The sequence below is a fragment of the Pseudomonas sp. Pso3 genome (genome assembly GCF_055393275.1).
Genome location: NZ_AP043687.1, coordinates 3,732,341 through 3,788,625 on the forward strand (window position 1 = coordinate 3,732,341; position 56,285 = coordinate 3,788,625).

Annotated in this window: 50 protein-coding genes and 1 tRNA gene (2 of these 51 running past the window's edge); 25 read left to right on the forward strand and 26 right to left on the reverse strand. The window is 67.8% G+C overall.

The genetic code is table 11. The features are described from left to right. On the forward strand, positions 1–1,108 hold the 3' portion of the coding sequence (locus ACZ5R1_RS17595) for a lytic murein transglycosylase (protein ID WP_042136280.1). The gene continues 215 nt to the left of window position 1, outside the view; the window shows 1,108 of its 1,323 coding nt (coding positions 216–1,323); the start codon falls outside the window, past its left edge; its stop codon occupies positions 1,106–1,108. 46 nt (positions 1,109–1,154) lie between these two features. Here ACZ5R1_RS17595 and ACZ5R1_RS17600 read toward each other — a convergent pair whose 3' ends face one another. Then, a complete protein-coding gene (locus ACZ5R1_RS17600; protein WP_186304722.1) occupies positions 1,155–2,057 on the reverse strand; it encodes a LysR family transcriptional regulator in 903 nt (300 codons plus the stop codon). A gap of 103 nt (positions 2,058–2,160) precedes the next feature. Here ACZ5R1_RS17600 and ACZ5R1_RS17605 point away from each other — a divergent pair, with 103 nt between their 5' ends. After that, positions 2,161–2,910: a sulfite exporter TauE/SafE family protein gene (locus ACZ5R1_RS17605; protein WP_464712622.1), complete on the forward strand. Its 750-nt coding sequence runs from the start codon at positions 2,161–2,163 to the stop codon at positions 2,908–2,910. A 159-nt stretch (positions 2,911–3,069) separates the two neighbouring features. Then, positions 3,070–4,734: a phosphoglucomutase (alpha-D-glucose-1,6-bisphosphate-dependent) gene (gene pgm, locus ACZ5R1_RS17610; protein ID WP_464712623.1), complete on the forward strand. Its 1,665-nt coding sequence runs from the start codon at positions 3,070–3,072 to the stop codon at positions 4,732–4,734. Positions 4,735–4,870: 136 nt separating this feature from the next. Here pgm and lipA read toward each other — a convergent pair whose 3' ends face one another. The 12 genes from lipA to ACZ5R1_RS17670 all read right to left on the reverse strand — a co-directional run bounded on the left by lipA (position 4,871) and on the right by ACZ5R1_RS17670 (position 16,025). Further along, entirely contained in the window at positions 4,871–5,869 is a 999-nt protein-coding gene (gene lipA / locus ACZ5R1_RS17615) for a lipoyl synthase (protein WP_017642509.1), read from the reverse strand. A gap of 1 nt (position 5,870) precedes the next feature. Continuing rightward, on the reverse strand, positions 5,871–6,527 hold the full coding sequence (lipB, locus tag ACZ5R1_RS17620) for a lipoyl(octanoyl) transferase LipB (RefSeq protein WP_007159661.1): 657 nt from the start codon (positions 6,525–6,527) through the stop codon (positions 5,871–5,873). Beyond that, positions 6,527–6,802 (reverse strand): DUF493 domain-containing protein, encoded by a 276-nt coding sequence (locus ACZ5R1_RS17625; protein WP_115945851.1) that lies wholly within the window; start codon positions 6,800–6,802, stop codon positions 6,527–6,529. Before ACZ5R1_RS17625 ends, lipB begins: the two co-directional genes overlap by 1 nt. A gap of 73 nt (positions 6,803–6,875) precedes the next feature. After that, positions 6,876–8,036 carry a D-alanyl-D-alanine carboxypeptidase family protein gene (locus tag ACZ5R1_RS17630; RefSeq protein ID WP_007159663.1) on the reverse strand — a complete coding sequence of 387 codons (1,161 nt, stop codon included), beginning with the start codon at positions 8,034–8,036 and terminating at the stop codon, positions 6,876–6,878. 126 nt (positions 8,037–8,162) lie between these two features. After that, positions 8,163–9,152 (reverse strand): septal ring lytic transglycosylase RlpA family protein, encoded by a 990-nt coding sequence (locus ACZ5R1_RS17635; protein WP_037007194.1) that lies wholly within the window; start codon positions 9,150–9,152, stop codon positions 8,163–8,165. Further along, a complete protein-coding gene (gene mltB / locus ACZ5R1_RS17640; protein ID WP_371099744.1) occupies positions 9,152–10,156 on the reverse strand; it encodes a lytic murein transglycosylase B in 1,005 nt (334 codons plus the stop codon). Before mltB ends, ACZ5R1_RS17635 begins: the two co-directional genes overlap by 1 nt. 39 nt (positions 10,157–10,195) lie before the next feature. Further along, positions 10,196–11,299: a rod shape-determining protein RodA gene (gene rodA, locus ACZ5R1_RS17645; RefSeq protein ID WP_085982634.1), complete on the reverse strand. Its 1,104-nt coding sequence runs from the start codon at positions 11,297–11,299 to the stop codon at positions 10,196–10,198. 44 nt (positions 11,300–11,343) lie between these two features. Then, entirely contained in the window at positions 11,344–13,251 is a 1,908-nt protein-coding gene (gene mrdA, locus ACZ5R1_RS17650; protein ID WP_027602475.1) for a penicillin-binding protein 2, read from the reverse strand. 12 nt (positions 13,252–13,263) lie between these two features. Continuing rightward, positions 13,264–13,731 carry a 23S rRNA (pseudouridine(1915)-N(3))-methyltransferase RlmH gene (rlmH, locus tag ACZ5R1_RS17655; protein ID WP_007159668.1) on the reverse strand — a complete coding sequence of 156 codons (468 nt, stop codon included), beginning with the start codon at positions 13,729–13,731 and terminating at the stop codon, positions 13,264–13,266. A 5-nt stretch (positions 13,732–13,736) separates the two neighbouring features. Further along, complete coding sequence (rsfS, locus tag ACZ5R1_RS17660; RefSeq protein WP_007159669.1) at positions 13,737–14,087, reverse strand: ribosome silencing factor; 351 nt, start codon at positions 14,085–14,087, stop codon at positions 13,737–13,739. 10 nt (positions 14,088–14,097) lie between these two features. Further along, the gene (nadD, locus tag ACZ5R1_RS17665; protein ID WP_027597202.1) at positions 14,098–14,760 is read right to left on the reverse strand and encodes a nicotinate-nucleotide adenylyltransferase; all 663 of its coding nucleotides are present in this window, start codon (positions 14,758–14,760) and stop codon (positions 14,098–14,100) included. Beyond that, positions 14,760–16,025, reverse strand: a complete 1,266-nt coding sequence (locus tag ACZ5R1_RS17670) for a glutamate-5-semialdehyde dehydrogenase (protein WP_042136292.1) — start codon at positions 16,023–16,025, stop codon at positions 14,760–14,762. Before ACZ5R1_RS17670 ends, nadD begins: the two co-directional genes overlap by 1 nt. 252 nt (positions 16,026–16,277) lie before the next feature. Here ACZ5R1_RS17670 and ACZ5R1_RS17675 point away from each other — a divergent pair, with 252 nt between their 5' ends. From ACZ5R1_RS17675 to ACZ5R1_RS17725, 11 genes are all read left to right on the forward strand, one after another. Continuing rightward, on the forward strand, positions 16,278–19,295 hold the full coding sequence (locus ACZ5R1_RS17675; RefSeq protein WP_115945850.1) for a cellulose biosynthesis protein BcsC: 3,018 nt from the start codon (positions 16,278–16,280) through the stop codon (positions 19,293–19,295). A 364-nt stretch (positions 19,296–19,659) separates the two neighbouring features. Further along, complete coding sequence (locus ACZ5R1_RS17680) at positions 19,660–20,715, forward strand: cellulose synthase operon protein YhjQ/BcsQ (RefSeq protein ID WP_181902029.1); 1,056 nt, start codon at positions 19,660–19,662, stop codon at positions 20,713–20,715. A 2-nt stretch (positions 20,716–20,717) separates the two neighbouring features. Further along, entirely contained in the window at positions 20,718–22,916 is a 2,199-nt protein-coding gene (gene bcsA / locus ACZ5R1_RS17685; protein ID WP_464712624.1) for a UDP-forming cellulose synthase catalytic subunit, read from the forward strand. After that, entirely contained in the window at positions 22,913–25,141 is a 2,229-nt protein-coding gene (gene bcsB, locus ACZ5R1_RS17690) for a cellulose biosynthesis cyclic di-GMP-binding regulatory protein BcsB (protein WP_077171793.1), read from the forward strand. Before bcsA ends, bcsB begins: the two co-directional genes overlap by 4 nt. Before the next feature lie 3 nt (positions 25,142–25,144). Then, positions 25,145–28,927, forward strand: coding sequence for a cellulose biosynthesis protein BcsC (locus tag ACZ5R1_RS17695; RefSeq protein ID WP_042136297.1), 3,783 nt, complete (start codon positions 25,145–25,147; stop codon positions 28,925–28,927). A gap of 14 nt (positions 28,928–28,941) precedes the next feature. Further along, entirely contained in the window at positions 28,942–29,607 is a 666-nt protein-coding gene (locus tag ACZ5R1_RS17700) for an SGNH/GDSL hydrolase family protein (protein ID WP_027597207.1), read from the forward strand. After that, a complete protein-coding gene (locus ACZ5R1_RS17705; RefSeq protein WP_042136299.1) occupies positions 29,604–30,254 on the forward strand; it encodes an alginate O-acetyltransferase AlgF in 651 nt (216 codons plus the stop codon). Before ACZ5R1_RS17700 ends, ACZ5R1_RS17705 begins: the two co-directional genes overlap by 4 nt. Before the next feature lie 13 nt (positions 30,255–30,267). Continuing rightward, complete coding sequence (locus tag ACZ5R1_RS17710; RefSeq protein WP_027597209.1) at positions 30,268–31,683, forward strand: MBOAT family O-acyltransferase; 1,416 nt, start codon at positions 30,268–30,270, stop codon at positions 31,681–31,683. Between the two features lie 10 nt (positions 31,684–31,693). Then, positions 31,694–32,839 carry an alginate O-acetyltransferase AlgX-related protein gene (locus tag ACZ5R1_RS17715; protein WP_115945847.1) on the forward strand — a complete coding sequence of 382 codons (1,146 nt, stop codon included), beginning with the start codon at positions 31,694–31,696 and terminating at the stop codon, positions 32,837–32,839. 62 nt (positions 32,840–32,901) lie between these two features. Further along, a complete protein-coding gene (locus tag ACZ5R1_RS17720; protein ID WP_027597211.1) occupies positions 32,902–34,230 on the forward strand; it encodes a bifunctional DedA family/phosphatase PAP2 family protein in 1,329 nt (442 codons plus the stop codon). 97 nt (positions 34,231–34,327) lie between these two features. Then, positions 34,328–36,895, forward strand: coding sequence for an ATP-binding protein (locus ACZ5R1_RS17725; RefSeq protein ID WP_115945846.1), 2,568 nt, complete (start codon positions 34,328–34,330; stop codon positions 36,893–36,895). A 40-nt stretch (positions 36,896–36,935) separates the two neighbouring features. Here the strand turns inward: ACZ5R1_RS17725 and bfr are convergent, their stop codons facing one another. From bfr to ACZ5R1_RS17755, 6 genes are all read right to left on the reverse strand, one after another. Further along, positions 36,936–37,433 carry a bacterioferritin gene (gene bfr, locus ACZ5R1_RS17730; RefSeq protein WP_007159675.1) on the reverse strand — a complete coding sequence of 166 codons (498 nt, stop codon included), beginning with the start codon at positions 37,431–37,433 and terminating at the stop codon, positions 36,936–36,938. Between the two features lie 120 nt (positions 37,434–37,553). Then, positions 37,554–38,444: a PA4780 family RIO1-like protein kinase gene (locus ACZ5R1_RS17735; protein WP_027597213.1), complete on the reverse strand. Its 891-nt coding sequence runs from the start codon at positions 38,442–38,444 to the stop codon at positions 37,554–37,556. Between the two features lie 150 nt (positions 38,445–38,594). After that, complete coding sequence (locus tag ACZ5R1_RS17740) at positions 38,595–39,527, reverse strand: 5-oxoprolinase subunit C family protein (RefSeq protein WP_027597214.1); 933 nt, start codon at positions 39,525–39,527, stop codon at positions 38,595–38,597. Next, positions 39,524–40,201, reverse strand: a complete 678-nt coding sequence (gene pxpB, locus ACZ5R1_RS17745; RefSeq protein ID WP_115945845.1) for a 5-oxoprolinase subunit PxpB — start codon at positions 40,199–40,201, stop codon at positions 39,524–39,526. Before pxpB ends, ACZ5R1_RS17740 begins: the two co-directional genes overlap by 4 nt. After that, positions 40,198–40,944, reverse strand: coding sequence for a 5-oxoprolinase subunit PxpA (locus ACZ5R1_RS17750; protein WP_027597216.1), 747 nt, complete (start codon positions 40,942–40,944; stop codon positions 40,198–40,200). Before ACZ5R1_RS17750 ends, pxpB begins: the two co-directional genes overlap by 4 nt. Positions 40,945–41,049: 105 nt before the next feature. Further along, positions 41,050–41,976, reverse strand: a complete 927-nt coding sequence (locus tag ACZ5R1_RS17755) for a LysR family transcriptional regulator (RefSeq protein ID WP_464712625.1) — start codon at positions 41,974–41,976, stop codon at positions 41,050–41,052. Between the two features lie 272 nt (positions 41,977–42,248). Here ACZ5R1_RS17755 and ACZ5R1_RS17760 point away from each other — a divergent pair, with 272 nt between their 5' ends. The 7 genes from ACZ5R1_RS17760 to ACZ5R1_RS17790 all read left to right on the forward strand — a co-directional run bounded on the left by ACZ5R1_RS17760 (position 42,249) and on the right by ACZ5R1_RS17790 (position 48,177). Continuing rightward, the gene (locus ACZ5R1_RS17760; protein ID WP_115945844.1) at positions 42,249–42,956 is read left to right on the forward strand and encodes a DUF969 domain-containing protein; all 708 of its coding nucleotides are present in this window, start codon (positions 42,249–42,251) and stop codon (positions 42,954–42,956) included. Next, positions 42,953–43,903, forward strand: coding sequence for a DUF979 domain-containing protein (locus ACZ5R1_RS17765; protein ID WP_027597219.1), 951 nt, complete (start codon positions 42,953–42,955; stop codon positions 43,901–43,903). The genes ACZ5R1_RS17760 and ACZ5R1_RS17765 overlap by 4 nt, the downstream gene beginning before the upstream one ends. Positions 43,904–43,911: 8 nt before the next feature. Further along, on the forward strand, positions 43,912–44,550 hold the full coding sequence (gene pcp, locus ACZ5R1_RS17770) for a pyroglutamyl-peptidase I (RefSeq protein ID WP_027602465.1): 639 nt from the start codon (positions 43,912–43,914) through the stop codon (positions 44,548–44,550). A gap of 79 nt (positions 44,551–44,629) precedes the next feature. Then, positions 44,630–45,982 carry an MATE family efflux transporter gene (locus ACZ5R1_RS17775; RefSeq protein WP_115945843.1) on the forward strand — a complete coding sequence of 451 codons (1,353 nt, stop codon included), beginning with the start codon at positions 44,630–44,632 and terminating at the stop codon, positions 45,980–45,982. 64 nt (positions 45,983–46,046) lie between these two features. Further along, positions 46,047–46,184 carry a hypothetical protein gene (locus ACZ5R1_RS17780; protein WP_007159685.1) on the forward strand — a complete coding sequence of 46 codons (138 nt, stop codon included), beginning with the start codon at positions 46,047–46,049 and terminating at the stop codon, positions 46,182–46,184. Positions 46,185–46,304: 120 nt separating this feature from the next. Then, positions 46,305–46,850: a hypothetical protein gene (locus ACZ5R1_RS17785; RefSeq protein WP_037007189.1), complete on the forward strand. Its 546-nt coding sequence runs from the start codon at positions 46,305–46,307 to the stop codon at positions 46,848–46,850. A 286-nt stretch (positions 46,851–47,136) separates the two neighbouring features. Continuing rightward, positions 47,137–48,177, forward strand: coding sequence for an acyltransferase family protein (locus ACZ5R1_RS17790; RefSeq protein ID WP_027602462.1), 1,041 nt, complete (start codon positions 47,137–47,139; stop codon positions 48,175–48,177). Positions 48,178–48,331: 154 nt separating this feature from the next. On the opposite strand, the gene ACZ5R1_RS17795 is transcribed toward ACZ5R1_RS17790, so the two are convergent. The 6 genes from ACZ5R1_RS17795 to queA all read right to left on the reverse strand — a co-directional run bounded on the left by ACZ5R1_RS17795 (position 48,332) and on the right by queA (position 54,432). Further along, complete coding sequence (locus ACZ5R1_RS17795; RefSeq protein ID WP_007162948.1) at positions 48,332–48,859, reverse strand: glycine zipper 2TM domain-containing protein; 528 nt, start codon at positions 48,857–48,859, stop codon at positions 48,332–48,334. 59 nt (positions 48,860–48,918) lie between these two features. Next, positions 48,919–49,824: a protein translocase subunit SecF gene (gene secF / locus ACZ5R1_RS17800; RefSeq protein ID WP_027597224.1), complete on the reverse strand. Its 906-nt coding sequence runs from the start codon at positions 49,822–49,824 to the stop codon at positions 48,919–48,921. A 10-nt stretch (positions 49,825–49,834) separates the two neighbouring features. Next, positions 49,835–51,703, reverse strand: a complete 1,869-nt coding sequence (secD, locus tag ACZ5R1_RS17805; RefSeq protein WP_027597225.1) for a protein translocase subunit SecD — start codon at positions 51,701–51,703, stop codon at positions 49,835–49,837. A gap of 64 nt (positions 51,704–51,767) precedes the next feature. Then, a complete protein-coding gene (gene yajC / locus ACZ5R1_RS17810) occupies positions 51,768–52,112 on the reverse strand; it encodes a preprotein translocase subunit YajC (protein ID WP_007162951.1) in 345 nt (114 codons plus the stop codon). 147 nt (positions 52,113–52,259) lie between these two features. Continuing rightward, positions 52,260–53,378, reverse strand: a complete 1,119-nt coding sequence (gene tgt, locus ACZ5R1_RS17815; RefSeq protein WP_007162952.1) for a tRNA guanosine(34) transglycosylase Tgt — start codon at positions 53,376–53,378, stop codon at positions 52,260–52,262. 10 nt (positions 53,379–53,388) lie between these two features. After that, positions 53,389–54,432, reverse strand: coding sequence for a tRNA preQ1(34) S-adenosylmethionine ribosyltransferase-isomerase QueA (queA, locus tag ACZ5R1_RS17820; protein WP_115945842.1), 1,044 nt, complete (start codon positions 54,430–54,432; stop codon positions 53,389–53,391). Between the two features lie 106 nt (positions 54,433–54,538). Here queA and ACZ5R1_RS17825 point away from each other — a divergent pair. After that, positions 54,539–54,623 (forward strand) — tRNA-Leu (locus ACZ5R1_RS17825). A gap of 108 nt (positions 54,624–54,731) precedes the next feature. Here ACZ5R1_RS17825 and ACZ5R1_RS17830 read toward each other — a convergent pair. After that, positions 54,732–55,061, reverse strand: a complete 330-nt coding sequence (locus ACZ5R1_RS17830) for a DHCW motif cupin fold protein (protein ID WP_027602459.1) — start codon at positions 55,059–55,061, stop codon at positions 54,732–54,734. A gap of 222 nt (positions 55,062–55,283) precedes the next feature. Between ACZ5R1_RS17830 and ACZ5R1_RS17835 the strand changes: the two genes are divergently transcribed. The 3 genes in view from ACZ5R1_RS17835 to ACZ5R1_RS17845 are tightly spaced (at most 57 nt apart) and all read left to right on the forward strand, a layout consistent with a single transcriptional unit that may run on beyond the window. Continuing rightward, positions 55,284–55,442, forward strand: coding sequence for a hypothetical protein (locus ACZ5R1_RS17835; RefSeq protein ID WP_464712626.1), 159 nt, complete (start codon positions 55,284–55,286; stop codon positions 55,440–55,442). Between the two features lie 35 nt (positions 55,443–55,477). Beyond that, a complete protein-coding gene (locus ACZ5R1_RS17840; protein ID WP_027597228.1) occupies positions 55,478–55,987 on the forward strand; it encodes a hypothetical protein in 510 nt (169 codons plus the stop codon). 57 nt (positions 55,988–56,044) lie between these two features. Beyond that, positions 56,045–56,285 carry the 5' portion of a hypothetical protein gene (locus ACZ5R1_RS17845; protein WP_007162970.1) on the forward strand. Its footprint extends 80 nt past the window's final position, so 241 of the gene's 321 nt are visible here — the first part of the coding sequence; it begins with the start codon at positions 56,045–56,047; the stop codon falls past the right edge of the window.

The following is a 56,285-nucleotide window of genomic DNA, read 5'->3' on the forward strand; positions in this document are numbered from 1 at the left end:
ATGGCGCAGTCGCTTTCGTACCCTGGCCCTGGGCCGGGGCATCTCGGCCGCCACCTTCGACCAGGCCTTCGCCGGCGTGCAACCCGATCCGGCGGTGATCGCCGCCGACCGCAGCCAGCCGGAATTCACCAAGCCGGTCTGGGAATACCTGGAATCCGCCGTGTCGCCGCTGCGGGTGCGCAACGGCAAGAGCCTGCTGATCCAGCAGGCCGGGCTGCTGGCCTCCCTGGAAGCCCGCTATGGCATCGAGCCCGCGCGCCTGGTGGCTTTCTGGGGCATGGAAAGCAACTACGGCAACAACATGGGCAACAAGGGCGTCATCCGTTCCCTGGCCACCCTCGCCTACGAAGGTCGCCGCCCGGACTTCGCCCAGGACCAGCTCATCGCCGCCCTCGGCATCCTGCAGCACGGCGACGTCACCGCCGACCGCATGATCGGCTCCTGGGCCGGCGCCATGGGCCAGACCCAGTTCATCCCCACCACCTACGACCAGTACGCGGTGGACTTCGACGGCGACGGTCGCCGCGACATCTGGGGCTCCACCGCCGATGCCCTGGCCTCCACCGCCAACTACCTCAAGGCCTCCGGCTGGCAGGACGGCAAGCCCTGGGGCTACGAGGTCCGGGTACCGGCCAATTTCGACTACAGCCTGGCCGACATGGGCGTGCGCAAGAGCCTGGCCGAGTGGAACGCCCTGGGCATCCAGGGCCTCGGCCTGCCGCAACCGGCCGCCCAGCCGAGCGACAGCGCCTCGCTGCTGCTGCCCGCCGGCCATCGCGGCCCGGCCTTCCTGGTGTTCAACAACTTCCGCACCATCCTCAAGTACAACAACTCCAGCTCCTATGCCCTGGGCGTGGCGCTGCTCTCGGAGCGCTATCGCGACGCCGGCCAGATCGCCGGCAGCTGGCCCACCGACGACCTGCCGCTGAGCCGCAGCGAGCGTGTGGAGCTGCAACAGCGCCTGGCCGCCCTGGGGCTCGACCCGGGCAGCGCCGACGGCATCATCGGCGCCAACACCCGCAAGGCCATCCGCGCCTACCAGCAGTCCCAGGGCTGGCCCGCCGACGGCTATCCCAACCATCAGCTGCTGGACAAGCTGCGCGGCTAGGGCCTGACGACGCCCCTTATCCACACGTGGAAAGGGGCGTCCGCCGTCAGCCCTGGCGCGCCACCTCCCCCACCAGCGCCTCCAGCAGAGCTGTCGCCGCCGGCGCCAGCTCCGCGAAGTCCCGGCAACCCACCACCAGGTCACGACGCGCCCAGGCGTCCTTCAGCGGATGACGGGCCAGCGCCAGGCCCGGTCCTGCGCGGAGCAGACTCGCGGCCGGCAGGATGGCCACACCCAGGCCACGGGCGACCAGGGCACAGGCCTGGATCGCACTCGGCACCCGGATACGGATCGCCAGCTCCCGCCCCCATTGCGCGGCCTGGGCTTCCACATGCAGTTGCAAAGCATTGCCGCGGGACAGACCGACAAAGGGCTGCTCGAGCAGATGGGCGAAGTCGACCGCCTCGCCGTCCTCGAGTCTCAGGCGACCCGGCGCCGTGACCAGCACCAGAGGATCCGTCCGGAATGGCCGGACCTGTAGCCCTTCCAGCCCCGGCGCCGCGACGAAGATCCCCAGGTCGGCACGCCCCTCACGCAGCGCCAGCACGATACGCGGGCTGGGCAGCTCCTCGACGTCCACGTCCACCCGGGGCTGCGCCTGGAGGAAATCGGCCAGGGGCGCATCAAGGTGCTCCATCACCGCGGCGCCATTGGCCAGCAGCCGTACCCGCGTGCGGCTGTCCGCCTCGGCGCCAGCGAGGTCCTGGTCCATGTCCTCCAGTCGCTGCAGGATCGCCCGGGCATGGCGCTCCAGGGTCAGACCGGCCGGGGTGGGGCGTACCCCACGCGCATGGCGGATCAGCAGCGGCGTACCCAGGCTGTCTTCCAGGGCCTTGATGCGGGCACTGGCGGAAGGCAGCGCCAGGTGGCTCCGTTCGGCGCCCAGGGTGATGCTGCGCGCCGCCACGACATGGAGAAACAGACGCAGGTCGAGCAGGTCATAGCGCATCGCCGCAGAGCCTCTGTGCCGACCGTAGGCAGCCTTCGCCAATCCCGGCTTCTCACCTGCGGTCCTGGACGCCATGGTAACCCCTCCACCCGCGGAGACGACCATGACCCTGCTGCTCTGTATCCTGATCTTCGTGCTCGCGGGGCTGACCAAGGGCGTGCTGGGCCTGGGCCTGCCCACCGTGGCCATGAGCCTGCTGGCGCTGCTAATGACGCCGGCCGAAGCCGCCGCCCTGCTGCTGATTCCCTCGCTGCTCACCAACGTCTGGCAATTCTGCGCCGGCCCCTCGCCCTGGCCGACGTTCACGCGCCTGTTGCCGCTGCAACTGGCCCTGGTGCCCGGCACCCTGCTCAGCATCCCGTTGCTGACCGGAGGCGATGGCGCCGGACTCGCCGCTGCGCTGGGCGCGGTGCTGGTCGCCTATGGCCTGGTCGGCTGGACGGGCTGGCGCCTGCTCGCGCCTGGTCGTCATGAGTGCAAGGTCGCTCCGCTGGTGGGTTTCGTCACGGGTCTGATCACCGGCATGACCGGGGTCTTCGTGCTGCCGGCGGTGCCCTATCTGCAGAGTCTGGCGCTGGACAGGGAACAGCTGATCGAGGCCCTGGGCCTGACCTTCACCGTCGCCACCCTGGCCCTGGTGATGGGCCTCTGGTGGCAGGACGCCCTGGCGGTCGAGCGCCTGGGGGCTTCCAGTCTGCTGCTGCTACCGGCCCTCCTGGGCATGGCGCTGGGCCAGCGCCTGCGCCAGCGTCTCGATGAACGCCTGTTCCGCCGCCTGTTCTTTGGAGGATTGCTGCTGTTGGGCGCCTACGCCGTCCTGCATTATCTGCTGCGCCTGGGCTATCTTGGCTGAACCCGTCACAGCGCTGTCAGGTTCAGCCGGTGTAGGCTGCACCTTCGACGGGCAGCACGGTCTATGGGCGTAATCTAATGGTCGCCGCGCCGCGCTGCCCATTCAGAACCGGCCTTGTGCCTGACCGCTGCCTCTTTCCGACGTATACAGGACGCTTTCATGACGCTCGCTCCCAATGCAGGACGCCTTCCCGACGAGAACACCCTGACCCACCTGCCGCGCCTGGTGGCGCGCTACTACAGCGATCGCCCCGACCCCAGCGATCCGGGTCAGCAGGTCGCCTTCGGCACCTCCGGGCACCGCGGTTCCTCGCTCAAGGGCAGCTTCAACGAGTGGCACATCCTCGCCATCACCCAGGCCATCTGCGAATACCGCAAGGCCCAGGGCGTCGACGGCCCGCTGTTCATGGGCATGGACACCCACGCGCTGTCCGAACCGGCCTTCATCTCCGCCCTGGAAGTGCTCGCCGCCAACGGCGTGGAGGTCCGTATCGACGCCGGCTGCGCCGAGACCCACGGCGAACCGGGCTATACCCCTACCCCGGCACTGTCCAACGCCATCCTCGAATACAACGCCGGCCGCAGCTCGGGCCTGGCCGACGGCATCGTCATCACCCCGTCGCACAATCCGCCGGCCGATGGCGGCTTCAAGTACAACCCCACCAATGGCGGCCCGGCCGACACCAACGTCACCAAAAGTATTCAGGATCGCGCCAATGCCCTGCTGGTGGCCGGCCTGGAAGGCGTCAAGCGGATGGATTACCGCCAGGCGCTCAAGGCCGCCACCACCCACAAATTCGATTTCCTCGACAGCTACGTGAGCGGCCTGGGCCAGGTCATCGACCTGGACGCCATCCGCGGGTCCGGCCTGACCTTTGGCGTCGATCCCCTGGGCGGTGCCGGGGTACATTACTGGCCGCGCATCGCCGAGCGCTATGGCCTGCCGCTGGAGGTGCTGTCGACCCGCGTCGACCAGACCTTCCGCTTCATGCGCCTGGACTGGGACGGCAAGATCCGCATGGACTGCAGCTCGCCCCACGCCATGGCCGGCCTGATCGAGAACAAGGACAGGTTCGACGTGTCCTTCGCCTGCGATACCGACCATGACCGCCACGGCATCGTCGCCCGCTCGGTGGGCCTGCTCAATCCCAACCACTACCTGGCGGTGGCCATCGAATACCTCTTCACCCACCGCCCGCAGTGGAGCCAGCAGGCCGGCATCGGCAAGACCCTGGTGTCCTCCTCGATGATCGACCGCGTGGCCCAGGGCATCGGCCGCCAGGTGGTGGAAGTGCCGGTAGGCTTCAAGTGGTTCGTCGACGGCCTGCTAGATGGCAGCCTGGGCTTTGGTGGCGAGGAATCCGCCGGGGCTTCCTTCCTGCGCAAGGCCGGTGGCGCCTGGTCCACCGACAAGGACGGCATCATCCTCGGCCTGCTGGCCGCGGAAATCACCGCCGTGACCGGCAAGGATCCAGGCGAGCGCTACCAGGCCCTGACCGAGCGCTTCGGCGCTCCGGTCTACCAGCGCATCGACGCCGCCGCCGACCGCGAGCAGAAGGCCCGGCTGAGCAAGCTCTCCGCCGCCCAGGTCACCGCCAAGGAGCTGGCCGGCCAGCCGATCACCGCCATTCTCACCGAGGCCCCCGGCAACGGCGCCGCCATCGGTGGCCTCAAGGTAGTCACCGAAAACGGCTGGTTCGCCGCTCGCCCCTCCGGTACCGAGGACGTCTACAAGATCTACGCCGAAAGCTTCGAGGGCGAAGCCCACCTGGGGCGTATCCAGGAAGAAGCCAAGGCGCTGGTGGATGGCGTGCTGCGCGGGTAACGGGACTCTCCCCTCACCCCAACCCTCTCCCGAAGGGAGAGGGGGCTAGACGCGGATCGGAGTGGGGCTAGAGATTCCGCCTCCAACATGAAAAAGGGCAGCCACGGGGCTGCCCTTTTTCATGACGACGCCAGGATCAGTTGATCTTGGTGCCGTGCGCCTGCTGGTCGGCGTGGTAGGACGAACGTACCAGGGGACCGGAGGCGACGTTCTTGAAGCCCATCTTGGCGCCTTCCTCGGCGTACCAGGCGAAGGTATCCGGGTGGACGAAGCGTTGCACCGGCAGGTGGTTGCGCGAGGGCTGCAGGTACTGGCCGAGGGTCAGCATGTCGATCTCGTGCTCGCGCATGCGCTGCATGACCTCGATGACTTCCTCGTCGGTCTCGCCCAGACCCAGCATCAGGCCGGACTTGGTCGGCACGTGGGGCACGCGTTTCTTGAAGTTCTGCAGCAGGTCCAGCGACCACTCGAAGTCCGAACCCGGGCGCGCGGCCTTGTACAGGCGCGGGACAGTCTCCAGGTTGTGGTTGAAGACATCCGGCGGCTCCTGCTCGGTGATGGCCAGGGCGACATCCATGCGACCGCGATAGTCCGGCACCAGGGTCTCCAGCTGGATGCCGGGGGTCAGCTTGCGGATCTCGCGCAGGCAGTCGACGAAGTGCTGGGCACCACCGTCACGCAGGTCGTCGCGGTCCACCGAGGTGATCACCACATACTTCAGACCCAGGTCGGCGATGGCCACCGCCAGGTTCTTCGGCTCGTCCACGTCCAGCGGCTTCGGCCGACCGTGGCCGACGTCGCAGAAGGGGCAGCGACGGGTGCAGATGTCACCCATGATCATGAAGGTGGCGGTGCCACCGGAGAAGCACTCGCCCAGGTTGGGGCAGGACGCCTCTTCGCAGACACTGTGCAGCTTGTGCTTGCGCAGCAGCTGCTTGATGCGCTCGACCTCGGGGGTGACCGGGATGCGCACGCGGATCCAGTCCGGCTTGCGCGGCAGCTCTTCGGTGGGAATGATCTTTACCGGGATGCGCGCGACCTTTTCGGCGCCGCGCAACTTGACGCCGGCTTCCACCTTGTTGGGGCGGGCGGGCGGGGTAAGGGTCTGGACGCTGTCTTGTACTGTAGTGGTCATGTCAATCCGATTCCAGGGTGATCGGTTCGGGGTAGCCCAGGCGCAGACTCAGGTGACGCACCAGAGACTCGCGGACCTCGTCGAAAGCTAGTGGCCCGGTCACCAGATCGCGGAGCTGGGTCATGGCCAGGCCGGCATAACCGCAGGGGTTGATCCGGCGGAAGGGTGCCAGATCCATGTCAACGTTGAGCGCCAGGCCGTGGAAGGACCGGCCATTGCGGATGCGCAGCCCGAGGGAGGCGATCTTGGCGCCGTCCACGTAGACACCCGGCGCATCGGCCCGGGCCGCGGCCTGCACGCCCCAGTCGGCGAGCAGCGCGATCAGGCTGTCTTCCATGGCGCTGACCAATTCTCGCACGCCCAGGCCCTTGCGGCGAACATCCAGCAGCACATAGGCGATGAGCTGACCGGGACCATGGTACGTGACCTGGCCGCCGCGATCGACCTGCACCACCGGAATGTCGCCCACGGCGAGCAGGTGCTCGGGCTTGCCGGCCTGGCCCTGGGTGAAGACCGCGGGGTGCTGCAGCAGCCAGAGTTCGTCGGGAGTGGCCGGGCCGCGCTCGTCGGTGAAGCGGCGCATGGCCTCCAGGGTCGCCTCGTAGGGCCTCAGGCCCCAGCGGCGCACGCCCAGGCTGGCCGGGGCGGGAGTGGTCATCAGATCACCATGTGCACGCGGCCGGTGGCGCGCAGGTCCTGGTGGATGGCCTGCAGCTGGTCCACGCCGGTGGCGGTGATGAGCACCTGCACGGAGAGGAAGCGGCCGTTGCGACTGTCGCGGGTCACCAGGGTGCCGCGATCCAGATCCGGGGCGTGGCGCTGGACGGTGTCGAGCACCAGCTCGGCGAAATCGGCACCGGCATCGCCGATCACCTTGATCGGATAGCGCGGGCAGGGAAATTCGATCTTGGGGGGGTTAACGTCTTCGGTCATGCGGACTTCCAGGCCGAGCTCTGTCGGCAGGGGGTGAAAGGCCCGCAGATGCGGGCCTTTCCAGGGTGACGGATCAGTTGAACAATCCGTAGAAGAACAGGCGAATGCTATCCCACAGGCGACGGAAGAGGCCACCCTCCTCGACCGGCTGCAGCGCGACCAGGTCGGCGGTGTGCACCACCTTGTCATCCAGCTTCACCTCGACCTTGCCGATTACCTGGCCCTGGGCGATGGGCGCAATCAGCTGCGGGTTGAGCACCATCTCGGCGTGCAGCTTCTTGGCCTGACCGCGCGGCAGGGTCATGGTCAGGTCGTTGGCCAGACCGGCCTGGACTTCGCGGCTGTCACCCTTCCATACCGGCGCCTTGGCCAGCTCGGTGCCCTTCTTGTAGAAGGACTGGGTCTCGAAGAAGCGGAAACCGTAGGTCAGCAGCTTCTGGGTCTCGGCGGCGCGGGCCTGCTCGCTGTTGGTGCCGAACACCACGGCGACCAGACGCATGCCGTCGCGCACGGCCGAGGCCACCAGGCAGTAGCCGGCTTCGTCGGTGTGACCGGTCTTCAGGCCGTCGACGGTCTTGTCGCGCCACAGCAAGAGGTTGCGGTTGGGCTGCTTGATGTTGTTCCAGAAGAATTCCTTCTGGGAGTAGATAGCGTAGTGCTGGGCATCGGCATTGATGATGGCGCGCGCCAGGATGGCCATGTCGTGGGCCGAGGAATAGTGATTCGGATCCGGCAGGCCGGTGGCGTCCATGAAGTGGGTGTTCTGCATGCCCAGCTTCTGCGCGGTGGTGTTCATCATGTCGGCGAAGGCGTCTTCGCTGCCGGCGATGTGCTCGGCCAAGGCGACGCTGGCGTCGTTGCCGGATTGGATGATGATGCCGTGCAGCAGGTCACCGACCGACACCTGGGTGCCGACCTTGATGAACATCCGCGAACCGCCGGTACGCCAGGCGTGCTCGCTGACGGTGACCATGTCCGATTCCTTGATGCGACCCCGGTTGATTTCCAGGGTGGCGATGTAGGCGGTCATCAGCTTGGTCAGGCTGGCCGGCGGCAGGCGCTGGTCGGAGTTGGATTCGGTGAGCACGGCGCCGCTGTTGGCATCCATGAGAATCCAGGCCTTGGCGGCCAGCTGGGGCGCCGCCGGAACCATTGTCTCGGCCGCCCAGACGGCCGGGACACAGGCGATCGTTACTAGGAGGAGCAGGCGTCGAGCGAGTTTTGCGATTGTCATCCGAATCTCTGAAAGGTTGGGGTATGGCAGGAGCAGCGGACCCAGACCGCACGGTCCACGGCGATCCGCGCGAGGCGGATCACGACGGCTGGGGCCGGCGACTGGGCGTCATGAAGCATCCCTGCTTCAATCCGGTTGCACGAGAGACGCCTGACCCAGGCGGGCCACGCGTACGCTGTTCTGGAGCTGGGAGACCTCAGCCGGCTGGACCGGTCCGAGGCGGACCCGATGCAAGGTCTGCTGGTTGCGCACCGTCGAACTGATGAACACCGGGGCACCGGTCAGGTCGCTGAGCTTGTCCTTGAGCAATTCCGCAGCGTCCGGATTGGCGAAGGCCGCCACCTGCAGATAGAGCCCAGCGGCTGGGACAGAAACGTTTTTTTTTGCGTCGACGGCCGCGGGCGTCACCGGCTCGGCGTGCTGGTTGACCGGTGGCGTATAGGTCTCGATGGCGCCGAAGGTCTGGGTCTCGGTGGTCTTCTGGGCCACCGGCGCCTGGCGCGGCTGGGCCAGCACCATGGGCACCGCCTGGCCGCGCTGGGCCCAGTACTGCTGCGGATCTATGCCTTCGACGCTGACCCGGGCGGTGCCGATCTCGGCGTAGCCGAGCTTCTTGGCCGCGGCAAAGGACAGGTCGATGACCCGGTCGGAATAGAAGGGGCCACGGTCGTTGACGCGCAGGATCACGCTGCGGCCGTTGTCCAGGTTGGTGACCCGCACGTAGCTGGGCAGCGGCAGGGTCTTGTGCGCCGCGGTCATGCCATAGAGGTCGTAGGTCTCGCCGTTGGCGGTAGCCTGACCATGGAACTTGGTGCCGTACCAGGACGCGGTGCCGGTCACGCGGTAATTGCGCGAATCGGTCAGCGGGAAATAGGTCTTGCCCAGCACGGTGTAGGGATTGTTCTTCAGCGGCCCGTTGTAGGGCATGGGCACGGCGTCGGGAATGCGGCTGACGTCCACGTCCCACCAGGGCGCGCCGTCACGGTGCGGACGCAGGTAGCCACCCGGTCCGGCCACGCCCTTGCTGGTCGGCTTGGGCGCCTGGCTGGAACAGCTCACCAGCAGCAGGCCGAGACCCAGGCAACCGGCCAGGCGCGCCAGGGCAGTCAGGCGCATCACGGCTTGGCACCCTCGGCGGCATGGCGCTCGGCGATGGCATTGGCCAGATCGGTCACCGCCATGGCGTACATGACGCTGCGGTTGTATCGGGTAATGGCGTAGAAATTGGGCAGGCCCATCCAGTACTCCGGTCCCTTGTCTCCGTCGAGGCGGAACGAGGTTACACGCAAATCGTCACGCAGGGCAGGGTCTTGGGCGTTCCAGCCCAGGGCGCGCAACTCGGCGACGCTCTTGACCGGCTCGATGCCGGCCACCACGCCCTCCTCCACCCGCTCGCCGCTGACCTGGGCGCGAATGGCGGTGGGACCGCGCCCGGACCAGCCGTGGCGCTTGAAGTAGTTGGCCACGCTGCCGATGGCGTCGGTGGGATCGGACCAGATGTTGATGTGGCCGTCGCCGTCGAAGTCCACCGCATAGGCGCGGAAGCTGCCCGGCATGAATTGCGGCAGGCCCATGGCGCCGGCATAGGAACCGGTCAGGCTGAGCGGATCGACCTGCTGCTCGCGGGCCAGCAGCAGGAATTCGCGCAGCTGGCTACGGAAGAAGGGCGCGCGCGGCGGATAGTCGAAGGCCAGGGTCGAGAGCGCATCCAGCACCCGGTAGTTGCCGGTGTTGCGGCCGTAGAAGGTTTCCACGCCGATGATGGCGACGATGAACTGGGCCGGCACGTCGTATTCACGCTCGGCGCGGGCCAGCGCCTCTTCGTGGGCCTTCCAGAAGTCGACGCCCTGGGCGATGCGCCGATCGGTGATGAAGATGGGGCGATATTCGCTCCAGGGCTTGACCCGCTCGGCCGGTCGCGAGATAGCGTCGAGGATGGCCTGCTTGCGCTCGACCTCGCCGAACAGCGCCTGCAGCTGTTCCGGGGCGAAGCCATAGCTTTGACTCATCTCGGCGATGAAGTCGCGCGTCAGCGGTGCCGCGTCGTAGTCACCCGCGACGACGCCGGTCGTCACGCCCATCGCACCCGCGAGCCCGAGGCTCAGCAGGCAGCGACGCATCCATCCCATTGTCGGCATCTAACCCTTCTTTGTTGCGTGTTAAACCTGGGCGATCCACTTGCGGTGCGTGTGGATCGACATCAAAACTCCGAACCCGGTGAACAAGGTGACCACCGAGGTGCCGCCATAGCTGATGAATGGCAGCGGTACGCCCACCACGGGGAGCAGGCCGCTGACCATGCCGATGTTGACGAAGACATAGACGAAGAAGGTCATGGTCACGCCGCCGGCGAGCAACTTGCCGAACAACGTCTGGGCCTGCACCGTGATGGTCAGGCCGCGACCGATGAGCAGCAGATAGAGCACCAGCAGCAGGCAGACGCCGACCATGCCGAACTCTTCGCCGAGGACGGCAATGATAAAGTCCGTGTGACTTTCCGGCAAAAAATCCAGATGAGACTGGGTACCCAGCAGCCAGCCCTTGCCGAACACCCCGCCCGAGCCGATGGCGGCCTTGGACTGGATGATGTTCCAGCCGGCGCCCAGGGGGTCCATCTCCGGGTCGAGGAAGGTCAGGATCCGGCGCTTCTGGTAGTCGTGCAGGACAAAGAACCACATGGCCACCGCCAGGGGCACCGCGGCGCTCACCGCGCCGATCAGCCAGCGCCACTGCAGGCCGCCGACGAACAGCACGAAGCCGCCCGAGGCCAGCACCAGCATGGCGGTGCCGAGATCGGGCTGGTCGAGGATCAGCACGAAGGGCACCACCACCAGCGACAGGCTGATCACGCTGTGCTTGAAGTTGGGCGGCAGGCTGCGCTTGGACAGGTACCAGGCCATCATCATGGGCATCAGGAGCTTCATGAATTCCGACGGCTGGAAGCGGATGACCCCGGGAATGTTGATCCAGCGGGTGGCGCCCATGGCGTTGTGGCCCATGACGTCCACCACCACCAGCAGGGCCACGCCGATCACGTAGCCCAGGGGCACCCAGCGCGCCATGAAGCGCGGTTCCAGCTGGGCGACGACGGCCATGGCCACCAGGCCGAGGCCGAAGGAACTCGCCTGCTTGAACAGCAGGTCGAGATTGCGACCACCCGCGGAATAGAGGACGAACAGGCCGGTCGCCCCCAGCATCAGCAGCAGGATCAGCAAGGGGCCGTCGATGTGCAGGCGCTGCAGCAGGGTGGCGCGCCGCTTCATCACGTCCCCTTCGGGGATGGTGCGATCGAAGTTGGGAGCAAGACTCATGGCTGCACCTTGGTCGCGGCGGCGGTCGCCCCGGCGGTAGTCGGCTTGGCGTACTCGGCCTTGAGATGGCCCTGGTCATCGAGCAGCCAGGCGTCGAGCACCTGACGCGCGACCGGGCCGGCCACGGCGCCACCCGACTCCCCGTTCTCGACCATCACCGCCACGGCGATCTGCGGATTGTCCACCGGGGCGAAGGCGACGAACAGGGCGTGGTCGCGGTGGCGTTCCTTGAGCGCGGCCGAGTTGTACTTCTCGTTCTGGCGAATGGCGACCACCTGGGCGGTACCGCTCTTGCCGGCGATGCGGTACTGGGCACCGACGTTGAGCTTGTGGGCGGTGCCGCGCGGATTCTGCACCACCATTTCCATGCCGTGGATGGCCCTGTCCCAGTAGCTCGGGTCCTTCAGGTCGATATCGGGCATGGGGTTGGGATCCGCCGGCGGCTGGCCGTCGAGGGTCTTGGCCAGGTGCGGCCGGATCCACTGGCCATGGCTGGCGATCAGCGAGGTGACCTGAGCCAGTTGCAGCGGAGTCACCTGCATGTAGCCCTGGCCGATCCCGAGGATCAGCGTCTCGCCGGGGAACCAGGCCTGGCGGCGGGTGGCGCGCTTCCACTGGCGCGACGGCATCAGCCCCGGCGCTTCCTCGAACATGTCCAGGGCGACCTTCTGGCCGAGGCCGAACTTGCCCATGTATTCGGAGAGGCGATCGATGCCGATCTTGTGGGCGAGGTCGTAGAAGTAGGTGTCGTTGGACCTCATCAGGGCCGTATCCATGTCCACGTAGCCGTCGCCGCCGTGGTTCCAGTTGCGGTACTTGTGATCGTAGTTGGGCAACTCGTAGTAGCCCGGATCGAAGACCCTGGCCTGGGGCGTGGTGGCGCCGGTGTCGAGACCGGCGATGGCCACCGCCGGCTTGATGGTCGAACCGGGCGGATAGAGGCCGCGCAGCACCCGGTTGTAGAGCGGGCGATCGATGGAGTCGCGCAGCTCGGAATATTCCTTGAAGCTGATCCCGGTGACGAAGGGATTGGGGTCGTAGCTCGGCTGGCTGACCATGGCCAGCACCTCGCCGGTCTTGGGCTGGATGGCGACGATGGCCCCGCGACGTCCGCCCAGGGCGGCTTCGGCGGCGGCCTGCAGCCGCGAGTCGATGGTCAGGACGATGTCCTTGCCCGGCTTGGGGTCGGTGCGATTGAGCACCCGCAAGACCCGACCACGGGCGTTGGTCTCGACCTCTTCGTAGCCCACCTCGCCGTGCAGTTCGGGCTCGTAGAAGCGCTCCACGCCGGTCTTGCCGATGTGGTGGGTGCCGCTGTAGTTGACCGGATCCAGGCGCTTGAGCTCCTGTTCGTTGATCCGCCCGACATAGCCCACCGAATGGGCGAAGTGCTCGCCCATGGGATAGTGCCGCACCAGCTGCGCCGTCACCTCGACCCCGGGCAGGCGGAACTGGTTGACGGCGATCTTGGCGATCTGCTCCTCGGTCAGCTCGAACAGCACCGGCACCGGCTCGAACGGCCGCCGCCCCTGCTTCATGCGCTTCTCGAAGAGTTCGCGGTCTTCCTCGGTCAGCCCCAGCACCTGCACCAGGGTATCGAGGGTCTGCCGCCAGTTGTCGGCCCGCTCCCGGGTGATGGTCAGGCTGAAGCTGGGGCGGTTGTCGGCGACGATGATGCCGTTGCGGTCGTAGATCAGGCCGCGGGTGGGCGGGATCGGCTGGACATGGACCCGGTTGTTTTCCGACAGGGTCGAGTGGTAGTCGTGCTGGATGACCTGCAGGTAGTACATGCGCGCCACCAGTACGCAGGCGAGCACGAGAAAGAGCACCGCCCCGACGGTCACGCGGGCGCGGACGAGCTGGGCGTCTTTCTCGTGGTCCTTGAGGCGTATGGGTTGCGACATCGCAGGTACGGACTACTTGTGATACGGATGGCCGGCCAGTACGGTCCAGGCGCGATAGAGCTGCTCACCAACGAGGATGCGCACCAGAGGATGCGGCAGGGTCAGCGGCGAGAGCGACCAGCGCTGTTCGCTGCGCGCCTGCACCTCGGGAGCGAGACCCTCGGGACCGCCGACCATGAGGTTGACGGTCCGGGCTTCCAGGCGCCACTGCTGGAGTGTTTCAGCCAGTTGCTCGGTGCTCCAGGGCTTGCCGGTGACCTCCAGGGTCACCACGCGCTCGCCCGGCTGCACCTTGGCCAGCATGGCCTCACCCTCCTGGCGGATCAGCCGGGCGACATCGGCGTTCTTGCCCCGGGTCTGCAGCGGGATCTCGACGAGTTCCAGCGGCAGTTCCGGCGGCAGACGCTTGACGTACTCGTGCCAGCCCTCTTCGACCCAGCGCGGCATGCGCGAGCCGACGGCGATGAGACGCAGGCGCACCGGGCTTATTCGCCGTGGGCGGCGCGGCTCTGCTCGGCACCGCGCCAGAGGCGCTCGAGGTCATAGAACTCGCGGGTGGTCGGCAGCATCACGTGGACGACCACGTCGCCCAGGTCGAGCAGCGCCCATTCGCCGCCTTCCAGGCCTTCGCTGCCCAGCGGGCGCACGCCCTGCTGCTTGACCTTTTCCAGCACGTTGTCGGCCAGCGACTTGACGTGGCGGCTGGAGGTGCCGCTGGCGATGACCATGATGTCGGTCACGCTGGTCTTTTCCCGCACGTCCAGGGAGATGATGTCCTGGGCCTTCATGTCTTCCAGGGCGGCGATGGCCACCTGGACGAGTTGTTCGCTTTGCATGGTGTAGCTCTTACCTCGGTTCGGAGGACGCCGGATAGAGGCCGTGCGTCCGGATGTAGTCAAGCACGGCATCGGGCACCAGGAAGCGGATGGACTTCCCGGTGGCCAAGAGGCCGCGGATCTGGGTGGCGGACACCGCGAGCGGGTTCTGCCAGATAAAGGTGATCTGCCCGCCCGGCCCCTTGAGGGCCTGGGGATCGGGCTGACTGCGCGCCGCCAGGAAATCGCGCAATTCCTGGCAGGGCTCGCTGTCGGCGTCGGGTCGTTGCAGGACCAGGATGTGGCACAGCTCCAGCAACTCGCGCCAGCGGTGCCAACTCGGCAGGCCGCAGAAGGCGTCCCAGCCCAGCATGAGCAACAGCTGCACCTCATCGCCAAGTTCGGCGCGCAGGCTTTCCAGGGTCTCTATGGTATAGGAGTGGCGCGTCCGGCGCAGTTCCCGGTCATCGACCACCAGGGTCGCGACGTCGGCCACCGCCAGGCGCACCATCGCCAGGCGATCCTCGGCGGAGACGCTGGGCGCCTCGCGATGGGGCGGCCGGGCACTGGGGATCAGCCGCAATTCGTCCAGCGCCAGGGCCTCGGCCACCTCGAGCGCCGCGCGCAGGTGACCGATGTGCACGGGATCGAAGGTACCGCCGAACAAGCCGATGCGGGTGGGCAGGCTGCTCATCAGCTGCGGACGTGACCGTCACCGAAGACCACGTATTTCTCGCTGGTCAGTCCTTCCAGGCCCACCGGCCCGCGGGCGTGCAGCTTGTCGGTGGAGATGCCGATCTCGGCCCCCAGGCCGTATTCGAAGCCGTCGGCGAAGCGCGTGGAGGCATTGACCATCACCGACGCCGAATCGACCTCGGTCAGGAAACGCCGGGCGTCGCTGAAATTCTCGGTGACGATGGCATCGGTATGCTGCGAGCCATAGGCATTGATGTGCTCGATGGCCGCATCGAGGCCATCCACCACCCGAATGGACAGGATCGGCGCGTTGTATTCGGTGCGCCAGTCTTCTTCGCTGGCCAGCAGGACGTCGGTGCCGAGCAGCGCTCGGGTCCGCTCGCAGCCGCGCAGCTCCACCTGCTTGTCGCGATAGATGGCGGCCAGGGGCGGCAACACCCGCTCCGCGATGGCCGCATGGACCAGCAGCGTCTCCATGGTGTTGCAGGGCGCATAGCGCTGGGTCTTGGCGTTGTCGGCGATGCGAATGGCCTTGTCGACGTCGGCAGCGCGGTCGATGTAGACGTGGCAGATACCGTCCAGGTGCTTGATCACCGGTACCCGGGCATCGCGACTGATGCGCTCGATCAGGCTCTTGCCACCCCGCGGCACGATGACGTCGACGTATTCGGGCATGGTGATCAGCGCGCCCACGGCTGCGCGGTCGGTGGTCTCCACCACCTGGACCAGCTCAGCCGGCAGCTCGGCTTCGGCCAGACCGGCCTGGATGCAGGCGGCGATGGCCTGGTTGGAATGGATGGCTTCGGAGCCGCCGCGCAGGATGGTGGCATTGCCGGACTTGAGGCAAAGACTGGCCGCATCGATGGTCACATTGGGACGCGACTCGTAGATGATGCCGATGACGCCCAGCGGCACGCGCATCTTGCCCAGCTGGATGCCCGAGGGCACGTATCTCATGTCGCGGATTTCGCCGATGGGATCGGGCAGCGTCGCCACCTGGCGCAGACCTTCGATCATGTCGTCGATGCGCTGGGGCGTCAGCGCCAGGCGATCCAGCATGGCAGGGTCCAGACCGTTGGCGCGCGCAGCGGCCAGGTCCTGCTCATTGGCCGCGGTCAGCTCGGCACGGCGAGCGTCCAGGGCGGTGGCGGCCGCGAGCAAGGCGCGGTTCTTCTGGGCGGTGCTCGCCCGGGCGGCGACCCGCGACGCGGCACGGGCAGCCTGGCCAAGACGGGTCATGTAGGCGGAGACGGACTCGGTCATGGTCGGCGGCCTGCGAAAGACGGTGGGAAAGCCGCAGAGTATAGCGTCGCCGGGCCCTGCGCGGCCAGCGCCGAGGGGCCTGGCGATGGCATTCGCCTGCTCGATTTGGTTGACTCGCCACGGCCTGTCGGGAATCATCCGCGGCTGTATTTGCCGTTCAGCTTGCGTTCAGCTATTCCCTTATAGCCGAAATCGTCCCCAGCTCTGCGCCAGGTGCTGCAGCGACGCCTACCAGTCTTCACGGAAAGAACCATGCCCAAGCACCTCACCTTGTCCCTTGGTCTGCTCGCCCTGCTGATTCATGCCGACGCGACCTGGGCCGCCGCTGCCGACGCCGCGCCGAGCGCGGCCGCCGTCCAGGCCCTGGAAGCCCAGCTGAAGAAGACGCCCCAGGATCCGGACGCTCTGGGCAAGCTGGGCAGTGCCCGCCTGGCGCAGCAGCGCTGGACCGATGCCGAGCAGTTGCTGACCCAGGCCGTGCAGAAAGGCGGCAAGACCTGGCAGCCGGCGCTGGACGAGGCGCGCTACCACCACCTGCTGGAACGCGCCCATGCCGCCGAGAACAAGCGCGAGCTGGACCAGGCGCGGGATCTCAGCGTGGAAGCCATCCGCCTGAAGCCCGAAGCGGTCGAGGCGCAACTGTTCCTGGCCGGTATCCAGAGCCAGAAGCGCCAATGGGAACTGGCCGAGGCCACCTACCGCCAGGTGCTGATGCGCGAGCCGGCCAACGTCGACGCCTACTACGGACGCATCGCCGCGCTCAACGAGCTGGGCCGCACCGAGGAAGCCCTGCAACTCACCAAGAATCTACAGCCGAGCGCCAAGAATCAGGTCAAGGGCCTGGATCGCCTGCGCGCCGGCCAGGCCATGCAGGAAGCCGAAGCCGCCGAGGCGCGGGGCGATCTGCAGGGTGCCTCGCGCCTGCTGGAACAGGCGCGCCAGGAGTCCCCGGAGGATCCCTGGCTGCGCCTGGCCCAGGCTCGCCTGGAGGTCCGCCAGGGCCGGCCGCGCGCCGCCCGCGACCTGGTGGACAGTCTGGTCAAGGATGGCGCCCAGCGCCCCGAGGTGCTCTATGCCAGCGCCCTGCTGTCCAACGAGCTGGGCGAATACCCGCGCGCCATGCAGACCCTGATGCGTATTCCCCAGGCGCAGCGTTCGCCGGACATGAACGCCCTGGCCGCGCGCATCACCTTCAACGAACAACTGGCCGAGACCGTGGCCCTGGCCAAGCAGGGTCGCCGCGAGGAAGCGCGCAGCCTGATGCAGCGCCTGGAAGCCCGCGCCGGTCGCAATCCGGATCTGATCGGCGACCTGGCCGAGGCCTTCGCCATCGCCGGCGATCCCGAGCACGGCCTGGCCCTGCTCAAGCCGATGATCACCGGCGATACCCGCCCGGCGCCCGCCATGCAGCTGCACTACGCCAGCATCCAGCTGCAGCTGAACCAGGACCAGACCGTGGGCAACGTCCTGCGCGACCTGCAGGGCGTGGTGCTCGACAGCGGCGAGAAGCAGCAGTACGACGACCTCCTCGCCCGCTATCGCATCCGTCAGGCCGACCGCCTCACCGACCAGGGCAAGCTGGCCGCCGCCTACGACACCCTGGCCCCGGCGCTCAAGGCCCGTCCCGACGACAAGGCCGCCCAGGCCGCCCTGGCGCGCATGTACCTGGCCAGCGGCGACACCCAGAAGGCGCGCCAGCTCTATCGCGACGTGCTCAGCGACCAGCCGAAGGACGCCGAGCTCTATCTGGGCGCCGCCGAGATCGCCGCCAAGTCCCAGGACAGCGTCACCGCCCGCCAGTACCTTGACCAGGCGGTCAAGCTGGGCCAGAGCGATCCCCTGGTGCTGCGCCGCGCCGCCCTGCTCTACCGCGACATCGGCATGGCCGGTACCGCCACCGGCCTGCTGGAGCAGGTGGTCCAGGTGGAGCGCAAGGATCGCGAATCCGCGGCCCGCGCCGCCGGTGCCAGCGACAACCCCTTTGCCGCCCTGCCCGGCCAGACCCGCAGCGCTGACGCCCTGGCCGCCGTTCCGGCCGCCGCGGGTGGCAACGCCGGCAGCGCCGACTACGCCTGGAGCGATCCGCTGCAGGCGCAGAAGGCTGCCAACAACCCCTTCAGCGACCTGTCCGTGGTGCCCACCAGCAGCCTGTCGAGCAGCCTGGCCACCGAGCAGATCCTCGGCCAGCTGCAGCGCGAGCGCAGCATCCGCATTACCCAGGGCCTCAGCGTACGCAGCTACGACCCCAGTGGCAGTTCGCGCCAGACCACCGTCAGCGCGCCGCTGGAGATCTCCTTCCCCGCTGGCGACCAGCGCCTGGCCGTGCGCGTCACCCCGACGCGCATCAACGACAGCAGCAGCGACGGCAGCCAGAAGGAAAACGGCGTGGCGGCGTCCATCGCCGTGGAAGACGCGGGCCGCGGGCTCAAGGGCGACATCGGCGTCTCGCCGGTGGGCCTGAGATACAGCACCGTGGTTGGCGGCGCGACCCTGGAGCGCCCGCTGAGCAGCCTCAGCGAGAACCTGCTCTATGCCCTGAGCGTATCGCGCCGTTCGGTGACCGATTCCCTGGCGTCCTATGGCGGCATCCGCGATCCGCGCACCGGCCAGGAGTGGGGCGGCGTCACCGCCAACGGCGGCCTGGCGCGGCTGAGATACGACGACGGCCGTTACGGCTCCTACATCTATGGCGCGGCCCATCGCCTGACCGGCCACGACGTCAAGGACAACGACCGCTTCGAGATCGGCACCGGCGTCTACTACTACCTGCGCAATGGCCCGGACAGCCTGTTCACCGTGGGCCTCTCGGCCACCGCGATCGGCTACGACAACAACCAGAACCACCTGACCTACGGCCATGGCGGCTACTTCAGCCCGCAGCGCTACTTCGCCATCGGCGTACCCCTGGTGTGGGCGCAGCGCGGCGATCTCTGGGCCTACCAGGTGCAGGGCGTGCTGGGCGTGCAGACCATTCGCCAGGACGCCGCGGATCGCTATCCGGACGACGCTGCCCTGCAGGCCGCCGCGGAAGCCGCAGGCCAAGGCCAGTACGGCAGCAAGAGCAAAACCGGCGTGGCCTACAGCCTCTCCGCCAATGGCGAATACCGCCTCAGCGGGCAATTCGCCCTGGGCGGTCGCCTGGGCCTGGACAATGCCCAGGACGAGCGCGACGTCAACGGCAACCTCTATCTGCGCTACTTCTTCGAAGAGCAGGAAGGCCGACCGCAACTCTCGCGGCCGCAGCCCTACCGCTCGCGCAACGAGGAATAAGCAAAAGGCCCGCACCTGCGGGCCTTTTTTCTTGCCGGCGCACCCTGCCCAGCGCCGCCGAAACGACCGCTCGTCCCCGCGTTCGTCGCCACCGCGACCGCCCCGTCCCCGCGTCATGCCTTTCGTCCGCACGGCGCCAGGCGTGACGTTGACGGGTGCCCGAGGTGATCTAAACATTGAAGCGAGCCGGCGCTGAAAAGCGAGACGATCCGTTCGCTCCGCTTCGATGCCCGCATACGCATTTTCAATTGGTGCGTCACGAACTCCGCGTGACAGTATCCACAAAAAATGACACCTGATGGCGTTTAGCCATAATTTTGACGTCAAGCATTCACGCAGACCCTTCACCTTTTCGGAAGTCGCCATGGTCCGTTCGCTGGATATTGCCAATCTGTTCCGCTCCTTCGGCGGTGATCCCCAGCGCTACCATGAGTTCGAAGCCCCCGAGCCGGTGCCCCACGAAGCCCTTTTGCCAGCCGCAGCTCAGCCGCAGCCTGCGCCGAGCGCCCAGGCCGAAGCGGTCGTCACGGTGGCCGAGGCGGCCGCTCAGGCTGAACCGGACGCCCTGCCCCCGCTGTCGCGGCAGTTGGCGCAGCTGCACAGCAGCCGCCAGGCCAACCAGGCGGTCGCCGCCCTGGACCAGGCGCTGAGTCGCACGCTGCCGCGGTTGGCCGGTCCGGTGCTGGCACTGATGTCGGCCCGGGGCGGCACCGGCAAGACGGTCATCGCCGCGGGCCTGGCCCAGGCGTTGAGCCGCAGCGGCCAGCCGGTGCTGCTGGTGGAGCTGGACAGTCAGAACGTGCTGTCTTCGCTGTTGCTGCAGGAAGCGTCGTCCACCACCGGCTCGGTCAGGGCGCCGCTTTCCGTCTGCCTAGCGGTAGACGAGCGCCTGCGCCTGGTGCCCTTTGGCGCCCCCGACGAGCTGGATCTGCAGGCCTTGGAGCAGGCCCTGGCCACCGACACCCAGTGGCTGACCCGCCGCCTGCAGGCGCTGGACGTCCCGGCCGATACCCTGGTGATCCTCGACTGCCCCACGGGCTCGACGCCCCTGAGTCGTCAGGCCCTGGCCCTGGCCACCCGGATCCTGGGGGTGACGACCGCGGATGCGACCGGTTACGCCAGTCTGCCGCGCCTCGAACGCCAGTGGCAGCGCTGCAGCGGCCAGGTCACTCCGCTGCACCTGCTCAACCGGGTCGATCCCGCCCGCCCCCTGAGCCAGGACATCGCCGCCATCGTGGCGCAATCCTGGGGCGAACGCCTGCTGGGCGTACTGCCGGAAAGCCCCGATCTGGAGCAGGCCCTAGCCCTGGGCCAGGGTCTGGCCAGCGTCCAGGACGCCTGGGCGCGTGGCCTGGCCGAGCTGGGCGAGGCCTTGCTCGGCGATCTTCGCTCGCCCGTGCAGCACGCCGCGCGCGCCTAGCCATGAGCTTTCTCGACCGCCTGGAACAGGTTCGCCAGCGCCGCGCGGCGCGCGCTGCCGACGCCCCGCCGGTGCCGCCCGCGGCGCCGCTGTGGCTGCAGCTGTTCGCCTGGACGGCCGCCGCGTTGCTGGGCGCCCTGCTGGTGAGCGTGCCCCTGGCGCTGGAAGAACAGGCGGCGTTCGCCGTCGGCTGCTTCGGCGCGGCCCTGATGCTGCGTCGGCTGCCCGGACGGCTGCCGGTGATCGCGCTGATCCTGCTGTCGCTGCTGGCGTCGCTGCGCTATCTCTACTGGCGCCTGACCAGCACCCTGGGCTTCGAGACGCCGCTGGAAATGATGCTCGGCTACGGGCTGGTGGCCGCCGAACTCTATGCCCTGGCGGTGCTGGTGTTCGGCTACCTGCAGACCATCTGGCCGCTGCGCCGCACGCCGGTCCCGCTGCCCGCCGACCCGGCCGCCTGGCCCACCGTGGACGTTTTCATCCCCACCTACAACGAAGCCCTGAGCATCGTGAAGCTGTCGATCCTGGCGGCCCAGGCCATCGACTGGCCACGCGACAAGCTGCGGGTGCACGTACTCGATGACGGTCGTCGCGAGGACTTCCGCCACTTCTGCGCGACCGCCGGCGTCTCCTACCTGGTGCGCGAGAACAACGAGCACGCCAAGGCCGGCAATCTCAATGCGGCGCTCAAGGTGACCGACGGCGAGTACATCGCCATCTTCGATGCCGACCACGTGCCGACCCGCTCCTTCCTGCAGGTCTGCCTGGGCTGGTTCCTCAAGGACCCGCAGCTGGCCATGCTGCAGACCCCTCACTTCTTCTTTTCCCCGGATCCCTTCGAGAAGAATCTCAAGACCTTTCGCACCGTGCCCAACGAGGGCGAGCTGTTCTACGGCCTGGTGCAGGATGGCAACGACCTGTGGAATGCCACCTTCTTCTGCGGCTCCTGCGCGGTGATCCGGCGCACCATGCTGGAAGAGGTCGGCGGCGTGGCCACCGAGACGGTGACCGAAGACGCCCACACCGCGCTCAAGCTCAACCGACTCGGCTACAACACCGCCTACCTGGGCATTCCCCAGGCCGCCGGCCTGGCCACCGAGAGCCTGTCGCGCCATATCGCCCAGCGCATCCGCTGGGCCCGCGGCATGGCGCAGATCTTTCGCATGGACAATCCGCTGCTGGGCAAGGGCCTCGCCCTCGGCCAGCGGCTCTGCTACCTCAACGCCATGCTGCACTTCTTCTATGGCCTGCCGCGGCTGGTGTTCCTTACCGCACCGCTGGCCTATCTGCTGTTCGGTGCGCAGATCTTCCATGCCTCGGCGCTGCTGATCACCTGCTATGTGCTGCCCCATGTGCTGCACTCGAACCTCACCAACTCGCGCATCCAGGGCGAATTCCGCCACTCCTTCTGGAACGAGGTCTACGAGACGGTACTGGCCTGGTACATCCTCAGACCCACGCTGCTGGCGCTGATCAACCCGCGGCTGGGCAAGTTCAACGTCACCGACAAGGGCGGCATCATCGCCAGCGACTACTTCGACTGGGAGCTGGCGCGCCCCTACATCGTGCTGCTGGCGCTCAATCTGCTCGGCCTGGGCGTGGGTATCGGTCGGCTGTTCCTAGGCGATCCCGGGGCGGTGACCACGGTCGCTATCAACCTGGTCTGGACCCTCTACAACCTGGTGATCGCCAGTGCCGCGGTGGCCGTGGCCAGCGAGACGCGCCAGGTGCGCGCCGAACCCCGGGTGGCCGCCACGCTGCCGGCCGGACTCGTGCTCGCCGATGGCAGCCGCCTGGAATGCAGCACCCTGGACTTTTCCCAGAGCGGCATCGGCCTGAAGTTGCCCGCGGGCCTGCATCTGCCCGAGGGCAGCGCGGTAGAGGTCGAACTCAGCCGCAACGGTCGCAGCCGTCGCTTCCCGGCCACCGTGGCCTTCAGCCGCGCCGGCGCCGTGGGCACCCGCTTCGCCGAACTCAGCGTGACCGAACAGCGCGAGCTGGTGCGCATGACCTTTTCCCGCGCCGATCTCTGGGCCGAGGCCTGGGGCAATCACCGTCCGGATTCCCTGCTGGGCTCGCTGCGCGAGGTCAGTCAGATCGGCCTGCGCGGCATCGCCGATCTCAATCGCAACGTCTGGCGCCTGAGCCGACCTTCCCGGCGCACGGCGCCCTCCTCCTCCGCCTCCCTGGACCGCCCATGACCGTGTCGCTACGTCTCGCCCCCCTGCTGCTCGCCACCCTGGGTGCCGCGCCCGCCTTCGCCCTGGCCCAGAATGCGCCGCCGGTGGCGGTGGCCGGCAGCGGCTACGACAACAGCTTCAAGCAGCTCGGCGCGGTCTATCCCTTCAATCTGCGCGGCATCGACAGCCGGGACGGAGTCGGCTTCGACATTCGCGCCGACGAGATCGTCAGCGCCGCCAAGGTGACGCTGAACTACACCTATTCCCCGGCGCTGCTGCCGGAGTTGTCCCAGCTCAATGTGCTGGTCAACGACGAGGTCGCCGCCAGCATTCCGCTGCCCAAGGAAGGCGCCGGCACGCCCCAGACCCGGGTGGTGGACATCCCGCCGCGGCTGATCACCGAATTCAACCGGCTGAGCATCCAGCTGATCGGCCACTACACCATGCAGTGCGAAGACCCGCTGCACTCCAGCCTCTGGGCCAAGGTGAGCAATGGCAGCCGCCTGGACGTCCAGGTCAGTCGCCTGGACCTGGCCCCGGACCTGGCGCGCCTGCCGCAGCCGTTCTTCGATCGCCGCGATGCCCGGCAGCTGGAGCTGCCCTTCGTCATCGCCGGTGCGGCCGACAACGGCACCCTGGAGGCCGCCGGCACCCTGTCGTCCTGGTTCAGCGCCCTGGCCAGCTATCGCGGCGCCCGCTTTCCCAGCAGCCAGAACGCCCTGCCGGCCAAGGGCAATGCGGTGGTGCTGGTCACCAGCGAAGAGCGCGCCAAGACCCTTGGCCTGAGTCTGCCGGCACCGGCGACGGCGCGGGTCGACATCCTGGCCAACCCCTTCGATCCCCAGGGTCAGCTGCTGGTGATCTCCGGCCGCGATGCCAACGAACTCAAGCGCGCCGCGAGCGCCGTGGCCCTGGGTCACCAGACCCTCTCCGGCCAGAGCATGACCTTCGACACCCTGCAGGCGCTGCAACCGCGCAAGCCCTACGATGCGCCCAACTGGCTGCCCAGCGACCGACCGGTACGCCTGGGCGAACTGGCCACGCCCAAGCAACTGGCGGTCTCCGGCTATGACTCGGGTACCATGAGCGTGCCGCTACGGCTGCCGCCGGATCTGTTCCTCTGGCGCAACCAGGGGCTGCCGCTGCACCTCAGGTACCGCTACACCCCACAGCCGGTGGCGACCAATTCCTCGCTGCTGGTGAGTTTCAACGACCGCTTCGTGCAGTCCATCGCCCTGCCGTCCCAGGAACACCTGGACCAGGGCCTGCTGGGGCTGATCAAGGACGAGGAACTGCCGCGCGAAGCCGAGGTGCGGCTGCCGCTGGAGGGCGAGGCGCTGCAGGCCCGCCTGCAATTCCGCTTCATGTACGACTACCTCAAGCAGGGCGAATGCCGCGACGTCATCATCGACAACATGCGCGGCACCCTGGAACCGGATTCGACCCTGGATCTCTCCGGCTATCGGCACTTCATCGCCCTGCCCAACCTGGGCGTGTTCAAGGACAGCGGCTTTCCCTTCACTCGCCTGGCGGACCTGAGCGAAACCGCGGTGATCCTGCCCGATGCGCCCAGCGCGGCGGAGATCGACACCTACCTCAACGTGCTCGGCCGCTTCGGCAGCTCCACCGGCTATCCCGCCACCGCGGTCACCGTGGCCCGTGCCGGCGAGGTCGACGGCCTGGCCGACAAGGATCTACTGCTGATCGCCAGCGGCGCCGACCAGCCGCTGTTGCAACGCTGGGCCGCCCAGTTGCCCGCCGGCTTCACCGGCAACGGCCAGCGCTTCGAGGTATCCGACCTGGCGTTCAAGGTGCGCCAGTGGTTCGGCAGCGACAACGCGGCCAGCCTGGAGCGCAGTCGCGCGGCCCTGAGTGCCAGTGGCGGTGCCGGTACGGCCTTCGTCACCGGCTTCGAATCGCCGCTCAGGAGCGGTCGCAGCGTGGTGGCCCTGGTCGCCGCCCGCCCGGAGGGCCTGGCCGACATCAGCCGCGCCCTGACCACCCGGGAAGACTATGCCCAGGCATTGCAGGGCAGCCTGGCGACGGTGCGTGGCCAGCAGGTGGAAAGCCTGGTGGCCGACGAGACCTATCACGTCGGCAGCCTCGGGCCGCTGCTCTATGTTCGCTGGCAACTGGCTCGCCATCCGCTGCTGATGCTGGGCCTGAGCGCCCTGGGCGTGGCCCTGCTGGCCGGCCTGCTCCATGCGGCGCTGCGCGCCCGCGCCCGTCAGCGGCTGGAGCGCTAGACCATGACCCGTGCACCGCTGCTGGCTACCCTGCTGACCGGTCTGCTGCTGCCGCCGCTGGCCCAGGCGGCCGGTACCCCCGAAGCGCTGCTCCTCGAGCAGGGTCACTTCTGGCAGGCGCGCAAGAATGCGCCCCGCGCCCAGGAGACCTGGAACAAGTTGCTCGAACTGGATGCGCAGCAGCCCGAGGCGCTGTACGGCCTGGGACTGATCGAGGTGCAGGCCAACCGGCTGCCGGCCGCCCAGGCCTATCTGCGCCGCCTGCAGGCGCTCAAGCCCGTGCCCCAGCAGGCCCTGCAGCTGGAGCAGGACATCGCCCTGGCCAGTGGCGACAATCCGCAGCGCCTGGTGGATGCCCGCCAGCTGGTCAGCGAAGAAAAGCCGGTGCAGGCGTTGGCGCTCTATCGTCAGCTGTTTGGTGGCCGCCTGCCCCAGGGTGATCTGGCGCGGGAGTACTACGACATCCTCGCCTACACCCCCAATGGCTGGCAGGAAGCCGGTCCGGGCATCGAGCGTCTGCGCAAGCTGCAGCCCAGCGATCCGGCGCTGATGCTGATCCAGGCCAAGCACCTGGCGCGCTTTCCGGCCAGTCGCAGCCGCGGCATCCAGGCCCTGGCGGAGCTGAGCACGCGCAAGGACATCGGTGGCGAAGCCGCCGAATACTGGCGCCAGGCCCTGGTCTGGAGCGGTCCGCCCGGTCCGGCCGAGGCACCGCTGTTCGAGGCCTATCTGCGCCAGCACCCGGATGACGCCGAGTTGCGCGCCCAGCTGGAAAAGGGCCGCGCCCTGAGTCGCAGCGGCGGTCTGGATCCGCAACTGGCCCGCGGTATCGAAGCCTTGCGCCGCAATGAGCTGGGCGCTGCCGAAAGCGCCTTCCAGGCGCGCCTCAAGATGGCGCCGGAGGATGCCAACGCCCTGGGCGGCCTGGGCATCGTCCGTCAGCGCCAGGAACGTTTCGACGAAGCCGAAGCGCTGCTGAACCGCGCCACCCGTCAGCCGGGCGGGGCGCGCTGGCAGGCGCCGCTGGCCGAGGTACGCTACTGGGCGCTGCTCGCCCAGGCCCGCAAGGCCCAACAGGCCAACGACTTCAGCACCGCCCGTGCCCGCGTGGAACAGGCGTTGCGGCTGGACGCCAAGCGCCCGGAAGCACCGCTGGCCCTGGCCGGACTGCAGGCCCAGACCGGTCAGCTGGACGCCGCCGAGGCCGCTTATCGACGGATCCTGCAGCAGGATCCGCGCAATCTCGAAGCCCGTCGGGGCCTGATCGATCTGCTCGCCGAGAGCGAGCGTCCGGCCGAGGCCCTGCGCCTGCTCGACACCCTGACCCCGGCCGAACGCGCCAGGCTCGGCAACTTGGATCGGCTCAAGGCCACCCAGGCCCTGCAGGAAGCCAAGCTGGCCGAGGGCCGTGGCGATCTCCAGGGGGCCCGTCGCGCCCTGGAAGACGCCCGACGCGCCGATCCGGACGATGTCTGGACACTGCTGGCCCTGGCCCGCCTGCAGCTGCGCCAGGGTCAGGAGGCGGCCGCCCGCCAGACCCTGGACAGCGGTCTGGCCAAGGACCCCCAGCGCCCGGAAGCGCTCTATGTCCGCGCCCTGTTCGCCCTGGAGCAGCGTGATCCCGCCGCGGCGCGCGCGCTGCTAGGGCGCATCCCGCCGGCCCAGCGCACGCCGGCCATGACAGGGCTGGCCGCCGATCTCGACTTCGATGCCCGGGTAAGCGCCGCCCGTGACCTGGCCCGCCGCGGCCAGCAGCAGGCCGCGCGGCGCCAGCTGGCGGCCCTGGAGCCACAAGCCGGCGAGCGCCCCGCCGCCCTGGGTGGCCTGGCGGCGGCCTATGCCGAGGCCGGTGACCCGGAACGCGGGCTGCGCCTGCTGCGCGATGTCCTGGCCCGCGAACGCACGCCCGATCCCGCCCTGCGCCTGCAATACGGCGAGGTGCTGCTGCGCAGTGGCGCCGACGACGAGGTCAATGCCCTGCTGCACGATCTGCAGGGACAGCGCCTGACCGCCGCGCAGCGCCAGGGTTATGACGACCTGCTCTATCGCTACCGGGTGCGTCAGGCCGACCAGCTGCGCGAGCGCGGCGATCTGGTCACCGCCTACGACACCCTGTCACCGGCCCTGGCCCAGCGTCCGGACGATGACCTGGCCAACGCCGCCCTGGCGCGGCTGTACCTGGCCAATGGCGAGGCCGACAAGGCGCTGCGCCTCTATGAACCCCTGCTGCGCCGCGCCCCCGACAACCCCCGGCTGCAACTGGGTGCGGCCGATGCCGCCGTGCGTGCCCGGGACAACGCCTATGCCGAGCGCGCCCTCGAACGCGCCGTCACCCTAGGCGCCGACGACGTCGGGGTGTTGACCGAGGCCGCGCGCCTCTATCGCGCCCTGGGTCGCGACGGTCGGGCCACTGAGCTGCTGCGCCAGGTGGTGGCGGTGGAGCGCCGCGACGCCGAGACCGCGCGGCCCCTGGCCAGCGCCCCGGCCAATCCCTTCGGCCCGCGCCGCGGCAGCGCCACCCTGGCCAGCCAGGCCATTCCGCCGACCGCCGACCAGTTGCTGGCGGCGGCCAAGGCCGCCCCGCTGGCGGATGCGCCAGTCGCTCCGCAGGACAGCGCCGCCGAGCGCGCCCTCGACGACCTGCTGCAGACCCGCAGCGCGCGGATCACCCAGGGCCTGACGGTGCGCAGCAACGACAACGAACGCGGCCTCGGCAAGCTCACCGACGTGGAAGCGCCGCTGGAGATCGACTTCCCGCTGGGCGATGTGCGCTTGGCCGTGCGGGTGACCCCGGTCAGCCTGACTGCCGGCAGTGTCGGCAGCGACGCCCGCAGTCGCTTCGGTGGCGGCCCGGCCGCTACCCAGGCCGCGCCGGACGCCGCGCCGGGCAGCCAGAGCGACAGCGGCGTGGGCCTGGCGGTGGCCTACAGCGATCCCCAGCTCGGCCTCAAGGCCGACGCCGGCACCACGCCCCAGGGCTTTCTCTATGCCACCCCGGTGGGCGGGGTGAGCCTGGAGCGACCGCTGACCGACCACAGCCGCTACAGCCTCTCGGCCTCGCGCCGGGCGGTGATCGACAGCCTGACCTCCTTTGCCGGCAGCGAAGACGCCCGCACCGGCCAGCAGTGGGGGGGCGTCACCGCCAATGGCGTGCGCGGCCAGCTCGGCTACGACGACAGCCAGTTCGGTGCCTATGCCTATGCCTCCTGGTATCGGCTGCTGGGCAACCATGTCGCCGACAACAGCCGCACCGAGCTGGGCACCGGGCTGTACCGCTATCTGATCAACAGCGAAGACAGTCGCCTGACCCTGGGCCTGTCCCTCACCGGCATCGCCTACGACAACAACCAGGCCTTCTTCACCTACGGCCATGGCGGCTACTTCAGTCCGCAGCGCTTCTATGCCCTGGGCGTGCCCCTGACCTGGTCGCAGCGCACCGATCGCTGGACCTGGCAGTTGCGCGGCGCAGTGGGCCTGCAACGCATCGAGCAGGACGGCGCCGACTTCTACCCGACCGACGCCCGCCTGCAGGCCGCGGCGAGCCAGGCGCTCGGCGCCCCGGCGGTTTATGGCGGGCAAAGCAAGACCAGTCTCGGCTACAGCCTCTACGGCGCCACCGAATACCAGCTCGGTCGCCAGCTGTTCGTCGGCGGCAACCTCGGCGTCGACAACGGTCGCGATTTCCAACAGCTCAATGGCGGCGTCTATCTGCGCTATGCGCTGGAACCCCAGGACCGTGCACTCGCCCTGCCGGTCAGTCCCTATCGTTCCCCCTACGACAACTGATTCACGGAGCTCCCATGGCAGCCAGCCTCCTCACCGGCCTCACCATTCTCATGATCGGCGACAGCCATCTGGCCACCCCCGACTACCTGATCGGCACCCTGCAGGACAGCCTGGTGCAGCAGGGCGCCAAGGTGCACACCCTGGGTATCTGCGGGACCAACGCCGGCGACTGGCTAAAGGTCACCCCCGGCACCTGCGGTGGCGCCGAGCGGCGCAACGGCGACAAGGCCGTGGTGCTCGGCGGCAAGGCGGCGACCCAGCCGATCAACGAGCTCATCGCCGCCGACAAGCCCGATCTGGTGCTGATCGTCATGGGCGACACCATGGCCAGCTACACCAATCCCAGCTTTCCCAAGACCTGGGTCTGGCAACAGACCACCAGCCTGACCAAGGCCATCGCCGCCACCAAGACCCACTGCGCCTGGGTCGGTCCGACCTGGGGCACCGAGGGCGGCAAGTACGGCAAGACCTTCGAGCGGGTCAAGCTGATGTCCGGCTTCCTCGCCAGCAACGTCGCGCCCTGCAGCTACATCGACTCCCTGAGCTTCGCCAAGCCCGGCCAGTGGGCCACCATCGACGGCCAGCACCTGACCGGTCCGGGCTACAAGTCCTGGAGTTCGGCCATCGTCGACGCCCTGAACAAGCTGCCTGCCGACAAGCTCAAGGGAGCCGCCCAGTGAAGGCCCTGCTGCTGCTCGGTCTGCTGGTGGGCGGGGTCGCCCAGGCCGAGGTGTCCCTCTACCCCACCGGCCCCAGCGAAGACTCGGCCTTCCTCCGCTTCGTCAACGCCGGCAGCCAGCCCCTGGCGCTGCAGGCCTCCGGCTCCGCCGCGCGGCTGCAGCTGGAGGCCGCCAAGCCGGTCTCCGACTACCTGACCGTGCCGGCGACCAAGGCGATCAAGGGCGAACTGGTCCAGGGCGCGGCCAAGGCTCCGCTGGAACTGACCGTGGCCGCCGGTGAATTCGCCACCCTGGTCGTCCTGCCCGGCACCCCGCTGGTCCAGCGCCTGGTACGCGAGCAACCCGACGACTTCAATGCGCTCAAGGCCTCGCTGGCCTTCTACAGCCTGGATCCGCAGTGCGCGACCCCGGGCCTGCAGGCGGCCGGGCGCAATGCCGAGATCTTCAAGGACGTGGCCGACGGCACCCTGCAGCGCCGCAGTCTCAACGCCGTGGCGCTCAAGGTGCAGCTGACCTGCGCCGGCCAGGCCATGGGCGCAGCGCTGGACCTGGGCGAACTCAAGGCCGGCGAGCGCTACAGCGTGCTGCTACTGCCTGGCGCCAGCGGTCCGCGGCTGCTCGCCACCCAGGACGCTATCGCCCACTAAGGACAGCCGCTCGATGGTCTTCGCCTCGCTGGAATTCCTCACCCTCTTCCTGCCGCTGTTCCTGCTGGTCTACGCCCTGGCGCGGCCCGGCGGGCGCAACGGGGTGCTGCTGGTGGGCAGCTGGCTGTTCTATGGCTGGCTGAGTCCGCTGTTCCTGCTGTTGCACATGGCCCTGGCCTTGCTGGCCTGGGTCGGCGGGTTGCTGGTGGATCGCGCGCGCGAAGGCTCGAGGACCCGGCTGCAACTGCTCGCCGGGCTGATCGTGATCAACCTGGCGGTGCTCTGCTGGTACAAGTACGCCAACATCGTCGCTGCCACCTGGAGCCAGGTGCTGGTGACCGCCGGCGCCCTGCCGCTGGACTGGCAGAAGGTGGCCTTGCCGGCCGGGCTATCCTTCATCGTGCTGCAGGCCATCTCCTACCTGGTGGACGTCCATCGCCACGTGGTGCCGGTGGAGCGCAGCTTCGTCAACTACGCCACCTACATCTCCATGTTCGGCCATTCCATCGCCGGCCCGATCATCCGCTACGACTGGGTGCGCCGCGAACTCAACCAGCGCTGGTTCAATCGCGAGAACTTCGCCCTCGGCGCGCGCCGCTTCATGATCGGCCTGTGCATGAAGGTGCTGGTGGCCGACACCCTGTCGCCGCTGGTGGACGTGGCCTTCCACCTCGACCAGCCCTCCTTCGTCGACGCCTGGATCGGTTGCCTGGCCTATTCGCTGCAACTGTTCTTCGACTTCGCCGGCTACAGCGCCATGGCCATCGGCCTGGGCCTGATGCTGGGCTTCCACTTTCCGGAAAACTTCAACCGGCCCTATCTCGCCCGCAGCATCCAGGATTTCTGGCGGCGCTGGCACCTGTCGCTGTCCAGCTGGCTGCGCGACTACCTCTACATCTCCCTGGGCGGCAATCGCGGCGGTCGCTGGCGCACCTATCGCAACCTCTTCCTGACCATGGCCATCGCCGGTCTCTGGCACGGTGGCGACAGCTGGAACTACCTGCTCTGGGGCATGCTGCACGGCCTGGCGCTGTGCCTGGACCGGCTCTGGGACGAACTCGGCGGCCGGCCGCTGCCGCGGCCCCTGGCCCATGGCCTGACGCTGCTGTTCGTGGCCCTGGCCTGGACGCTGTTCCGCGCGCCGGACTTCGCCACGGCGCTGTCGCTGTACGCCGGCCAGTTCGGTCTGCACGGCTTCGCCCTGGGCGATGCCCTGGCCGTGACCCTGAGGCCCGTGCACGGCCTGGCCGCCGCCCTGGGCGTGGCCTGCATCCTGGCCCCGTTGTGGCAGGCGCGCATCGAGGCGCGCCTGCCCGACAGCGCCCTGCTGCGCGTCCTCGGCGCCGCCTGGCCGGTGGCCGGCTTCCTGCTCTGCTTCGCGCTGATCGCCAGTCGCGAAGCCGTGCCCTTCCTCTACTTCCAGTTCTGAGGCCGCCGTCATGAGCGCTCCCGCCCTGCCGCCCTCACCCGCACCGCAACCGCCCAGCGCCAGCAGCGTGCGGCTGGCCCCGCTCGCCGGAGGGGTCTTCGCCCTGTTCCTGGCGATCGGCCTGCTGTCCTGCGCCTGGGCGCTGCTCACCGATCGCCTTTCGCTCTGGCCGGAAAGGGTGGATCGCCATGCCCTGCTCGAAGGCGAGATCACCCACCACATCGCCAAGGAACTGGCCAAGGCGCCGTTGCCGGAAGCGGCCGCCCGCCTGGAACGCGGCGCCAGCTGGCTGCTGCTGGGCGACAGCGGACCCCGGGTGCGCCAGGGCTGCCCCGGCTGGCTGTTTCTCGCCGAAGAACTCGAGGTCTCGCGCCAGGCCGCCGCCAATGCCCGGGCCCGCGCCCAGACGGTGATCGAACTGCGCCAGCAACTGGCCGCCCGGCACATCCAGTTGCTGGTCGCCGTGGTGCCGGACAAGAGTCGCATCGCCACCGACCAGCTGTGCGGACTGCGACGCCCGGCCGCCTTCGCCAATCGGGTCGCCGACTGGACGCGGATGCTGAGTGCCGCGCGGGTACCGGTGCTCGACCTGACCACGGCGCTCACGCCCCTGGGCAGCGCCGCTTTCCTGCGCACCGATACCCACTGGAACGAGGCCGGTGCCGAGGCCGCGGCCCGCGCCCTGGCGCTGCGCCTCCAGGCGCTGCCCTTCCAGGCCAGCCCGGCACGGGCCTTCACTCGCACGCTGCTGGCGCCGGCACCGCGACCCGGTGACCTGGTGCGCCTGGCCGGCCTGGACTGGCTGCCGCCGCGCCTGCAGCCGACCCCCGAGGTGCTGCGCCTGACCCAGGTCGACAGCCGCGCCGCGGCCGGCGCCAGCGATGACCTGTTCGGCGATGGGGACCTGCCCAACGTCGCGCTCATCGGCACCTCCTTCTCGCGCAATTCCAATTTCCTGCCCTTCCTGGAACAGGCCCTGGGCGCCAGCGTCGGGCGTTTCGCCAAGGACGGCGGGCATTTCGCCGGTGCGGCACGGGACTATTTCGCCAGTCCTGCCTTCCGACAAACCCCGCCACAGTTATTGGTCTGGGAAATTCCCGAGCGCGATTTACAATCCCCCAGCCCCGAGGCATTGCGTCTCGATCCGCGTCCTTGAGGCAACCAAGGCTTTCCCCATGGGTCTGAGGACGCAACCCCCAGCCCCCAGGAAGCCTTTCGATGACGGAACTGCTAGACGGCCTGACCCAGTGGATCAACCAGCACCACCAGTGGCTGGGCGTGGCCATCTTCATCATCTCCTTTCTCGAGTGCCTGGCCCTGGCCGGGCTGGTGGTACCCGGCACGGTGATCCTGTTCGCCGTGGCCGTCGCCGCCGGCAATGGCGCGCTCAATCTCTTCGATACCCTGCTGCTGGGCTTTCTGGGCGGCATCCTTGGCGATGCGGTGTCCTATTTCATCGGTCGGCGCTTCCATGAAGGCATCCGCCGCCTGCCCGGCTTGCGCACCCATCCGGAATGGATCGGCTCGGCCGAGGGCTTCATCCACAGATACGGCGTGGCCAGTCTGCTGGTGGGTCGCTTCATCGGTCCGCTGCGCCCGCTGCTGCCGCTGATCGCCGGCATGCTGGACATGCCCCTGGTCAAATTCGTCAGCGTCAGCCTGGTGGCCGCCGCCGGCTGGTCCATCGCCTACCTCGGCCCGGGCTGGGTGACTGGCGCGGCCTTCCGCCTACCCTTGCCGGAAGGCTTCTGGCAGCAGGCCGGCATCATCCTCGGCGGCATCGCGGTGCTGGTGGCGGTCATCGCCCATGGTGCCTGGCGCGAGCGCGCCGGCACCACGCTGATCAGCGGCGCCCTCTGCCTGGCCGGGCTGCTGGCCCTGCTGTTCGGCTGGCACCACCTGCGCGCCTTCGACGAAGGCCTGATGGCGCTGGTGCAGGAGCATCGCGAGGGCTGGCTCAACCTGGTTGCCGTGGTCATCACCCGCATGGGCGATTTCCGTACCCAGCTGATCCTGGCCGCCGTGCTGATCCTGGTGCTGGCCGCCTTCCGCCAGTGGCGCCCGCTGCTGTTCGCCCTGGGCACCACCCTGGGGACCGCTCTGGCCAACGGCCAGTTGAAGAATCTGCTGGCCCGCGCGCGCCCCGATGTGCTCGCCGAACCCCTGACCACCTACAGCCTGCCCAGCGGCCACAGCTCGGCCTCCTTCGCCTTCTTCCTGACCCTGGGCATCCTCGTCGGCCGCCGCTATGGTCCGCGCGGGCGCCTCGCCTGGCTGGTGATCGCTGCCCTGCCGGCGGTGCTCATCGCCCTCAGCCGCGTCTACCTGGGCGTGCACTGGCCCACCGACATCCTGGCCGGCGCCTTGCTCGCCGGCGGTTTCTGCGGCCTGAGCCTGGCGCTGTTGCAGAAGACCGGCGGCAATCGCCTGGAGCCGATCCCGCCGCGGACCTGGTGGGTGCTGCTGCCCCTGGTCGTACTGGTGCTGGCCTTCGCCGCCGGCTGGGCCCTGCCCGAAGCCATCGAGCGCTATGCGCCCCGGCTGTAAGGCCGCGGCCGAAAAAATCCGCGCCTGGTCCTGCAGTTCCGGTTCGATTGTGGTCTGAACGGCTGGAACTACGGCGGTGGGTGGGGAGACACGATAGATGGCAGCGCAGCTTGCCGACTGGAACGAACTGGACTTTCTCGCCGGCGGTGGCGAGATGGGCGCCCGGCTGCGCAGTCACGACTGGTCGGAATCTCCACTGGGCCCGCCCTCTCAGTGGCCGCAATCTCTCAGGTCCGCACTGAGCATCTGCCTGAATTCCAGCTTTCCCACCGCCATCTACTGGGGCCCCGACCTGCTGCTGCTCTATAACGATGCCTGGGCGCCGATTCCCGCCGAGCGGCATCCCTGGGCCCTGGGTCGCCCGGCGCAGGAGGTCTGGCAGGACATCTGGCCGGTGGTGGGGCCGCAGTTCGGGCAGGTCCTGAGCAGCGGCCAGGGCTTTTCGGTGTTCGACCAGCTGCTGCCGATGCTGCGCCAGGGGGTGGTCACCGAGACCTACTGGAACTACAGCTTCACCCCGATCCGTGGCGAAGGCGGCGAGATCGCCGGGATCTTCAACCAGGGCCACGAGACCACCCAGCGCATCCTCGACGAGCGCCGTCGGGCCGCGGATGCCGCCCGCCAGCGGCGGATGTTCGAGCAGGCGCCCGGCTTCGTCGCCATCGTGCGCGGCCCGGATCACGTCTTCGACTTCGTCAACGTCGCCTACAGCCGCCTGTTCGATGGCCGGCCCCGCGAAGGCCTGACGGTGCGCGAGGTCTTTCCCGAATTGCACAATCAGGGCTACTTCGAGTGGCTCGAACAGGTCTATCGCAGCGGTCGCCGCTTCGTTGCCGAGCACCAGCCCCTGCGCCTGGAAACCGCGGGCGAACCGGTCCGCACCCTGTACCTGGATTTCATCTACGAACCCCTGACCGACGAAACCGGCCAGGTGATCGGCATCTTCTGCCAGGGGCAGGACGTCACCGAAGCCCATCTGGCGCGCGCCGCGCTGGAGGCCAGCGAACGACGCTTCCGCACCGCCCTGGAAATCGAGACGGTGGGCGCCCTCTGCTTCGATGTCGAGGGGCGGCTGATCGATGCCAATGACGCCTTCCTGCGCATGAGCGGCCATGACCGCGAGGACCTGGCCGCCGGGCGCATCGCCTGGCCCGCACCGCTACTGCCCCATGCCGACGCTCAGGTGCCGCCCGAGGAGCGCAGCTATCGGTGCCGCGACGGCTCGACCGGCTGGGCGCTGGTGGCCGCCAAGCGCCTGCCCGATGGCAGCGCCTTCGAATTCCTGGTCGACATCAGCGACCGCAAGCAGGCCGAGGCCGAGTTGCGCGAGGAAACCCGCACCCTCGAAGCCCTCAAGCGCATCGACACGGAGTTGGCCAGCCAGCTGGATCTCGCGCACCTGGTGCAGACCGTGACCGATGCCGGGGTGGAGTTGACGGGCGCGGAATTCGGCGCCTACTTTCATCAACGCCATGAAGAAGGTGGCGGACGCCTGCAGCGCTTCACCCTGTCCGGCGTCGAGCGGGACCTTTTCGAGCAGATCGGAGAATCCGCCGCCACTGCCCTGTTCGTCACCACCCTGGGCAGCGCGGGCGTGGTCCGCAGCGATGACTTGGCGAACGATCTCCAGTTCGACCACGCCCTGGCGCCGCAAGGCTGCCACGCGGGCCGGCTGCCGGTGCGCAGCTATCTGGCCGTCGCGGTGGTGGCCCGCAGCGGCACGGTGCTGGGCGGGCTGGGCTTCGGCCATCCCGAACCGGGGCGCTTCAACGCCCGCCACGAACGTCTGATGGTTGCCCTGGCCGCTCGCGCGGCCATCGCCATCGAGCAGGCCCAGCTGTTCCAGGCGGTGCGGACCGCCAATGAGACCCTCGAACAGCGGGTCATCGAGCGCACCGCCGAGCTGACCCAGGCGCAGCAGGCGCTGCACCAGGCGCAGAAGATGGAAGCCATCGGCCAGTTGACCGGCGGCATCGCCCACGACTTCAACAACCTGCTGGCCGGCATCATCGGCAGCCTGGAGCTGATCGAGCGCCGCCTGCAGCAGCACCGGACCGACCAGCTCGACCGGCTGCTCGGTGGCGCCCAGGCCTATGCTGCGCGCGCGGCCTCCCTGACCCAGCGGCTGCTGGCCTTTTCCCGGCGGCAGACGCTGGAACCCAAACCCACTGATGTGAACGAGCTGATGCTGGCCATGGAAGAGCTGATCCGCCGCAGCGTCGGCCCGGCGATCGAGGTGCAGGCCGAGCCTACTGAGCCGCTCTGGTCGACGGTGATCGATGCCGTGCAACTGGAAAGCGCCCTGCTCAACCTGGCGATCAACGCCCGGGACGCCATGCCTCAGGGCGGCCAGCTGCGGCTGTCCACGGCCAATCTGCCGGAGGATGCGCCGGAGCGACCGGAGGACCTGCCAGCAGGCGATTACGTGAGAGTCAAGGTGAGCGACACCGGGACCGGCATCGCGCCGGAGATCCTGGAGCGGATCTTCGATCCCTTCTTTACCACCAAGCCGCCGGGTCAGGGCACCGGACTGGGCCTGTCGATGGTGCACGGCTTCGTGCACCAGTCGGGTGGCCAGATCCAGGTCGACACTACGCCGGGCGTGGGCACCTGCATCTCGCTCTATCTGCCACGGGCACCGGAGGACGACGCCCGCACGTCCTGAGCGGCGCCCGGCGGCGCCCGGCGGCGCCGCTCGGTCGACCTCAGAGGCCGGCGCCATGGGGCGTGGTACCGCCCTTCATCTGCGATTGCAGGTAGTTCTGCAGACCGATCTTGTCGATCAGGCCCAGCTGCTGCTCCAGCCAGTAGGCGTGGTCCTCCTCGGTGTCTTCCAGCTGCACCACCAGGATCTCGCGGGTCACGAAATCCTTGTGCTGGTTGCACAGGGCCACGCCCTGGGCCAGGGCTTCGCGTACCTCGTACTCCAGCGCCAGGTCCGCGCGCAGCATCTCCGGTACGGTCTGGCCGACGGTGATGGCGTTGGGACGCATGTCCGGCGTGCCCTCGAGGAAGAGGATGCGGCGCAGCAGGGCATCGGCGTGCTGGGTTTCCTCTTCCATCTCGTGGCCGATCCGCTCGTACAGGCGCATCAGGCCCCAGTCCTCGTACATCCGAGAGTGGATGAAGTACTGGTCGCGCGCCGCCAGCTCGCCGCGCAGCAGCTGGTTGAGGTAGTTGATGACGTCCGGATGGCCTTGCATGAAAAGAGTCCTGTGCTGTTCAGTGCCCAGTTTAGCGCGCTGGCGCCCGGAGGACGCCGTTCATCGCCCGACCACTGGGGCCGTTCGTCTCATCGCAGCGCTAATCGTTCTACTTAACGATCAGCTTAGCCAGGGCGGCGGCGGTTCTTCGCGCACGCTGGGCTCGTCCTGCTCGCGCCGTGCGGCCTGGCGACGCTCCTCGTCGCGCCGGGCGGCCTCGATCTCGCGCATCACCGCATGGACGTCGGCCTGGCCTTCGCGTTCGACGAATTCGCCGGTCAGGCGGGTATTGGCGAACAGCTCGCCCTTCTCGAACAGCGCCCACATCTCCGGCGCATAGCGGGTCTTGCGCAATTCCGGGGCGAAGCGACCGAAATACAGCGCCATGTTCTCCACGTCCCGCGCCAGCAGGCGGAAGGCGTGGTTGTTGCCGGCGGCGTCCACCGCCTGGGGCAGGTCGATGATCACCGGGCCGTCCTCGGCCAGCAGCACGTTGAATTCGGAGAGGTCGCCGTGGACCAGGCCAGCGCAGAGCATGCGCACGATCTGGCCGATCATCAGCTCGTGGTAGCGCAGCGCTTCCTCGGCGGTGAGGGTCACGTCGTTGAGCCGCGGCGCGGCCTCGCCATTGCCGTCGGTGACCAGGTCCATCAGCAGCACGCCGTCGAGGAAGTCGTGGGGCTTGGGCACCCGCACCCCAGCATCGGCCAGGCGATAGAGCGCCGTCACCTCGGCGTTCTGCCAGTTGTCCTCGCGCTCGCGGCGACCGAACTTGGAGCCCTTGGCCATGGCGCGGTTTTCCCGACTGCCACGCACCTTGCGCCCTTCCTGATACTCGGCGGCCTGGCGGAAGCTGCGCTTGTCGGCCTCCTTGTAGACCTTGGCGCAACGTACCTGGCTGCCGCAGCGCACCACGTAGACCGCCGCTTCCTTGCCACTCATCAGGGGCCGTATCACCTCATCGACCAAGCCGTCCTCGATCAGCGGCTCGATGCGTTTGGGAGTTTTCATCGCCGGTTCCAGCTCCTTCTTGTCGGTCGTCTCAGGGGGACGTGTGAGGCAAGTTTCAAGCCAGACGCCGAGAAAGGGAAGTCGGCGTCGCCCCTGAGCGTGCGACTCATCGAAGCGGACAAGATTCCTCAGCCGTGACCGGTTGCATCGTCAGCCGCCGAAGAAGGCCAGGAACCGCCGCCACTCGGCCTGGGCCTCGGCCAGCTCCACCGGGGCGAAGCGCACCTCGTGATGGGCCGGGCACTGGGCCAGGCGCGCCAGGTCCAGCGGGTGGATGAAGCCCAGCAGCGGATAGCCGCCCATGGTCTGGCGATCGGCCATGAGCACGATGGGCTGGCCATCGGGCGGCACCTGGATGGCACCGGTCACCACGCCCAGCGACCACTGGCGACGCGGGGGCGCCAGGGGCACCTCGCCGGCCAGGCGGATGCCCATGCGATCGGACTGCGGGCTGATGCGCCAGGACTGCATGCAGAGCGCCTGCTGCTGCGCCGGGCCGAAGGCCTCGGCGTCGCCACCGAGGATCACCCGCAGGGTCGGCACCTCGCGATAGTCCGGCACGAAACGCGCGGCCGGGCCGCAGCCGTGGGCATGCAGCGCGCTCACCGCCGCGCAGCCCAGCCGCTGGCCGGCCGCGAGCGGCGCGCCCTGGCCTTCCAGCCCGCCCAGGCCTTCGCGCCGGTTGCTGGCCACGCTCCCCAGGGTCGCCGGCGCCTGAAAGCCGCCACCGGCGGCGGCCAGGTAGGCGCGCTGCCCGGACTGGGCGAAGCCCAGGCGCAAGCGCGCGCCAGCTCTTACCGGAAAACACGACCAGGCCGGCAGGGGCTCGCCATCCAGGCGGGCGTCCAGCGGCGCACCGGTCAGCGCCAGCCAGGTATTGGTCTCGATCTCGAATTCGGCGCCGCCCAGGGCGATCTCCAGCAGCGGCGCCGCGACCGGATTGCCCACCAGGCGATTGGCCCAGCGCGCGGCATGGCCGTCCATGGGCCCCGAGGGCGCCACCCCCAGGTGTTGCCAGCCCTGGCGCCCCAGATCCTGCAGCAGGGTCAGGGGACCGGGTTTGATGACCTGCAGTCCGCTCATGGCTGACCTCCCTGGGCGCGAAAGGCCGCTTCGTCGACGGGTACGAAGCGCACCCGATCACCGGGTGCCAGCAGGCACGGCGGCTCGGCCCGGGCATCGAAGACCGTCCACAGGCAGCGACCGATGAGATTCCAGCCGCCCGGCGACGCCTGGGGATAGACGGCGGTCTGGCGCTCGGCGATGGCCAGGCTGCCGGCGGGTACGTGGGTCCGCGGCGTGCTGCGCCGGGGCAGCGCCAGGCGTTCGTCCAGTTCGCCGAGAAAGGCGAAGCCCGGCATGAAGCCGATGGCGCCCACCTGATAGTCACGACCGCTGTGCAGAGTGATGACCTCGCCCTCGCTCAGGCCACAGCGCTCGGCCACCTCGGCCAGATCGGGGCCGGCATAGAGCGTCGGCACCTGGTGCAGGCGCCCGCCCTCGCCCGCCGGCGCGGCGCCCGGCCAGTCGGCCAGCAGGGGGTCGAGGCCGGCCTGCAACTCGGCCAGGGTCAGTTGCAGGGGATCGTAGTGCACCAGCAGGCTGGTCCAGCCCGCCACCAGATCGGTCACCGCCGGGCCGAAGCGCCGGCGAATCCGTTCGCCCAGGCGGGCGATGCGCGGGGGTAGCTCGGCATCGGGATGCTCGGCCAGTTCGAGCAGCAGCGCCGCGACGCCTAAGGGTTTGCCGACGATCATAGGGCGTCCAGGGCGGCGCGCAGCCGCCGCAGCACCGCCAGGGATTCGGCGTTGTCGCCATGCACGCAGAGGCTGTCGGCCTGCAGCCGCATGGGTTGGCCATCGAAACCGGGAAAGTCTTCGCCACGGGCGATGGCGACGGCCTGGGCGAGGATGCGTTCGGGATCGTGATGGACGGCGCCGACCTGGCCACGCGGAGCCAGGGAACCGTCGGCCAGATAGGCGCGATCGGCGAAGGCTTCCAGCAGCAGCGGTACCCCGGCGGCTTCGGCCAGCCGGCGCTCGCGGTCGTTGTCGGCCTTGGCCAGCACCATCAGCGGCAGTCCCTGGCGATAGCGGGCGCAGGCGGAAAGCGCGGCGCTCAGCAGGGCATCGTCCTTGACTAGGGCGTTGTAGAGGGCGCCATGGGGCTTCACGTACTCGACGCGCACGCCTGCGGCGCGGCAGAAGGCGTCGAGGGCGCCGATCTGGTAGAGGATCATGGCTTCCACCTCGGCCGGGGTGCAGGCCATGGGCCGCCGACCGAAGCCCACCAGATCGGGATAGGCCGGATGGGCGCCGATCTGCACGCCGTTGGCCACCGCCAGGGTCACGGCGCGCTGCATGGTCAGGGGATCGGCGGCATGGAAGCCGCAGGCCAGATTGGCCTGGTCGACCAGGGGAATGGCATGGGCGTCGTCACCCATGGACCAGGCACCATAGCTTTCACCGGAATCGCAATTGAGCAGCAGGCGAGCGGGCATGACAGGATCCTCTGAGAAGGTAGCTCGAGTGTCGGAAAGCCGGAGCGCCGCTGTCCAACAAAAGATTCCGGGCGCTGGCGATAAGAAGCTGTTGAAACATCGGGGCTAGACCAGCACCGGCAAGGCGCGCTCCGGGCCCAGGCGCGTGCACCAGTCGGCCACCACCGTCTGGCTCAGGGCCACCACCGCCTCGCTCAGCGCCAGGCCGGCGCCGCCGTGCCAGCTGGCCTGGACATCGAAGGGCGGCGGGCCGGCCAGCGGCAGGGGCAGGGGCATGAGACTGCCACGGGCCAATTCCTCGATCACCAGGGCCGGCGGCAGGGCGCCGATGCCGAAGCCCTCGCCCATCAGCTTGATGATGGCCGCCACCGAGTTGATGCAGCAGACCCGCGGTTCGGCGATGCCTTCGCGCTGGAGCAGGCCGAGGATGTCCTGGTGCGGACGGGAATGGCGGGAAAAGGTGATCAGCCGTTCGCCCGCCAGTTCGGCGAGATTGGCGTAGGGCCGCGCCAGGTGGCTGTCGCTGGCCACCAGCCAGCGCACCGGGTAGCTGGCCAGGTGCAGATTGCGGATGCCCTCGGCGCGCAGGAGATCGGTCTGGAAGATCAGGTCGAGCTGCCCCCGCGCCAGCTGCTCGGCCAGATTCAGCGCCGTGTCCGCGGTCAATTCCAGCTCGATGGCCGGATAGGTCTGGGTGACCGCGGCGATCAGCTGGTCCAGCCAGCTGTGGATCACCGTATCCATCACCCCGATGCGCAGGCGGCCCTCCAGGGTCTGGCCATGGCCCAGGGCCTCGTGCAGCTCGCGCTGGGTGGCCAGCATCCGTTCGGCGTAGCCCAGTACCCGATGGCCCTCGGCGGTCAGGCTCACGCCGCGGGAGTCGCGCAGGAACAGTTGCACGCCCAGTTCGCTCTCCAGCACGGCGATGCGACTGGAAATGGCCGCCTGGGTGGTGGACAGCTTTTCCGCCGTCAGGCGGAAACTGCCCAGGCGGGCGACCCAGACGAAGGTATCGAGAAAGCGCAGATTCATGGGGACCTCGACAAGGCTACCCCGCCACTTTACCCCCACCGGCGAGCTTGTCTGCCCCGCTTTTCCCTATCGGCGGCGAACAGTTTTATTTGCTGGACGCCAGCTCCGCCGGCGGCGAAAGATGCCAGCCGGCGTTATGCCAAGTGACGTCTGACAACAATAACGAGCGGTGCCGCGGGCACTGCCTGGATCAGCCGAAGCCGCCCGCGGCTTCCTACCGTCCGCCGCACCGTCTGCCCGGAGCGCGGTGGACCCGCTGGAGACATCCACCTATGCAAACCACCGTCAACCTCTGGCCGCTGCTGGGCGTGCTGGTCATCGTGGTCGGCTTCGTGCTGAGGTTCAATCCGCTGCTGGTCGTCGCCCTGGCCGCCGTGGCCACCGGGATCGCCGCCCAGTTCAGCCCCGAGGCGCTGCTCGCCGCCATCGGCACCGGCTTCATCAAGGCGCGTGCCCTGCCGCTGATCATCCTGCTGCCGCTGGCGGTGATCGGCCTGCTCGAACGCCACGGCCTGCGCCTGCATGCGCAGAACTGGATCGCCCGCTTTCGCAACGCCACCGTCGGCCGCCTGCTGATCTTCTACCTCTTCGTCCGCGAGACCACCGCGGCCCTGGGGCTGACCAGCCTCGGCGGCCATCCGCAGATGGTCCGCCCGCTGCTGGCGCCCATGGCCGAAGGCACCGCCGAAAAACTCCATGGCCGTCTGCCCGAGACCCTGCGCCAGCGGCTGCTGGCCTTTTGCGCCGCCACCGACAATGTCGGCCTGTTCTTTGGCGAGGACATCTTCGTCGCCTTTGGTGCCATCGCCCTGATGCACACCTTCCTGCTCGGCGCCGGACTCGATGTCGAACCCCTGCACATCGCCCTCTGGGGCATTCCCACGGCGCTCTGCGCCTTCTTCATCCACGCCCTGCGCCTGCACCGCTTCGATCGCCAGCTCTATCGCGAGCTGACCGCGAACCGGGAGGTGCGGCCATGATCCTGTCGATCCAGTACCTGTTCTGGCTGGCCGGCGCCATCCTGGCGCTGACCGCGGTCATGACCCTGGCCGATCGTCAGCACCCCAAGCGCTGGACCAGCGGTCTGTTCTGGGGCCTGTTCAGCCTGGTTTTCCTGATCGGCGATCGCCTGCCACCCGCCTGGGTGGGCGCCGGGGTGCTGCTGATGGCGGTGCTGGCCGGCTGCGGTGCGGTGGGCAGCGGTCATCACGCCAGTCGTCCCGAACGCGAGACCCGTGCCAGCGCCGGCCGCCTGGGCAATCGCCTGTTCATTCCGGCGCTGGCCATTCCCGTGGTGACGGTGATCGGCAGCGTCTTGCTCAAGGATGTACAGATCGCCGGTCTGCCGCTGCTCGACCCGAAGAACGTCACCTTCGTCTCCCTCGGCCTGGGCGCCCTGGTGGCCCTGGCGCTGGCCTGCTGGCTGACCCGCGACACCCCGATCCAGGCGATGCGCGAATCGCGGCGCCTGACCGATGCCCTGGGCTGGTCGCTGGTCCTGCCCCAGGCCCTGGCCATGCTCGGCCTGGTCTTTACCGACGCCGGCGTCGGCAAGGCGGTGGCGCACCTGGCCACCGCCTACGTGGCCCTCGACCTGCGCCTGGTGGCGGTGGTGGTCTATGTGGTGGGCATGGCCGCCTTCACCGTCATCATGGGCAACGGCTTCGCCGCCTTCCCGGTGATGACCGGCGGCATCGGCGTGCCGGTGCTGGTGGGCGTCTACCACGCCGATCCGGCGGTGATGGCCGCCATCGGCATGTTCTCCGGCTACTGCGGCACCCTGATGACGCCCATGGCGGCCAACTTCAACATCGTGCCGGCGGCCCTGCTGGAGCTGGACGACAAGAATGCCGTGATCAAGGCCCAGGTCCCCACCGCCCTGGCGGTGCTGGCCTGCAACGTGGTGCTGCTCTATCTGCTGATGTGAGGTATCCCATGACCCTGTTGCTCACCGGTTTCGCGCCCTTTGGCGGCGAGACCCTCAACCCCTCCTGGGAAGCCGTGCGCCGGCTGGATGGCGAGTGCCTCGGCGATCTGCCGGTGGTCGCGGCGCAGCTGCCGACCGAATTCGGCACCGCGCTCCGGGTGCTGGATGAGCTGCTCGAGCGCCATCGCCCGACCCTGGTGGTGGCGGTCGGCCAGGCCGGCGGGCGGGCCGAGCTGTCGCTGGAGCGCATCGCCATCAACGTCGACGACGCCCGCATCCCCGACAACGCCGGACGCCAGCCCATCGACGAGCCGGTGGTGGCTGGTGGCCCGGCGGCCTATTTCAGCACCCTGCCGATCAAGGCCATGACCCGGGTCCTGCGCGACGCCGGCATTCCCGCGGCGGTGTCCCAGACCGCCGGTACCTTCGTCTGCAACCACGTCTTCTACGGCCTGCAGCATCGCCTGCAGGGCAGCGGGGTACGCGGCGGCTTCATCCATATTCCCTACCTGCCGGCCCAGGCCGCCGCTCAGCCCGGCGCGCCGTCCATGGCCCTGGAGACCCTAATCGCCGGTCTGCGCCTGGCGCTGACCTGCGCGGCAACCACCCGGGCGGACCTGCGCGAAGGCGGCGGTCAACTGGACTGACCCCCGCAGGCGCTGCGGCGGAGGACCACCCGGGCCGGCTGGCCTACAATGCCCCCTCCGCCGCCGCTGCGATTAGCCCATGTCCACCCTGCTTGCCGACTGGCGTCACCCCCTGTTGCACCGCCGCGTCTGGGCCCTGGCCGCGCCGATGATCCTGTCCAATCTCAGCGTGCCGCTGGTGACCCTGGTCGACAGCGCCATCGCCGGTCATCTGCCCGAAGCCCGTCAACTCGCCGCGGTGGCCATGGGCGGCGCCTTCTACACCGCCCTGCTGGGCATCCTCGGCTTCCTGCGCATGGGCACCACCGGCTTCGCCGCCCAGGCCAGCGGCCGCCGCGACGGCGCCGCCCTGCGCCAGATCCTCCTGCAGGCCGGCCTGCTCGGGCTGGGTCTGTCGCTGCTCCTGCTGCTGGCCGCCAGCCTGGCGCTGGAACCGCTGCTTGCCTGGCTCGGCCTGGATCCCGCCTTCGCCGACCTGGCCGCGCGCTTTCTGCACCTGCGCCTGCTCGGCCTGCCCGCGGCGCTGCTCAGCTACGCGGTGATCGGCTGGCTGCTCGGTACCCAGGATGCGCGCACGCCGCTGGTGCTGCTGCTCACCACCAATGCCCTGAACCTGCTGCTGGTGACCGGCTTCGTGCTCGGCCTCGGCGCCGGGGTGCAGGGCATCGCCCTGGCCTCGGTGCTGGCGGAATGGAGCGGCATGCTGCTCGGCCTCTGGCTGGTGCTGCGCCGCCTGCGGCTGTGGCCCGGCCGGATCGATCGCCCGGCGCTGCGCCGCCTCGCCAGCTGGCAGCCGCTGCTGGCGGTCAATCGCGACATCTTCATCCGCTCCCTGGCGCTGCAGGCGGTGTTCCTGCTGTTCGCCGCCCAGGGCGCCCAGCTGGGCGAGACCACGGTGGCGGTCAACGCCCTGCTGCTCAATGGCCTGCTGGTCACCGCCTTCGCCCTCGACGGCCTCGCCCATGCGGTGGAGGCCCTGGCCGGCCATGCCCTGGGCGCGCGCGAGGGCGCCACCCTGCGCCGGGTGCTGGTGATCGCCGGCGGCTGGTCACTGCTGGCCAGCCTCGGCTTCGCCCTGGCCTTCGCCCTCGGCGGCGATCTGTTCGTCGCCCTGCAGAGCGACATCGCCGCGGTACGCGAGGCGGCTCACGCCTACCTGCCCTATCTGGCCGTGCTGCCGCTGATCGCCATGGTCAGCTACCTGCTGGATGGCCTCTTCATCGGCGCCACCCGCGCCCGGGAGATGCGCAACTCGATGCTGCTGGCCCTGTTGCTGGCGCTGCCGCTCGGCTGGCTGCTGCGCGGCCTCGGCAACCACGGCCTGTGGCTGGCCTTTCTCGCCTTCATGGCGCTGCGCGGCCTGATCTCCGCCCTGCTCGCCTGGCGCCTGGCCCACCGCGAAGGCTGGCTCAGCGAGGACGGCAGCGCCTGACGTTGCGGAACCGCCGGGTCGGCGCTCCCCTCAAAGTCGGACATCCCCTGCCAAGAGCGCTGCCATGAGCGAAGACACCCGCGATCAGGAACCCCTGGACACCCCCGCCGACGGCGACGACGTCCCCGAGCACCAGAAGCCGGAAAATCTGGAAAAGCTCAAGGATTACGGCAAGGACCAGATTCCGCCCGGCATCGCCTGACGCCAACCCTGAACCTCTCGACAAAAGCCGTCGACAGCGGTGGCAAAGCCCCGGCGGAGCTCTTAGCATCCGTCGGGTTGAGTGGGCCCAAGGGCCTTCGTGAAGGGAATCCGGATCACCATGACCGTCAGGTCCTACCTGTCGCCTCTGCGCGCGCCCCTGGTGGCGCTACTGGCGCTTGTCCCGGCGCTGGCCCAGGCCGTCGACGGCTACGCCGGGATCGCCTTCGGCACCGAGCAGAAAGCCTTTCTGGCGAAAAAACTCTGCACCTTCCAGCCGCGCAAGATCGACGTCGTCGGCGTCGAGTATTTCGAGTGCACTGATTTGACCTTCGCCGGTGAAAAGGTCGAGGCCGGCGCCTTCTTCATCGATGGCCGCTTCCTGCGCCTGTCCATCGTCACGCCCCTGGCGCAGTCCTTCCTGATCGCCGAAGGCCTCACCCAGAAATACGGCAAGCCCTCTTCCCAGTCGTCGGCCGCCGCCTTCGAGCGCCTGACACAGGACGACGACGCCCAGGCCTATCTGGCCTTCGACCACGACACCGTCGTCTACAAGTTCAGCGCCCAGGCAGCACGCAAGAAGCAGGTCCTGCTGATCTATACCTCGCCGCGCTACGAGCCCCTGCTCAAGGAGAAGCAGCTGCAGTTCGTCAAAGATTCTCTCTAAACATCCAGTTACAGCTCGTCGGACAATTGGGCCTTTGGCCATCAAAGTGTTGCCCCGTTCACGTATGGCCGGAAACAAGCCATGAACAATGGCAGATAGCCACGGTCAGAACGCGGGCAAGGAGCCCCTTCCTGTAACCGGCTACTTACGGACGTCGTTCCTTCGGGAGTCCTACCATGACCGAACCTGTCGCAACGCGCGCCCTGGCGCCGCAGCGTTCCCGCTTTCGTTTGCCCCAGTGCTTTGGCTTCAGCTGCACAGGTTCTCTTTTGAAAAGGATCATTCAATGAACACTCGCAATCTCTGGGTCGACTATGCCAAGGCCATAGGCATCGTGCTGGTCGTCTACGGCCATGTCGTCCGCGGCCTGCTCAACGCCGGCATCCTGCAGGACGCCGAATTCCACGGCCTGGTGGACAGCGTCATCTACAGCTTCCACATGCCGCTGTTCTTCTTCCTGTCCGGCCTGTTCTTCTACAGCTCCTTCATCAAGCGCGGCACCGGCGGCCTGCTGGTGAACAAGATCGACACCATCGTCTATCCCTTCCTGGTCTGGTCGCTGCTGCAGGGCTCGGTGGAGGCGCTGATGTCGCGCTACACCAATGGCGGCGTCAGCTTCAGCGAAGTCCTGACGGTCTGGGAGCCACGCCAGCAGTTCTGGTTCCTCTATGCGCTGTTCCTGGTGTTCTGCCTGGCCATGCTCGCCTATCGCTGGGCCAAGCCGCTGGCCTTCTTCGCCGTGTTCGCCTTTGGCGCCCTGGTCTATCTGTTCCAGAACGCCGGCCCGGAAGACTTCTTCTTCACCTTTACCGCGCAGAACTTCGTGTTCTTCGCCTTCGGCGTCTGGTTCAACAACTTCAAGCAGGCCATCGAGGAACAGGCCGGTCGCGTGATGCTGGGTTCGGGTCTGCTGTTCGTGGTGCTCGAATACTGGTTCCACGGCCTGCTGGGCCTGGTCTACACCGATCGTGGTCTGGCCACCCTGGTGCTGGCGCTGAACGGCATCGTTTTCGTCAGCGCCACCTGCATGGTGCTGGCACAGCGGCCGCTGCAGTGGGTGCTCACCCTGGGCGCGCTGTCCATGCCCATCTACGTGATGCACGTGCTCAGCGGCAGTGGCGCTCGCATCGTCCTGAGCAAGGGCCTGCACATCAACGACGGCCTGCTGCACATCGTCGCCGGTTGCGCCTTCGGCATCCTGGTGCCGGTGGCCATCGCCAAGCTGCTGGAAGCCCGCGGCATCAACGGTCTGTTCGAGGCGCCGGCGTGGATCTCCGCCCGGCGGTGGCTTCGGCCCAAAGCAGAAACCCCCCGCCCCGCCGTCTAAATGACGACACCGGCCAGGGCGCCCTGCGCGCCCTGGCCGGCGCGGCAGAGCTTTCGGATCACCGCGCAAGAGCCAATAAAAAAACCCGCTGCCAGTCACCTGGCAGCGGGTTTTTTGTTGGCTGCAGCCCTGGGGCTTCAGCCGGTCACGCGAATCACTGGCTGGCCAGTACCTGGCCGTTCTTCACTTCCAGTTGCTTGCCCGGCTCGTGGTCCATGCGGACCTGGCCGATCTTGCCATCCAGCAGGTATTTGACGTCATAGCCGACCACCTTGTCGCTGCTGTCGTTGACCGTGCTGCAGCGGGTCTGGGTGGTGGTGTAGGTGTCGCGGTTCTGCATGTATTCCTGACCCTTGTTGCCGGCGTAACCACCGCCCACGGCACCGGCGATGGTCGCCAGGGTCTTGCCGCTGCCGTTGCCGACCTGGTTGCCCAGCAGACCGCCGACGACCGCGCCTACGGCGGTCCCGGCGATCTGGTGTTGGTCCTGAACAGGCCGCCGATGCGTCACCGCGACCTCCTTGCAGACCTCGCGCGGGGTCTTGACCGTTTCCTTGACCGGCTGGACGGCGACGACCTCGGCGTACTGAGGCCCGCGGTCGACGAAACTGTACGCCACGGCGCCACCAGCGGTGGCGACGATGGCTCCCAGAACCGTACCTACGAGCATCGACTTGTTCACTACAACCTCCTGACTACTCTGTCATAGCGGGCACCTGGCCCTTTGCCATGCCTGGGACATCAGGGACGGTCGTCGAGTTCCTTGGCTTGCGGGGGAATCAGGTCCTCGCTCTTCAGGTCCAGCCAGATCAGCACCACGTTGGCGATATAGATCGACGAGTAGGTACCGGCCAGCACGCCGATGAACAGCGCCAGGGAGAAGCCGAACAGGTTGTCGCCGCCAAAGAACAGCAGCGCCGCCACGGCCAGCAGGGTCGAGATCGAGGTGGCCAGGGTGCGCAGCAGGGTCTGGGTGGTCGAGACGTTGATGTTCTCGATCAGACTGGCCTTGCGCAGTACCCGGAAGTTCTCCCGCACCCGGTCGAACACCACGATGGTGTCGTTGAGCGAGTAGCCGATGATGGCCAGGACCGCCGCCAGCACCGTCAGGTCGAAGGTGATCTGGAAGAACGACAGCAGGCCCAGGGTCACCACCACGTCGTGCACCAGCGAAATGATCGCGCCCACGGCGAACTTCCACTGGAAGCGGAAGGCCACGTAGACCAGCACGCTACCCAGGGCCAGCAGCATGCCCAGGCCGCCCTGGTCACGCAGTTCCTCGCCCACCTGCGGACCGACGAACTCGGTACGGGTCAGGGAGAAGCGCTCGGTGCTCGCCTTCTGCAACGCGCTGGTCACCTGCTGGCCCAGCTGCGGGTTGTCACCCGGCATCCGGACCAGGACATCGGTGGTGGCGCCGAAGCTCTGCACCACCGCCTCCTCGAAGCCGGCGCCCTGCAACTCCTGACGGATCTTGCCGAGGTCGGCGGGCTGCTCGTAGCGCAGCTCGATCAGGGTACCGCCGGTGAAATCCAGGCCGAAGTTCAGCCCCTTGTAGAACCAGCTGAACAGCGCCAGAACGGTCAGGAGCGCGGTGATGGCGAACGCGATATTGCGTACGCCCATGAAGTTGATGGTCTTTTTCATCGCCGCGTCCTCAAATCCACAGCTTCTTGACGTTCCGGCCGCCATAAATCAGGTTGACCATGGCACGGGTCACGAAGATGGCGGTGAACAGGGAGGTGAAGATACCCAGCGACATGGTCACGGCGAAGCCCTTGACCGGCCCGGTGCCCATGGCGAACAGGATGGCGCCCACCAGCAGGGTCGTCAGGTTGGAGTCCAGGATCGCCGTGAAGGCGCGACTGAAGCCCTCATGGATGGCGCGCTGGATCGGCATGCCGTTGGCGATCTCTTCGCGGATCCGCGAGAAGATCAGCACGTTGGCGTCCACCGCCTGACCCATGGTCAGGACGATACCGGCGATGCCCGGCAGGGTCAGGGTGGCATGCAGGATGGACATCAAGGCCATCAGCAGCACCATGTTGAAGCCCAGGGCGATGGTAGCCAGCAGGCCGAAGAAGCGGTAGATGGCGATCAGGAACAGCGAGACGAAGACCATGCCCCACAGCGAGGCATCGATACCCTTCTCGATGTTGTCGGCACCCAGGCTCGGGCCGAGGGTACGCTCCTCGGCGAAGTACATGGGTGCGGCCAGGCCACCGGCACGCAGCAGCAGCGCCAGTTCCGAGGCCTCGCCCGAGCCGTTCAGGCCGGTGATGCGGAAGCTGTTGCCCAGGGCCGACTGAATGGTCGCCAGGCTGATGATGCGCCGCTCCTCCTCGAAGCCGGGCACCGCCACTTCCTTCTGTACGCCGTCCACGGTCTGGGTGGTGTAGCGGGTGACCGGGCGCTGCTCGATGAACACCACGGCCATGCTGCGGCCGACGTTGCTGCGGGTGGCGCGGTTGATCAGATCGCCGCCATGGCCATCCAGGCGGATGTTGACCTGGGGCCGGCCGTTCTCGTCGAAGCTGGCCGAGGCGTCGGTGACCTGGTCACCGGTGATGATGACGTTACGCTCCAGCGGTACCGCCGGACGACCAGGCTCGCGGAATTCGAAGCTCTCGGTGGAGGCGCGCGGGGTGTCCGCGGTGGCGGCCAGGCGGAATTCCAGGTTGGCGGTCTTGCCGAGGATGCGTTTGGCTTCGGCGGTGTCCTGCACGCCCGGCAGCTCGACCACGATGCGGTCGGCGCCCTGGCGCTGCACCAGCGGCTCGGCCACGCCCAGTTCGTTGACCCGGTTGCGCACCGTGGTCAGGTTCTGGGTGACGGCATAGTTGCGGATCTCGCGCAGCTTGGCCTCGGTCAGCTGCAGACGCAGCACCTGCAGGTCACCACGGGTGTCGGTGGTCAGCTCGAAATCGGTGTAGTTCTTGCGGATCAGGCTCTGCGCCTGCTGCAGATCGGCGGCATCGGTGAAGCCCAGCTGCAGGGCGCCGTTCTGGTCGGGCATGCTGCGATAGCGCACCTTCTCGCGACGCAGCAGAGTCTTGACCTCGTTGTCATAGACCTTCAGGCGCGCGTCCACGGCCTTGTCCATGTCCACAGCCAGCAGGAAGTGCACACCACCGGACAGGTCCAGGCCCAGCTTCATGGGGCTGGCACCGAGCTTGCGCAGCCACTGCGGGGTGGTGGGCGCCAGGTTCAGGGCGACCACGAAGTCGTCGCCAAGGGTGCGGCGGACCACTTCCTGGGCCGGCAGCTGATCGTCGGCGCGCATCAGGCGGATCAGCACCCGGCTGCCGCTCTCGTTGACGTCGCTGGATTTCACGGCGAGTTGCGCCTGCGCCAGAGCCGCGTTCACCCGCTGCACATCGGCAGGGGTCACCGTGCGTTCGGTGCTGGAAGCGCTGATCTGCAGGGCCGGATCGTCGGGGTACAGATTAGGAACCGAATAGATGACGCCCACGACCAGTACGGCCAGGATCAGCAGGTACTTCCAGAGGGGATATTTGTTGAGCATGACACCGCCCGAGATAAAGGCGGGGCGCCTTGCGCGCCCCGATATTAGCTAGATTGAGGAAGACTCAGAGGGCCTTCAGGGTGCCCTTCGGCAGGGTCGCGGCAATGGCGCCCTTCTGGAACTTGAGCTCGACGTTGTCGGACACTTCCAGCACCACGAACTCGTCGGTGACCTTGTTGATGCGACCGGCTATGCCACCGGTGGTCACCACTTCGTCACCCTTCTGCAGGCCGCCGATCAGGTTCTTGTGATCCTTGGTGCGCTTGGCCTGGGGACGCCAGATCAGGAAATAGAAGATCACCACGAAGCCGATCAGGAAGATGAACTGAATGTATTCACCTCCCGGTGCAGCGTTGGCGGCCGGCGCGGCAGCTTCCTGGGCCTGGGCCGTGGAAATCAGAAAACTCATTGCACTACTCCTTGCAGAGTTGGATGACGGAAAAAGAAGAGATGCCGGGGGTCGCTCGCCGCCGTTCCGACCGCCTCGAGACCCTGCTCACGCCCCCGACGAAGGACGCGCGAGCGTCGTTTCGCCAGGGCGATCGGACAGGGGCTTTCAGCTGTCGAGCGGCGGCGTAGGCAGGCCGCGCCGAGCATAGAAGGCGTCCACAAAGTCGGCCAATTTACCCTCTTGGATAGCCTGGCGCAAACCGGCCATCACGCGCTGGTAATACCGCAGGTTGTGGATCGTATTCAGCATACTCCCCAGCATTTCCCCGCATTTATCCAGATGGTGCAGATAGGCCCGGGAGAAATGTTTGCAGGTGTAACAGTCGCAGGTCGGGTCCAGCGGCGTCTCGTCGTGACGGTGCACGGCATTGCGCAGCTTGAGGACACCGGTGTCGATGAACAGGTGGCCGTTGCGGGCATTGCGGGTGGGCATCACGCAGTCGAACATGTCGACGCCACGGCGCACGCCTTCCACCAGGTCTTCCGGCTTGCCTACGCCCATCAGGTAGCGCGGCTTGTCGGCCGGCAGGTGCGGCGGCAGGAAGTCCAGCACCCTGATCATCTCTTCCTTGGGCTCGCCCACCGACAGGCCGCCGATGGCGTAGCCGTCGAAGCCGATGCCTTCCAGGCCCTCCAGGGACCTCAGGCGCAGCTCTTCGTGCATGCCACCCTGGACGATGCCGAACAGCGCCGAGGGGTTGTCGCCATGGGCTTCGCGGGAGCGCTTGGCCCAGCGCAGCGACAGCTCCATGGAGCGGCGCGCGGTGTCGAAGTCGGCAGGATAAGGGGTGCACTCGTCGAAGATCATCACGATGTCCGAGCCCAGGGCGCGTTGCACCGCCATGGACTCCTCGGGCCCCATGAAGACCTTGGCACCGTCCACCGGCGAGGCGAAGTAGACGCCCTCCTCCTTGATCTTGCGCAGCGCGCCCAGGCTGAACACCTGGAAGCCGCCCGAATCGGTGAGGATCGGCCCCTGCCACTGCATGAAGTCGTGCAGGTCGCCATGGCGCTGGATCACCTCGGTCCCTGGGCGCAGCCAGAGGTGGAAGGTGTTGCCGAGGATGATCTGGGCGCCGATGTCGGCGACGCTGTCGGGCAGCATGCCCTTGACCGTGCCGTAGGTACCGACCGGCATGAAGGCCGGGGTCTCGACCACGCCGCGGGGAAAGGTCAGGCGACCGCGACGGGCCTTGCCCTCGGTGGCCAGCAATTCGAAATTCATGAAACTCATATCAGCTCTCCGGGCCCTGGGCCCCGGGATTGCGGGTGATGAACATGGCGTCGCCATAACTGAAGAAGCGATAGCCCTCGGCCACGGCCGTGGCATAGGCGGCCATGGTCTCGCGGTAACCGGCAAAGGCCGACACCAGCATCAGCAGGGTCGACTCGGGCAGGTGGAAGTTGGTCACCAGCGCATCGACCACGTGGAAGGGCCGACCGGGATAGAGAAAGATGTCCGTCTCGCCGGCGAAGGCCTTGAGCTCGCCGTCACGGGCGGCGCTTTCCAGCGAACGCACGCTGGTGGTGCCGACGGCGATCACCCGGCCACCCCGGGCGCGGCAGGCGGCCACGGCATCCACCACGGCCTGGTCGACCTGCAGCCACTCGCGGTGCATGTGGTGGTCTTCGATCCTTTCCACCCGCACCGGCTGGAAGGTGCCGGCACCGACGTGCAGGGTGACGAAGGCGGTCGCCACGCCCTTGGCGCGGATGGCGTCCAGCAGCGGCTCGTCGAAGTGCAGTCCGGCAGTGGGCGCGGCCACGGCGCCGGCATTGCGCGCATAGACGGTCTGGTAGCGCTCGCGATCCTCGGCTTCGTCAGGCCGGTCGATATAGGGCGGCAGCGGCATGTGGCCGACCCGCTCCAGCAGCGGCAGCACCGGCTCGGCGAATTTCAGCTCGAACAGCGCCTCGTGGCGCGCCACCATCTCGGCTTCGGCGCCGCCGTCGATGAGGATGCGGCTGCCCGGTTTGGGCGACTTGCTGGACCGCACATGGGCCAGCACCCGCTCCTCGTCCAGCACCCGCTCCACCAGGATCTCCAGCTTGCCGCCACTGGCCTTCTGGCCGAACAGCCGCGCGGGTATCACCCGGGTGTCGTTGAACACCATCAGGTCGCCGGGCCGCAGATAGCCCAGCAGATCGGCGAAATGGCGATGACTGAGCTCACCGCTGGGGCCGTCGAGCACCAGCAATCGACTGCCGCGGCGCTCGGCCAGCGGATGACGGGCGATGAGGGATTCGGGGAGGTCGAAATGGAAGTCGGCGACGTGCATGGCAGGTAGATCTCGAAAGGCCGCACAGCTTACCGGAAGCGGCCTTTTTCACCAACGCACTTTGGATTGACCGGGCCTGCCCGCGTCCCTATACTCCGCCGCCATTGCCCCGGTGGCGGAACCGGTAGACGCGGCGGATTCAAAATCCGTTTCCGAAAGGAGTGGGAGTTCGAGTCTCCCCCGGGGCACCAAGCTGTACCTTCCAGGCCTTCTCCGTGTTGGCTGGAGGCCGAAGAAACCGCCCCTTGAGGCGGTTTTTTTGTGCCTGGGGCGCCCGGGTTGCGGCCTCGAGACGAGCCTTAGTCCACGATGAATAATCTGGCGCCAATCGCGGTAGAGGATCTGTGGGCCTCGGCATTGTCGGCCACCTGGTAGCTCATGCCAGCGGTCAAGGTGAAGACGCGACCATCGACCAGCTCGGTATCCAATCGACCGTCCAGGCACAGCAGGATGTGCCCCTTGCTGCACCAGTGATCGGCAAGGTAACTCTCACTGTACTCGACCATGCGGACTCGTATTGCCCCAAACTGGCAGGTACGCCAAACAGCCGAGCCGGTCGTTCCCGCATGGACTACAGGTTCGATTGTCGACCAATCAGTGATTCCGAATGGAATGTCGCTCAGTTGCATGACGGCCTCTATCAGGACAGGAGGGGTATGGTACCCGGGCAGCAAGACTGTCAATTCATACAGATTGGCCGAATTTGCGAGATACGCAGCCTTGGAGGGTCTCCACTCGCTGCGCCTTCTGTACCTTTACGAATGCGCCGCCCCGTTGATCAGGCACGCTCTTGATCACCCCACTCCCGCTTTCATCATGAGGAAGGATGCCTGTTGAAGTTGAAATGGATATTGCTTGGCCTCGCACTGCTACTGTCCGGCTGCAGTCACTACAGCGATGCCGGCCCGATCTGCGAGCCGAGTCCGCTGAGCGGTGAGGACTGCCAGAAGCGGCAGCCGGTCGGGAATTACCTGATGGACAAGTATCACGAATGGGAACGCTACCAGTAGGCTCGCATTCTCGATCTGTTTAGCGAGGGCTAGGTATGAGGCGAACCGCACCACTGCTGATCGTCCTGTTGCTTGGACTGCAAGGCTGCGCCGTACAGCAACCGGCCCAGCCAGCCGGTGCAGCTGTCGACCTGGATCGCTCGCCTAGTTGGACCCTGCAGGCCCGGTTGCACAGTGCGCTCTATGGATGCGAATTGCTGGTGCTGCACGGCAACAACGCCCGCCTGGCGGGCGAGCAGGGGCGCTTGGCGGACTTTCGCCAGCGGCTGAACAGCTGCCAGACCCAGGCCGCTGCCGAAGAAAAGCAGGCTACGGGCCAGTTACCCACCGGCCAAGATCGCCTGCTGCGCAATGCGCAGAAGGCCTACCTGATCGCCTGGCAGCGCTATCTGGCCGGACTCACCATCGATCATCCGGCTGATCTGCAGCAGAAACAGTCTTATCTTGAGGCGCGATCAGCGCTGCTCGAGGTGGCGTCGAAACGCCGGGACATCCGCGCCGAGCCCGGCAAACGACCGGATAGCCAGCTGACAACCGGCAGCTGAAACCCGAGGGCAAAGCATGCAATAGTAAGACATCGATACGGACGCGAGATCTTGCGCATGGAAACGCTCTCCCCTCTCTCCCAGGTGGCGGTCAAGGACCTGGAAACGGCCCAGACCCCCGCTCGCTTCTCCACCGCCTTCATCGAGCGCCTGCTCTCGCGTTGCGAGACGCGCATGGACGAGATGGAAGCCTGCCCCGACATGAGCGCGGATCTGCGCCTGATCCACATGCAGAACGTCGATCTGTTGGTGCGTACCGTGGTAGGCGAATGCCGCCATCGGGATCAGATCCGCCGCG

Bases quoted from the DNA above. Each gene is read 5' to 3' on its own strand.
- yajC (WP_007162951.1), bottom strand. From the start codon at position 52,112: ATGAGTTTTCTGATTTCCACGGCCCAGGCCCAGGAAGCTGCCGCGCCG.
- pcp (WP_027602465.1), top strand. From the start codon at position 43,912: ATGACCCTGTTGCTCACCGGTTTCGCGCCCTTTGGCGGCGAGACCCTC.
- ACZ5R1_RS17635 (WP_037007194.1), bottom strand. From the start codon at position 9,152: ATGCGCCTGACTGCCCTGGCGCGCCTGGCCGGTTGCCTGGGTCTCGGC.
- ACZ5R1_RS17785 (WP_037007189.1), top strand. From the start codon at position 46,305: ATGACCGTCAGGTCCTACCTGTCGCCTCTGCGCGCGCCCCTGGTGGCG.
- secF (WP_027597224.1), bottom strand. From the start codon at position 49,824: ATGAAAAAGACCATCAACTTCATGGGCGTACGCAATATCGCGTTCGCC.
- queA (WP_115945842.1), bottom strand. From the start codon at position 54,432: ATGCACGTCGCCGACTTCCATTTCGACCTCCCCGAATCCCTCATCGCC.
- mrdA (WP_027602475.1), bottom strand. From the start codon at position 13,251: ATGTCGCAACCCATACGCCTCAAGGACCACGAGAAAGACGCCCAGCTC.
- ACZ5R1_RS17600 (WP_186304722.1), bottom strand. From the start codon at position 2,057: ATGCGCTATGACCTGCTCGACCTGCGTCTGTTTCTCCATGTCGTGGCG.
- ACZ5R1_RS17670 (WP_042136292.1), bottom strand. From the start codon at position 16,025: ATGACCGAGTCCGTCTCCGCCTACATGACCCGTCTTGGCCAGGCTGCC.
- ACZ5R1_RS17740 (WP_027597214.1), bottom strand. From the start codon at position 39,527: ATGAGCGGACTGCAGGTCATCAAACCCGGTCCCCTGACCCTGCTGCAG.
- tgt (WP_007162952.1), bottom strand. From the start codon at position 53,378: ATGAATTTCGAATTGCTGGCCACCGAGGGCAAGGCCCGTCGCGGTCGC.
- ACZ5R1_RS17775 (WP_115945843.1), top strand. From the start codon at position 44,630: ATGTCCACCCTGCTTGCCGACTGGCGTCACCCCCTGTTGCACCGCCGC.
- ACZ5R1_RS17760 (WP_115945844.1), top strand. From the start codon at position 42,249: ATGCAAACCACCGTCAACCTCTGGCCGCTGCTGGGCGTGCTGGTCATC.
- ACZ5R1_RS17605 (WP_464712622.1), top strand. From the start codon at position 2,161: ATGACCCTGCTGCTCTGTATCCTGATCTTCGTGCTCGCGGGGCTGACC.
- ACZ5R1_RS17680 (WP_181902029.1), top strand. From the start codon at position 19,660: ATGGTCCGTTCGCTGGATATTGCCAATCTGTTCCGCTCCTTCGGCGGT.
- ACZ5R1_RS17625 (WP_115945851.1), bottom strand. From the start codon at position 6,802: ATGACCGAAGACGTTAACCCCCCCAAGATCGAATTTCCCTGCCCGCGC.
- bcsA (WP_464712624.1), top strand. From the start codon at position 20,718: ATGAGCTTTCTCGACCGCCTGGAACAGGTTCGCCAGCGCCGCGCGGCG.
- mltB (WP_371099744.1), bottom strand. From the start codon at position 10,156: ATGCGTCGCTGCCTGCTGAGCCTCGGGCTCGCGGGTGCGATGGGCGTG.
- secD (WP_027597225.1), bottom strand. From the start codon at position 51,703: ATGCTCAACAAATATCCCCTCTGGAAGTACCTGCTGATCCTGGCCGTA.
- pgm (WP_464712623.1), top strand. From the start codon at position 3,070: ATGACGCTCGCTCCCAATGCAGGACGCCTTCCCGACGAGAACACCCTG.
- ACZ5R1_RS17735 (WP_027597213.1), bottom strand. From the start codon at position 38,444: ATGAAAACTCCCAAACGCATCGAGCCGCTGATCGAGGACGGCTTGGTC.
- ACZ5R1_RS17700 (WP_027597207.1), top strand. From the start codon at position 28,942: ATGGCAGCCAGCCTCCTCACCGGCCTCACCATTCTCATGATCGGCGAC.
- ACZ5R1_RS17725 (WP_115945846.1), top strand. From the start codon at position 34,328: ATGGCAGCGCAGCTTGCCGACTGGAACGAACTGGACTTTCTCGCCGGC.
- ACZ5R1_RS17750 (WP_027597216.1), bottom strand. From the start codon at position 40,944: ATGCCCGCTCGCCTGCTGCTCAATTGCGATTCCGGTGAAAGCTATGGT.
- ACZ5R1_RS17715 (WP_115945847.1), top strand. From the start codon at position 31,694: ATGAGCGCTCCCGCCCTGCCGCCCTCACCCGCACCGCAACCGCCCAGC.
- rsfS (WP_007159669.1), bottom strand. From the start codon at position 14,087: ATGCAAAGCGAACAACTCGTCCAGGTGGCCATCGCCGCCCTGGAAGAC.
- lipB (WP_007159661.1), bottom strand. From the start codon at position 6,527: ATGACCACTCCCGCCCCGGCCAGCCTGGGCGTGCGCCGCTGGGGCCTG.
- ACZ5R1_RS17840 (WP_027597228.1), top strand. From the start codon at position 55,478: ATGAGGCGAACCGCACCACTGCTGATCGTCCTGTTGCTTGGACTGCAA.
- ACZ5R1_RS17830 (WP_027602459.1), bottom strand. From the start codon at position 55,061: ATGCAACTGAGCGACATTCCATTCGGAATCACTGATTGGTCGACAATC.
- lipA (WP_017642509.1), bottom strand. From the start codon at position 5,869: ATGACCACTACAGTACAAGACAGCGTCCAGACCCTTACCCCGCCCGCC.
- nadD (WP_027597202.1), bottom strand. From the start codon at position 14,760: ATGAGCAGCCTGCCCACCCGCATCGGCTTGTTCGGCGGTACCTTCGAT.
- ACZ5R1_RS17695 (WP_042136297.1), top strand. From the start codon at position 25,145: ATGACCCGTGCACCGCTGCTGGCTACCCTGCTGACCGGTCTGCTGCTG.
- rodA (WP_085982634.1), bottom strand. From the start codon at position 11,299: ATGAAGCGGCGCGCCACCCTGCTGCAGCGCCTGCACATCGACGGCCCC.
- pxpB (WP_115945845.1), bottom strand. From the start codon at position 40,201: ATGATCGTCGGCAAACCCTTAGGCGTCGCGGCGCTGCTGCTCGAACTG.
- bcsB (WP_077171793.1), top strand. From the start codon at position 22,913: ATGACCGTGTCGCTACGTCTCGCCCCCCTGCTGCTCGCCACCCTGGGT.
- ACZ5R1_RS17720 (WP_027597211.1), top strand. From the start codon at position 32,902: ATGACGGAACTGCTAGACGGCCTGACCCAGTGGATCAACCAGCACCAC.
- bfr (WP_007159675.1), bottom strand. From the start codon at position 37,433: ATGCAAGGCCATCCGGACGTCATCAACTACCTCAACCAGCTGCTGCGC.
- ACZ5R1_RS17755 (WP_464712625.1), bottom strand. From the start codon at position 41,976: ATGAATCTGCGCTTTCTCGATACCTTCGTCTGGGTCGCCCGCCTGGGC.
- ACZ5R1_RS17780 (WP_007159685.1), top strand. From the start codon at position 46,047: ATGAGCGAAGACACCCGCGATCAGGAACCCCTGGACACCCCCGCCGAC.
- ACZ5R1_RS17765 (WP_027597219.1), top strand. From the start codon at position 42,953: ATGATCCTGTCGATCCAGTACCTGTTCTGGCTGGCCGGCGCCATCCTG.
- ACZ5R1_RS17675 (WP_115945850.1), top strand. From the start codon at position 16,278: ATGCCCAAGCACCTCACCTTGTCCCTTGGTCTGCTCGCCCTGCTGATT.
- ACZ5R1_RS17630 (WP_007159663.1), bottom strand. From the start codon at position 8,036: ATGACAATCGCAAAACTCGCTCGACGCCTGCTCCTCCTAGTAACGATC.
- ACZ5R1_RS17790 (WP_027602462.1), top strand. From the start codon at position 47,137: ATGAACACTCGCAATCTCTGGGTCGACTATGCCAAGGCCATAGGCATC.
- ACZ5R1_RS17710 (WP_027597209.1), top strand. From the start codon at position 30,268: ATGGTCTTCGCCTCGCTGGAATTCCTCACCCTCTTCCTGCCGCTGTTC.